This is a genomic window from Massilia frigida (assembly GCF_011682175.1).
Classification (GTDB): domain Bacteria; phylum Pseudomonadota; class Gammaproteobacteria; order Burkholderiales; family Burkholderiaceae_D; genus Telluria_A; species Telluria_A frigida.
This window is the reverse complement of record NZ_WHJG01000054.1, coordinates 1-41,740: the sequence shown is the minus strand read 5'-3', so window position 1 is coordinate 41,740 and position 41,740 is coordinate 1. Positions and strand designations below refer to the sequence as shown.

35 protein-coding genes are annotated in these 41,740 nt (G+C 62.9%); 23 read left to right on the top strand and 12 right to left on the bottom strand.

Features of this window, described 5'->3' with window-relative positions; genetic code table 11:
• From F2P44_RS35200 to F2P44_RS30830, 4 genes are all read left to right on the top strand, one after another.
• On the top strand, positions 1-304 hold a 304-nt coding region (locus F2P44_RS35200; protein WP_223165132.1), incomplete at its 5' end, for a hypothetical protein.
• Between the two features lie 235 nt (positions 305-539).
• Positions 540-1,325 carry a hypothetical protein gene (locus F2P44_RS30840; protein WP_167093298.1) on the top strand — a complete coding sequence of 262 codons (786 nt, stop codon included), beginning with the start codon at positions 540-542 and terminating at the stop codon, positions 1,323-1,325.
• 3 nt (positions 1,326-1,328) lie between these two features.
• On the top strand, positions 1,329-1,481 hold the full coding sequence (locus tag F2P44_RS30835) for a hypothetical protein (RefSeq protein WP_167093295.1): 153 nt from the start codon (positions 1,329-1,331) through the stop codon (positions 1,479-1,481).
• Positions 1,482-1,491: 10 nt separating this feature from the next.
• Positions 1,492-2,448 carry a TAXI family TRAP transporter solute-binding subunit gene (locus F2P44_RS30830; RefSeq protein ID WP_167093293.1) on the top strand — a complete coding sequence of 319 codons (957 nt, stop codon included), beginning with the start codon at positions 1,492-1,494 and terminating at the stop codon, positions 2,446-2,448.
• Between the two features lie 133 nt (positions 2,449-2,581).
• Here F2P44_RS30830 and F2P44_RS30825 read toward each other — a convergent pair whose 3' ends face one another.
• Together F2P44_RS30825 and F2P44_RS30820 are read right to left on the bottom strand one after the other, a co-directional pair.
• The gene (locus F2P44_RS30825; RefSeq protein ID WP_370662768.1) at positions 2,582-4,162 is read right to left on the bottom strand and encodes a M20/M25/M40 family metallo-hydrolase; all 1,581 of its coding nucleotides are present in this window, start codon (positions 4,160-4,162) and stop codon (positions 2,582-2,584) included.
• Positions 4,163-4,444: 282 nt separating this feature from the next.
• Positions 4,445-5,662: a M20/M25/M40 family metallo-hydrolase gene (locus tag F2P44_RS30820; protein WP_229423848.1), complete on the bottom strand. Its 1,218-nt coding sequence runs from the start codon at positions 5,660-5,662 to the stop codon at positions 4,445-4,447.
• 161 nt (positions 5,663-5,823) lie between these two features.
• Between F2P44_RS30820 and F2P44_RS30815 the strand changes: the two genes are divergently transcribed.
• Entirely contained in the window at positions 5,824-7,860 is a 2,037-nt protein-coding gene (locus F2P44_RS30815; protein ID WP_167093289.1) for an esterase-like activity of phytase family protein, read from the top strand.
• 59 nt (positions 7,861-7,919) lie between these two features.
• Here the strand turns inward: F2P44_RS30815 and F2P44_RS30810 are convergent, their stop codons facing one another.
• Complete coding sequence (locus tag F2P44_RS30810) at positions 7,920-8,480, bottom strand: acyloxyacyl hydrolase (RefSeq protein WP_187363486.1); 561 nt, start codon at positions 8,478-8,480, stop codon at positions 7,920-7,922.
• A 131-nt stretch (positions 8,481-8,611) separates the two neighbouring features.
• Between F2P44_RS30810 and F2P44_RS30805 the strand changes: the two genes are divergently transcribed.
• Positions 8,612-9,538: an NAD(P)-dependent oxidoreductase gene (locus F2P44_RS30805; RefSeq protein WP_370662769.1), complete on the top strand. Its 927-nt coding sequence runs from the start codon at positions 8,612-8,614 to the stop codon at positions 9,536-9,538.
• Between the two features lie 180 nt (positions 9,539-9,718).
• On the opposite strand, the gene F2P44_RS30800 is transcribed toward F2P44_RS30805, so the two are convergent.
• Positions 9,719-10,912 (bottom strand): M20 aminoacylase family protein, encoded by a 1,194-nt coding sequence (locus F2P44_RS30800; protein WP_167093286.1) that lies wholly within the window; start codon positions 10,910-10,912, stop codon positions 9,719-9,721.
• A gap of 151 nt (positions 10,913-11,063) precedes the next feature.
• Here F2P44_RS30800 and F2P44_RS30795 point away from each other — a divergent pair, with 151 nt between their 5' ends.
• The 4 genes from F2P44_RS30795 to F2P44_RS30780 all read left to right on the top strand — a co-directional run bounded on the left by F2P44_RS30795 (position 11,064) and on the right by F2P44_RS30780 (position 17,937).
• The gene (locus F2P44_RS30795; RefSeq protein WP_167093284.1) at positions 11,064-13,142 is read left to right on the top strand and encodes a molybdopterin-containing oxidoreductase family protein; all 2,079 of its coding nucleotides are present in this window, start codon (positions 11,064-11,066) and stop codon (positions 13,140-13,142) included.
• 18 nt (positions 13,143-13,160) lie between these two features.
• The gene (locus F2P44_RS30790; protein WP_167093282.1) at positions 13,161-14,219 is read left to right on the top strand and encodes an aminopeptidase; all 1,059 of its coding nucleotides are present in this window, start codon (positions 13,161-13,163) and stop codon (positions 14,217-14,219) included.
• A 238-nt stretch (positions 14,220-14,457) separates the two neighbouring features.
• A complete protein-coding gene (locus tag F2P44_RS30785) occupies positions 14,458-16,140 on the top strand; it encodes a long-chain fatty acid--CoA ligase (RefSeq protein WP_167093280.1) in 1,683 nt (560 codons plus the stop codon).
• A gap of 111 nt (positions 16,141-16,251) precedes the next feature.
• A complete protein-coding gene (locus F2P44_RS30780; protein ID WP_167093278.1) occupies positions 16,252-17,937 on the top strand; it encodes a long-chain fatty acid--CoA ligase in 1,686 nt (561 codons plus the stop codon).
• Between the two features lie 3 nt (positions 17,938-17,940).
• Here F2P44_RS30780 and F2P44_RS30775 read toward each other — a convergent pair whose 3' ends face one another.
• Positions 17,941-19,503 carry an alkaline phosphatase D family protein gene (locus tag F2P44_RS30775; RefSeq protein ID WP_167093276.1) on the bottom strand — a complete coding sequence of 521 codons (1,563 nt, stop codon included), beginning with the start codon at positions 19,501-19,503 and terminating at the stop codon, positions 17,941-17,943.
• Entirely contained in the window at positions 19,504-19,953 is a 450-nt protein-coding gene (locus tag F2P44_RS30770; RefSeq protein WP_054265087.1) for an acyl-CoA thioesterase, read from the bottom strand.
• A gap of 62 nt (positions 19,954-20,015) precedes the next feature.
• Here F2P44_RS30770 and F2P44_RS30765 point away from each other — a divergent pair, with 62 nt between their 5' ends.
• Positions 20,016-21,851, top strand: coding sequence for an ABCB family ABC transporter ATP-binding protein/permease (locus tag F2P44_RS30765; protein WP_167093274.1), 1,836 nt, complete (start codon positions 20,016-20,018; stop codon positions 21,849-21,851).
• A 34-nt stretch (positions 21,852-21,885) separates the two neighbouring features.
• Here the strand turns inward: F2P44_RS30765 and F2P44_RS30760 are convergent, their stop codons facing one another.
• The 3 genes from F2P44_RS30760 to F2P44_RS30750 form a co-directional block, all read right to left on the bottom strand.
• Positions 21,886-22,944, bottom strand: coding sequence for a type II asparaginase (locus F2P44_RS30760; protein ID WP_229423850.1), 1,059 nt, complete (start codon positions 22,942-22,944; stop codon positions 21,886-21,888).
• Positions 22,945-23,002: 58 nt separating this feature from the next.
• A complete protein-coding gene (locus F2P44_RS30755) occupies positions 23,003-24,286 on the bottom strand; it encodes a metal-dependent hydrolase family protein (protein ID WP_187363485.1) in 1,284 nt (427 codons plus the stop codon).
• A gap of 126 nt (positions 24,287-24,412) precedes the next feature.
• Positions 24,413-25,672, bottom strand: a complete 1,260-nt coding sequence (locus tag F2P44_RS30750) for a dicarboxylate/amino acid:cation symporter (protein WP_167093270.1) — start codon at positions 25,670-25,672, stop codon at positions 24,413-24,415.
• Between the two features lie 206 nt (positions 25,673-25,878).
• On the opposite strand from F2P44_RS30750, the gene F2P44_RS30745 reads away from it, so the two are divergent.
• Positions 25,879-26,604: an amino acid ABC transporter ATP-binding protein gene (locus tag F2P44_RS30745; RefSeq protein ID WP_167093269.1), complete on the top strand. Its 726-nt coding sequence runs from the start codon at positions 25,879-25,881 to the stop codon at positions 26,602-26,604.
• Positions 26,605-26,627: 23 nt separating this feature from the next.
• On the opposite strand, the gene F2P44_RS30740 is transcribed toward F2P44_RS30745, so the two are convergent.
• Entirely contained in the window at positions 26,628-26,927 is a 300-nt protein-coding gene (locus F2P44_RS30740; RefSeq protein WP_167093268.1) for a type II toxin-antitoxin system RelE/ParE family toxin, read from the bottom strand.
• Entirely contained in the window at positions 26,924-27,196 is a 273-nt protein-coding gene (locus F2P44_RS30735) for a YlcI/YnfO family protein (RefSeq protein ID WP_167093267.1), read from the bottom strand. The genes F2P44_RS30740 and F2P44_RS30735 overlap by 4 nt, the downstream gene beginning before the upstream one ends.
• Before the next feature lie 157 nt (positions 27,197-27,353).
• Between F2P44_RS30735 and pyrC the strand changes: the two genes are divergently transcribed.
• From pyrC to F2P44_RS30715, 4 genes are all read left to right on the top strand, one after another.
• On the top strand, positions 27,354-28,403 hold the full coding sequence (pyrC, locus tag F2P44_RS30730) for a dihydroorotase (RefSeq protein WP_167093266.1): 1,050 nt from the start codon (positions 27,354-27,356) through the stop codon (positions 28,401-28,403).
• A gap of 3 nt (positions 28,404-28,406) precedes the next feature.
• Positions 28,407-29,198 carry a DUF3025 domain-containing protein gene (locus tag F2P44_RS30725; RefSeq protein ID WP_167093265.1) on the top strand — a complete coding sequence of 264 codons (792 nt, stop codon included), beginning with the start codon at positions 28,407-28,409 and terminating at the stop codon, positions 29,196-29,198.
• A 9-nt stretch (positions 29,199-29,207) separates the two neighbouring features.
• Positions 29,208-30,194, top strand: coding sequence for a Gfo/Idh/MocA family protein (locus F2P44_RS30720; RefSeq protein ID WP_167093264.1), 987 nt, complete (start codon positions 29,208-29,210; stop codon positions 30,192-30,194).
• An 89-nt stretch (positions 30,195-30,283) separates the two neighbouring features.
• Positions 30,284-30,919, top strand: a complete 636-nt coding sequence (locus tag F2P44_RS30715) for a LysE family translocator (RefSeq protein WP_167093262.1) — start codon at positions 30,284-30,286, stop codon at positions 30,917-30,919.
• Between the two features lie 24 nt (positions 30,920-30,943).
• On the opposite strand, the gene recG is transcribed toward F2P44_RS30715, so the two are convergent.
• A complete protein-coding gene (gene recG, locus F2P44_RS30710; RefSeq protein WP_167093260.1) occupies positions 30,944-32,995 on the bottom strand; it encodes an ATP-dependent DNA helicase RecG in 2,052 nt (683 codons plus the stop codon).
• A 103-nt stretch (positions 32,996-33,098) separates the two neighbouring features.
• Between recG and queA the strand changes: the two genes are divergently transcribed.
• The 7 genes from queA (at position 33,099) to F2P44_RS30675 (ending at position 41,593) form a co-directional block, all read left to right on the top strand.
• On the top strand, positions 33,099-34,121 hold the full coding sequence (gene queA, locus F2P44_RS30705) for a tRNA preQ1(34) S-adenosylmethionine ribosyltransferase-isomerase QueA (protein ID WP_167093258.1): 1,023 nt from the start codon (positions 33,099-33,101) through the stop codon (positions 34,119-34,121).
• A gap of 13 nt (positions 34,122-34,134) precedes the next feature.
• Positions 34,135-35,274 carry a tRNA guanosine(34) transglycosylase Tgt gene (tgt, locus tag F2P44_RS30700; RefSeq protein ID WP_054265073.1) on the top strand — a complete coding sequence of 380 codons (1,140 nt, stop codon included), beginning with the start codon at positions 34,135-34,137 and terminating at the stop codon, positions 35,272-35,274.
• A gap of 319 nt (positions 35,275-35,593) precedes the next feature.
• Positions 35,594-35,929 carry a preprotein translocase subunit YajC gene (gene yajC, locus F2P44_RS30695; protein ID WP_167093256.1) on the top strand — a complete coding sequence of 112 codons (336 nt, stop codon included), beginning with the start codon at positions 35,594-35,596 and terminating at the stop codon, positions 35,927-35,929.
• A gap of 55 nt (positions 35,930-35,984) precedes the next feature.
• Positions 35,985-37,859, top strand: coding sequence for a protein translocase subunit SecD (gene secD, locus F2P44_RS30690; RefSeq protein WP_167093253.1), 1,875 nt, complete (start codon positions 35,985-35,987; stop codon positions 37,857-37,859).
• Positions 37,860-37,886: 27 nt separating this feature from the next.
• Positions 37,887-38,906 carry a protein translocase subunit SecF gene (gene secF / locus F2P44_RS30685; RefSeq protein ID WP_167093252.1) on the top strand — a complete coding sequence of 340 codons (1,020 nt, stop codon included), beginning with the start codon at positions 37,887-37,889 and terminating at the stop codon, positions 38,904-38,906.
• Positions 38,907-39,031: 125 nt separating this feature from the next.
• Positions 39,032-39,724: a helix-turn-helix transcriptional regulator gene (locus F2P44_RS30680; RefSeq protein ID WP_167093250.1), complete on the top strand. Its 693-nt coding sequence runs from the start codon at positions 39,032-39,034 to the stop codon at positions 39,722-39,724.
• Between the two features lie 285 nt (positions 39,725-40,009).
• Positions 40,010-41,593, top strand: coding sequence for a type VI secretion system Vgr family protein (locus F2P44_RS30675; RefSeq protein ID WP_167093248.1), 1,584 nt, complete (start codon positions 40,010-40,012; stop codon positions 41,591-41,593).
• The last annotated feature ends 147 nt before the right edge of the window (positions 41,594-41,740 follow it).

Genomic DNA, 41,740 nt, shown 5'->3' with positions numbered 1-41,740 from the left:
CCCGAACAGGACCGTGAAACGATTTTACGCCGATGATAGTGCTGCAACCAGTGTGAAAGTAGGTTATCGTCAGGCTAGTTATAAGAGAAAGACCCCGGTAAGCCTAAGCGCGCTCAAGATCGCGCTTGGTGCAAGCCGGGTTTTTTTTCGTCCGCAGATTCGTGGCGTCTTTCCCCCATCCATACATCAACCGTACAACAACAATTGGTGCTCGCACGCGTCATTTGTTCGTCATGTCATCATCCTGTCATATTGCCGTCATATGCTGGAGCCCATAAAAACAAGAATAAGGCGGACACAATGAGCAGCAACAGGAACCAGAACACCAACTTCCCCTCCCCGCGAACGCGCCCGACACCGCGCGACATGCAGGTGGCGGCGGACACTCCCCCCACTCCGTGCGCGAACGTGACCCGTTCTGCGCAATACGATATCAAAGGCATCCCATCGGATGCCTTTTTTTTCGCCCCTGCCACAGGCCAGGCGCCGGCCTTGGACGCCGGCAGCCGCACGCACATTCAAATCAACCAGGAGACAACATGAAAAACGCCGTGAACAACGACACTGGCCCGGTCACCGAACAGCAGCGCATCTGGGCAGTGCGGATTGCCGCGGGAGTGGCCGGGACCGCGGTGCTGGCTACCCTGGCGCCCATTATCTGGGGCGCCGTCAGCGCCGGCTTGGGCTTGATCGCTCTCGCGCTGATCGGCGCTGTCGGTGTCGCGCTATTCCAGGCCCTCCCGCTGTTCGGACAAAAGCTGGAAAACCGCTTGCTGGCGGCGCGCAAGGCGGAGGCCCGCGCCAATCCGATCGAACAGCTGCAGAATTTTCTGCTGCAAAAGCGCCAGCGCGTAGTGGCCTTCAAAAAAGCGGTGGTGAACATCGGTGCCCAAATCAAAAGCATGAGCGACATGATCGAGGAGCGCAAACGCCAGAAGCCCGGCTACGACGCCAGCCGCCAGGAAAATGCGGTCAAGGCCATGAAAGATGCGCACGTCCTGCTGGTCGTGAAATACAAAAACGCCGAACTGGCGCTGGTGCAGTTGAGCGAAGTCGTCGAAGACAAGAAATTCGAATGGCGCTTCGGGCAGGCAGGCCAGGCCGCGATCCAGAACCTGAACGCCACCAGCGGCCAGGAACTGCTGAACCAGATGCTGGCCGACGAAGCCTTCGACAGCGTACGCGACAACTTCAACCTGGTGTTCTCCGAACTCGAAATGGAAGCGGAAAAACTCAGCAGCGCAAAGGAGCTGTCGTTCGACGACGGCATGTCGATCGACCTGAGTGCGATCGGGATTGGCAGCACTGAAAAAGTAAGGAGGTAATCGATGTTCTGGAAATGCATCCGCTGGGGCGGCACGCTGATCGTGGTCTTGCTGGTACTTGCCGCAGCCTTCCTGGCGCCGCATAACGACGACACAGCAACCCCGGTCCAGCCGGTCGGCCCGCAAGCGCAGCCAAATAAAAACTTCAACTTCTAAAAAGGCACATATGAAAACCCGCGTAATGATCTCCCTGATGTTCGGACTGACCGTATCGGCCGCGCAGGCGGCCAAAATGGATGGCGCTCCGGCAGCCCCCTGCGAAGGACTGAAAGTGGCCACCGGCCCGGCCGGCAAAGGCTATTCCAAACTGTTCGCCGACCTGGTGCGCGTCTCCAAAAACACCATGCCGCTGTGCGAAGTCAATACCGAAGGCGGCCTGGATAACCTGACCACGCTCTCGATCAAGAAAGCCGATGTCGGCATCGTGCCGATGGACGCGCTCAAGAAAATGGCCGAAGGCGACGCCAATATCGCTTCCCTGATGGTGGTGGCGGCATTGAACAGCAACTACCTGCACATCGTTACCTCCGCCAATGGCCTGATTCTGGAAGGACCCAAGAAATACGGCGTGCTTAAAGGCGATACCAGGACGGTGCGCATCACCAAGATGTCCGAGCTGCGCGGCGCGCCGGTCGCCCTGGTTGGTTCGGCCCAGCTGATGGTGCGCCAGCTTGATAAGGTCCTCGGCTACAACATGCGCTACATCGATGTCGACAGCGACGCCATCGCGTTTCAAAAAGTGCTCTCGGGCGAGGCCTACGCAGCATTCTCGGTCGCCGGCTGGCCGCACGGCCAGATAACTCGCCTGGCGCCGAACAGCGGGCTGACCCTGGCTGGCTTCGACGTCCCGATCAGCAGCCCTTACAGCGTGCGCCCGTACAGCTACAAGAACATCGGCGTGTACAACGTGCAGGCGCTGGCGGTACAAAACGTACTGGTCACGCGCCCGTTCAACGGCGCAAAAATCGGCGATGTCGCCGCACTCAGGAACTTGCTGGACCGCGAACTGCTGGAACTGAAGGATGGGGATTTTGAACCGGGCTGGAACGAGATCAAATCGTTCGAGAGCAAGGTCGAGTGGCCGCGCTTTGCCGGCCTGCCGCTGCCGGCCAAAAAGAAGTAATACAGGATTGTCCGACTAGCGCGCAAGCCCGCTCCGGCGGGTTTTTTTAACGCCCGCATCCCCTCAAAACGATAAAGCCGCGCGAATCCATGAAGGATGCGCGCGGCCCGAACCGCTCACCGTGAACTGGCGATTATTGCGGCTTGTACGTCACTGTCAAGGTATAGCTCGACGACGTATAGCCGTTCAACAGCACGTACACATCGCCATTGGCGGTCATGTTCACCGTGCACTTTTCCGTGCTGGTGGCACCGTCCGATTTGCAGGTGTAACTCGAGGTGGTCGGCACCGAGGTTCTGCGCACATACAGATCCGTGTCGCCGGTACCGGTGGTGGAGGAGACCACCGTACCGATGGCGGCCTTGAACGGGCCGAAGGTTTTCTTCTGGCCCGAGGTCAGGCTGCCGGTAAAGGTTTCGGTCTTGTCGCCGCCGCCCACCACCGCGCCATCGCTACCGAGTTCAATGGCGAACGATGCTGCCAGGCGCGCGAATTTGAGCGAGTGATTCGCCTGGCCGCCGGCATTGGCGAAGGTGTCGTTGACCGTGTGGATATACCGGTTCGACTGCGACATCGTCGTCTCGAACGGCATCGACGCGTAATAGCCCTGCGCGGTCCATGACGCGTGGTCCGAGCAGCCATAACCGCACCTGTCGTAGCCGATGGTCAGGGTCGGCTGATAAGTGGTGATCAGCTTGGCGACAAAGTCGTTCTGCAGGCTGTCGGTGTAATCGGTATAGATATAAATATCGTTGGCCGAGCCTTTGTAATTGGTCATGTCCAGCTGCATGACGCCGACCACATTCACATTATTGGCCTTGAAGTTCTGGGCAATCGCTTGCGAACCGCGCAGGCCCACTTCTTCGGCGGCATAACCGATCATCTTGATGGTGCGGCGCGGCTTGTAGCCGTTGGCAATCATCGAGCGCAGCACTTCGGTCATGCTGGCGATACCCGATGCATCGTCATCGGCGCCAGGTGCGCGCGAGGTTTCCCCGGTGCCGGAACCGACCGTCGAATCGAGGTGGCCGCCGAGCACAATCACCTCGGACGGATTATCGGTCCCGGTAATGGTCAGTATCACCGATTTCTGGTTGTAGCCGCTGTGCGTGAATTGCGTCACCGCGATATCGGCGCGGCCGGTGGCCATGCCGGCCCATTTTTGCTTGAGCCAGTTGGACGCGTCGGAGCCGCCCGTGGTCGTATAAAAGCGGTTGGTGAACGAGGACAGCTCGGTAATCGTCGTACCGATATTGCTGGCCTGCATTTGCGACAGGACCGGCGTTACCAGGGCCTGGTTGTCGATCACATAGCTCGGCCGCGCGAGCGTGGCCAGGGTGGCCGTGCTGGCGGGCGCCGCCAGCTTGGCCAGAGCGCGTTTGCCCTCGGCTTCGGTCTCGTGATACATGTACCCGCCACAACGCTTGAGCTCGTGGTGGATCGATTCGTTCAGTTTCAGCATTTCTTCTTCGTTCACTTGCACCAGGTGAACTCTTTCCGAAGCGACGAGGCCAGCCTGGTCATTGGTCCTCACAACCTGACTTTGGCGGGCAAGCGCTTGCGGCGCTACTTTCTGCAAATGCGTGTAGGCGGTGTCGCCCACCGTGATCCATCCTTTGCCCGGGGTGGCGGCAATGGCACTGGTGCTTGCCATCAGCCCGGAAATCAGGACCGCAAGCAGGGCAGGCATCGCACGACGCTGAAATTGGTGCACTTGGTTCTCCATCGGATTTTCCTTTTTTATAGATGGGCGTTGTAGCCCATTTGTCGAGCGATGGCGTGACCGGTGGGTCAGACGGCGCTCATCCAAAAAACGATGCAGCCGGAATTGGCCGCAGCGGTCGGATGCCTGAACTGCATAAACCGTATGCTTACTTTGAAAAAAATATTATCACGAGGAAGCGCCGCACAACGCAGAGTGTCGGATTATGTTCACAGTAAATATATATATAAATCAATGGCTTACGGCAATTTTGTATCCTCTAAGCATGAGCCGTTAAGGTATGGAACTGCCGAGCTCGATTGCAAAGGCGGCCGCCAGCCGGGCGAACTTGAGCGCGTGCACGGCCTGTCCGCCTGAGTTGGCGAAGGTATCGTTCTTGCTGTGAATATGCGGATTGGCCTGGGCCAGCGAGGACTCGAAAGGCATGGACGCGGGGTAGCCTTCGGCATGCCAGGATGCATGATCGGAGCAGGCATACCCGCAGGCGTCGCTGCCGACCCGCACCCCTGGCAAATAGGTCGCAATCAATTTTTTGAGGAATTCGTTCTGCTCCGCATTGGTGTAATCGCGCAGCAGATACATATCGTTGTCCGAACCCTTGTAGTTGATCATGTCCAGCTGCAGCACCCCGACCACCTGGATGCCGGCCTGGCGGAACGCGCGCGCCAGGTCTTGCGAACCGCGCAAGCCCACTTCCTCGGCCGCGTAGGCGATCAGCTTGATGGTGCGGCGCGGCCGGTACTTGCTCTCGCTCAGGGCGCGCAGCACCTCGCTCAGGCCGGCCACGCCGGACGCATCGTCATCGGCGCCGGGGGCTTGCGGCGCACCCTGTTCCTCCAGGGCGTGCGTGTTGATCGAATCGAGATGGGCGCCGATCACGACCACCTCATCGGCCAGGTCGGACCCGGCAATCGTGGCGATCACCGATGCCTGCGGGTATCCCGCGTGCGCGAACGTCTCCACCAGCACCTTGCCGTGACGCGCGCTGATGGCAGCCCAGTCTTGGCGCAGCCACTCCGATGCGCGCGCCCCATGCGCGCTGTCGTAGAAGCGGTCGGGGAAGGCCGCCAGGCCCGCGATGCTGCGCGCGATCTGTTTCGCCTCCATGCGCGCAAGCAGCGGCGCGACCCTGGCCTGGTTGCCGATCGCGTAGGCTGGCTGCACCAGGCCGGGCAAGGGCGCCGCCACCCCCTGCGCCAGGCTGCGCTGGGCACTGGCTTGATCGGCGTGAAACATGAAGCCCCCGCAATGCCCGAGCTTGCCATGCAGCAGGCGCGCCATCCGCCCCACATCCTGCGCCGGCACTTCCACCAGCACCACCGGCGCGCTACTTGCCGCCGGGGCGGCGGCGGGAGCATGCAAGCGCATGGCCGGCAGGGCAGGGCGCAGAAGATGATAAGCCGCTGCGTCCACGGTCAGCCAGCTGCTCTCGGCCAGCGCGCGCGGCGCCGCCGCCAACAGGATCGCCATGATCAGAATGCGCATCGCCATGCCTCCTTCTGCCCGATGGAAAAAGCTTACTGCGCCTGTTCAGTAAAAGTTCAATTTCAAACGCAGGAAGCTTGATCTTCGTCAAAAAGCGATGTCATCCGCTGGTCATCCTCGCTCAGTACACTCTGGCATTTTCGACCGATCTACCTGATGAGGCTTGCATGAAGCTTCTCCCGCAACTTTCCCTGATCGCGGCTGCGGCCTGCCTTGCGCTGGCTGGCTGCGGTGGCGGCAGCGACACCGTCCGCACCGGGCCCGCCGCACAAACCGGCGTGTTTCTCGATGCCGCCGTGGAAGGGCTCGACTACGTTGCCGGCAGCAGTGCGCGCGCCACCACGAATGCCCGTGGCGAGTTCTCCTGTATAGTCGGCGAAACAGTTGCCTTCAGCATTGGCGGGATGGCATTAGGCAGTGCGAGCTGCGGCACGCTGTTGACGCCGCTGTCGCTTTCGGGAGTGACCGACGTGACCGACCCCAAGGTAGTGAACCGCTTGCTGGCGCTGCAATTGCTCGACGAGGATAACGACCCGTCCAACGGCATCAAGCTCGCTGCCGACGCAAAAGCGGCGCTGGCCGGCAAGACCCTCGATTTCAGCGCGGCCGCGCCCGCCTTTGACGCCGCGCTGGCCGGCAAGCTGGCTGCCGCCGGCAGTGCCTATGGCGGCCGTACCATCGACGCCGACCGCCGCATGCTGGTGCGCGAACACTTCGAAGACACCCTTGCCGCGGCCATCGGCACGCCAGCCGTCGAACGCTTTACCCAGTCCACGCCACTGGGCAATGTGGCCGCCAGCGTCACGCGCTACCAGGTCGGGGCGTCGGCTGCTTTCCACGTCCCGTACGAAGGCGCCAACGCGGCCGTGAAGGCGGAATTTCCGCGAGGCTTACTGCCATCCTACGGCTCCGGCCTCGCCTTCAAGGGCAAGAATGCCAACGGCGAGCTGGAGTTCTACGGCTTGACCGACCGCGGCCCCAACGGTGACGGCCCCAACTTGCCCGCACCCGATGGCAAGGGCAGCATGGGCAGCAAGATTTTTCCGTCGCCCAGCTTCACGCCATCGATCGGCGTGTTCACCATCGGCAAAAACGGCGCCAGCCTGACTGCCAGCCTGCCGATCAAGGTCGCGCCCGGCGTCAACGCCTCCGGCCTGCCGGTACCGGCCGGATCGCTCGGCAACTCGGCCGAAATCCCCGTTTTCGACGCCATGAAGTTCGATCCCGCAGGCAAGGCGGTCTTCAACGCCGGCGGCATCGACAGCGAAGCCATTGCCCTCGACGCGCGCCGCGACGCCTTGTGGGTGACGGACGAGTACGGCCCCTTCCTGCTCAGGATCGACGCAGCCAGCGGCATCATCCAGGCCAGGTACGCGCCGGGCAGCGGCCTGCCCGCCATCCTCGCCAAACGCCGCGCCAACCGGGGCATGGAAGGCATGGCGTTCGACAGCGCCGGCGACAGGATCCACGCCTTCCTCCAGAGTCCGCTCAGCGATGGCACGGCGGCCTACGCCGTGACCGGCAAGAATGAACAGGTCGAGCGCTTCGCCCGCTTCACGCGCTGGATCGAGTTCGATCCGGCAAGCGGCGCGACCACCCGCATGTTCGCCTATCCGCTCGACCCCAGGGACTACGCCGACGGGCGCACCGGCAACGCCAAGCTGGGCGACATGGTCGCCCTGGGCAATGGCAAATTCATCGTCATCGAGCAGGGAGCCGGTCCCGGCGGCAAGGTATTCAACAAGCTGATGCTGGTCCAGATCGGCGACGCCAGCAATATCCTGGCGCCCGCCTACAAGCCGGACAGTTCCGACCTGGAAAAAAGCAGCATGAGCGGCAGCGCCGTCAATGGCGCCAGCTGGGCCGGCGTAACACCCCTGAAAAAGGCCTTGCTGCTGGACTTGAACGCGATCGGCTGGCTGGCCGAAAAGGCCGAAGGGCTGGCCCTGGTTGACGACACCACGCTGGCGCTGAGCAACGACAACGATTTCGGCATGGTCACCCGGATCACTGGTCTCGATGGCAAGACGGTGGCCGATGCCGACGTCACCAAATGCAATGTGAGCGCCGCCGGCGTCCTCATCACCAGCAGCGCGCCGGGCTGCGCCGAGGGCAACACGATTCGCGTCGGGCGCGGCGCCGACAAGGAACGGCCGAGCCGCCTGTGGCTGATCAAGTTCGACAAAGCACTGTCGTCCTACTGATCCGCCAAAGAAAAACGGCGCCCGATTCGCATCGGGCGCCGTTTACCAGGCATGCCGCATTAAAACCGGCGCGACGCCTTGAGCAGCAAAAAGTTCACGCCGCTATTGGGCTTTTTATAGCCGCCGTTCGAGAAGTGCTGGACTTTCATCCCCACATCCCATTGATTGGCGAACACATAGCCAACGCCCAGATGATCGCCGAACTGGAACGCGGTCGACAGCTGGTTGGAATCGTTGTCATAGCGCTTCGAGAGCAAGTTCAGGCCGATGCCCGCTTCGCCATACCAGCCGCTCAAGTCATCGGCCTGGAAACGAAACACCGGCGTGAAGCCGATATTGGTGATGTTCTGGTGTCGGCCGTCAACGTTCTGGTACGCATTGCCACGCCATTGGGCGATCGAGGCATCCCAGTAACCGCTCAGGTGGGTACCATTCGACTGGAACCAGCGCTGGCTCCAGTCTTTTTGCACGCCGAAACGCACCATCTGGACCTTGGCGCCACCGCCGAATTCCATGGAAGCATGATCGATGACTTTATCGGATGCAAACGCACCCGGCGTCATGGCCATCAGCGCAAGCGTTGCCAGCGAAGCACACAGCTTCATATTTAACAGGGACATAGAAGAGCTTTCTTAGATAGGCACGCTAATTCATAATGATTAGCGTGTTCACTATTGTACCGGCGAGGAAAAAATCGCGCCTTGGATCACGTGTGCGCACAATTTATTTAAATGACATTGCCATAAATAGACTGCAGGAGGCTACTCTGACCACGCTCACCATCGCATTTCTTGGCATCGGCCTGATGGGCCACCCGATGGCCACCCGTCTGGCGCAAGCCGGCTGGACAGTGCATGCCTGGAACCGCTCGCCCGCCAAAGCCGACGCCTTGCGCAGCGCCGGCGCCCACCCTTGCAGCGAGCTGGACGACGCCGTGCGCGCGGCCGACATCGTCATTTCGATGCTGGCATCCGGCGCGGTGGTTGGCGAACTGATCGATGCAGCCCTGCCCAGCCTGCGCCCGGGCGCCCTTTGGATCGACATGAGTTCCACCCAGCACGGCGAAGCCCTGGCCTTCCATGCGCGCCTGGCTGCCGGGCAGGTCCGCTTTGTCGACGCCCCCGTTTCCGGCGGCGTGGCAGGCGCCCAGGCGGGCAGCCTGGCGATCATGGCCGGTGGCGCGCCCGACGACTTCGCCGAAGCCGAGCCCATCCTGCGCGCCATGGGACGGCCGACGCTGGTCGGCCCGGCCGGCAGCGGCCAGGTCGCCAAACTGTGCAATCAATTGATCGTGGGGGGCACCCTCAACATCGTGGCCGAGGCGCTGCTGCTGGCGCAGGCCGCCGGCGCCAATCCGGCCGCCGTGCGCGACGCCATCCGTGGCGGGTTTGCCGAAAGCCGCATCCTGGAGCTGCACGGCCAGCGCATGCTGGACCGCAATTTCATTCCCGGCGGTCAGGTCACAAGCCAGCTCAAGGATTTGCAAAACGTGCTGGTGGCCGCGGCCGATGCCGGCCTGGTGCTGCCGGTCACCGCGCTCGTGACCGAGAACTACCGCAGCATCGCCGCCGACCTGCCGCGTGCCGACCACGCCGCCGCCCTGCTGGCGCTGGAAAAGATAAATCCGGGCCAGCGCCTGGGCACGGCACCGGACCAGTTGCCCCCCGACCGGTGTTGAACGCGCGCTGCGCGGTCTGAAACCGCCGCCTCCGAAACCGCTCCTTCCGAAGCCGTCAACCTCCAAACCGTCGCCCCCACGCCAAGGCGGCACTCGGCGAGGCCCCCAGTTCTCAGCTCAGTCGCGGACAGCCGACTCAAGCCGCGCTCCAGACCTCCACGGTATTGGCTTCTTGCCAGCTTAACCCGGTGCCAGCCGCATTTCCGCCAGCCGCACCCAGTAGCTGGCGCCGATCGGCAACAAGTTATCGTTGAAATCGTAGCTAGCGTTGTGCAACTGGCATGGGCCCAGCCCGTGGCCGCCGGCCCGGTGCTCGCCCTCGCCATTGCCGATGAACACATAGCAGCCCGGCTTTTCCTGCAGCATGAAGGCGAAGTCTTCCGCGCCCATGGTCGGCTCGGTGTTGGCATTGACCTTATCCGGCCCGACCACCGCGCTCATCGCCTCGACCGCATAGCCCGTTTCACGCGCATGGTTCACCAGCGGCGGATAGTTGCGCTTGAACTGGAAATCGACCGTGGCATTGAAGCCGGCCGCGCAATGCCGCGCAATCTCGCCCATGCGCTGCTCGATCAGGTCCAGCACCGGCGTGGTAAAGGTGCGCACGGTGCCGATCAGCACTGCCTCGTCGGGAATCACATTGGTGGCGCTGCCCGCATGGATTTGCGTGATCGACAACACCGCCGTATCCAGCGGATTTTTCTCGCGCGACATGATGGTTTGCCACGCCTGGGCAATCTGCACCGCCACCATGACCGGGTCGATGCCGCGGTGCGGCTGGGCCGCATGGCAACCCTTGCCCTTGACCACCACGCGGAATTCATTACTGGACGCCATCATCGGCCCTGCCACCACGCCAAAGCTGCCCATCGGCATGCCCGGCCAGTTGTGCATGCCATACACGGCATCCATCGGAAACTGCGCGAACAGGCCGTCATCCATCATGCGGCGCGCGCCGCCGCCGCCTTCTTCGGCCGGCTGGAAAATCAGGTACACGGTGCCATCGAAATTGCGGTGTTTCGCCAGATGATGTGCCGCGCCCAGCAGCATGGCTGTGTGGCCGTCATGGCCGCAGGCGTGCATCTTGCCCGGATGGCGCGAGGCATGGTCGAAGTGATTGATTTCCTGCATAGGCAAGGCATCCATATCGGCGCGCAGGCCGATCGCGCGCTTGGACGTGCCGTTTTGTATGATTCCCACCACGCCGGTCAAGCCCAGGCCGCGCACCACGGGAATGCCCCATTCGGTCAGGCGGGCCGCGACCACATCGGCGGTGCGGACTTCTTCGTAACACAATTCCGGATGCGCATGCAGGTCGCGCCGGATCTGCTGGAGCGCGTTCTGAAAGGCGATGATCGGTTCAACAAGGTTCATGTCATTCTCCACTGATGCTGGAATGTTAACCCATTTGCCGCACTATTGTAGTCCTTCTGGGGATGGGTCAGGCAGACCGGTAACGGTTCTCATCAACAACCCCGGAATCGTATAAAGTAAGGGTTTCAACGTCTGTTTCCCTGGATCTTCAATGACCACCACCCAAGTCCGGGCCACCTGCCCGCACGACTGCCCCGATACCTGCGCCCTGCTCATCACCGTGGAAGACGGCGTCGCCACCGAAGTCAAAGGCGACCCCGACCATCCGACCACGGCCGGCGTGCTGTGCACCAAGGTAGCGCGCTATGCCGAGCGCACCTACCATGCCGAGCGCCTGCTGCATCCCATGCGCCGGGTCGGCAACAAGGGCGAGGGCAAGTTCGAGCGCATCAGCTGGAAGGAAGCGATCGACACCATTGCCAGCCGGTTAACAGAGATCGCCGCGCGCGCCCCGCAAGCCATCCTGCCGTACAGCTACGCCGGCACCATGGGCCTGGTGCAGGGCGACTCGATGTCGGCGCGCTTTTTCCACCACCTCGGTGCGTCCTTGCTCGACCGCACCATCTGTGCCACGGCGGGCTTTACCGGCTACAAATACACCATCGGCGCCACCATCGGCACCGACGTCGAGCAATTCCAGGATGCCAAACTGATCATCATCTGGGGCGGCAACCCGATCGCGTCCAACCTGCATTTCTGGATGCGCGTGCAGGAAGCCAAGCGCAAGGGCGCGCGGCTGATCGCCATCGATCCCTACCGTTCGCTGACGGCTGAAAAATGCCACCAGCACATTGCCCTGCTGCCCGGCACGGATGCCGCGCTGGCGCTGGGCCTCATGCACGTGCTGATCCGCGACAAGCTGGTCGATGAAGACTACATTGCCCGCTACACCCTGGGCTACGAGCAACTGAAAGAACGCGCCGCCGAATGGCCGCCGCAGCGGGTTGCCGACACCTGCGGCATATCGGCCGGGGAAGTGGAAAACCTGGCGCGCGAATACGGCACAACCGCGCGCCGTGGCGAGCCGGTAGCCATCCGCACCAATTACGGCGTGCAGCGCGTGCGCGGCGGCGGCATGGCGGTGCGTAACATCACCTGCCTGCCGGCCCTGGTCGGCGCCTGGCGCCATGCGGCCGGCGGCGTGCAACTGTCGGCCTCGGGCTCGTTCCCGGTCAACAAGCAAAAGCTGCAGCGTCCGGACCTGCTCAAGCAGAGCGTACGCACCATCAACATGACCACCATCGGCGACGATTTGCTGCGCGACACATCAAACGCATTCGGCCCGAAAATCGAGGCCGTGATCGTCTACAACGCCAACCCGCTGGCCATCGCCCCCGACTCCGACAAGGTGATGCAAGGCTTCGCGCGCGAGGACTTGTTTACCGTCGTGCTCGAACATTTCCAGACCGACAGCGCCGACTACGCCGACATCCTCTTGCCCGCCACCACGCAACTGGAACACGTGGACGCCCACAACGCCTACGGCCACCTGTACATGATGGCCAACAATGCCGCCATCGCCGCGCTGGGCGAAGCCAAGCCCAACACGGAAATCTTCCGCCTGCTGGCGGCGCGCATGGGCTTCGACGACCCCTGCTTCAAGGAAACCGACGACCAGCTGGCCGCGCAATCGTTCGACGCCAGCCATCCGCGCGCCATCCATTTCGACTGGGATTCGCTCAAGCGCAAGGGTTGGCAAAAGCTGGCCATGCCGGACGCGCCGTTTGCCGAAGGCGGTTTCCCCACGCCATCGGGCAAGTGCGAATTTTATTCGGCCAGCATGCTCGCCGATGGACTCGACCCGCTGCCGACCCACATTCCGCCTTATGAATCGGTGGCGAGCAATCCGGAATTGGCGGCAAAATATCCGCTGGCCATGATTTCCCCGCCAGCGCGCAATTTCCTGAATTCCACCTTCGTCAACGTGACCAGCCTGCGCGCGACCGAAGGCGAACCGCAGCTCGACATCCATCCCGACGACAGCGCCGCGCGCGGCATCGAGCATGGCCAGATGGTACGCATCTTCAACGACCGCGGTTCCTTTGTCGCCAGGGCGCGGGTCACGCCGAAAGCGCGCGCCGGGCTGGTGGTGGGCCTGTCGGTGTGGTGGAAGAAACTGGCCAGCGACGGCAAGAACGCCAACGAAGTGACCAGCCAGCGCCTGACCGACATGGGCCGCGCGCCGACGTTTTACGATACGCTGGTCCAGGTGGAAAAAGTAGCGGCCTAGAATCCCAAGGGGGGCAGGATGAAACTCAGCAGACGGGCCCGGAACGGCCTGATGGCGGGCACGGCAGCATTGCTGCTGGCCAGTTGTTCCAGTCTGAACTATTACCGCCAGGCGGCCCAGGGCCAGCTGACCCTGCTCTCCGACGCGCGCCCCATCGACGACTGGTTGAACGACCAGGCCACCGACGCCAAGTTGCGCGTGCGCCTGGCCACGGCGCGCCAGATCCGCACCTTCGCCGTCAAGGAACTGGGCCTGCCCGACAACAACAGCTACAAGAATTACGCGGCCCTGACCCGGCCTTTCGTCCTGTGGAACGTGGTGGCGGCGCCAGAACTGTCGCTCAAACCCATCCAGTGGTGCTTCCCGGTGGCCGGTTGCGTCAGCTACCGCGGCTATTACAGCAAGGACGATGCCACCGACTATGCGCGCCAACTGCGTGCCGAAGGCAACGATGTTTCGGTCGGCGGCGTGCCGGCCTATTCCACCCTGGGCTGGTTCAACGACCCGCTGCTCTCGACCTTCATCCACTACCCGGACGCCGAACTGGCGCGCCTGATCTTCCACGAATTGTCGCACCAGGTGGTGTACGTGGCGGGCGACTCGCAATTTAACGAATCCTTCGCCAGCACCGTGGAAGAGGCCGGCGTCGAGCGCTGGCTCAGCGGTTACGGCAATGAAGCAATGCGCGACAATTACCTCAAGATTTCGGCGCGCAAGAAACAATTCCTGGCATTGTTGCTGGGCTGTCGCGATGCGCTGGCGGCCGCCTACGCCTCGAAAAGCGGCGTTGCCGACAAGCGCGCCGCCAAGGTCCGCCTGTTCAAGCAATTGCAGGACGACTACCAGGTGCTCAAGGCGAGCTGGGGCGGCTACGCCGGCTACGACCGTTTCTTTGCCGAGCCCCTGTCCAACGCCCATCTGGCGTCGATCGCCACCTACAACGATTTCATCCCGGCCTTCCGCGCGCTGCTCGCCCGCGAAAAAACGTTTCCCCGTTTCTATGCGGCCGCCAAAGCCTTGGCCGAACTCGACCGTGATGAGCGGCACCGCCGCCTGAAAGCGCTCGCTGGCGCCTGAACCCGGGCCCCAGTTTTTCTTCCATACCAATGGGTGTTGCGGCACCGCACCAAAAGTAGCGTGCATCAAGCCTGTCTGAAATAGCAGCAAAAGCGCTTGCATCGAAGCGCATCGCCCGATAGCATCACAGACAGCGTAATAAAGCGCACGCTCGGTTTATTTTCCTGAGCGAAAAAATACTGGTCGGCAATGTGCGCCGAATCCATATAACGATAATATTCTGAGACAGAGGCACACGATGGACAAGATTTGGCTGAAATCCTATCCCGGCAACGTCCCTGCGGAGATCGATCCCGACCAGTACGGCTCGCTAGTTCAACTACTGGAAGAATCTTTCCAGAAATTCGCGACGCGCAATGCCTACGTTTGCATGGACAAATTCCTCACCTACGCCGAGCTCGACCTGTATTCGAAGCGCATGGCGGCCTGGCTCCAGAGCCGCGGCCTGGCCAAGGGCGCGCGGGTGGCGGTGATGATGCCCAACGTGCTGCAATACCCGATCGCCATCGCCGCCATCCTGCGCGCCGGCTACACCGTGGTCAACGTCAACCCGCTGTACACGCCGCGCGAACTGGAGCACCAGCTCAAGGATTCGGGCAGCGAAGCGATTGTCGTCCTGGAAAATTTTGCCCATACGCTCGAACAAGTCCTCACCAAAACCCCGGTCAAGCACATCGTCGTGGCCAGCATGGGCGAGATGCTCGGCGGCGCCAAGGGCATGCTCGTCAATTTTGTCGTGCGCAACGTCAAGAAAATGGTGCCGGCGTTTTCGCTGCCCAACGCCGTGCGCTTCAAGGAAGTGCTCGCGCAGGGCGAGAAAATGAGCTTCAACCCGGTCAAGGCGAGCGCTACCGACGTCGCTTTCCTGCAGTACACGGGCGGCACCACGGGCGTGTCCAAGGGCGCCACCCTGACCCACCGCAACATCATCGCCAACGTGCTGCAAAGCGAAGCCTGGTCGCAGCCGGCGCTGCTCAAGGCCCCTGTGGTCGAGCAGGTGGTGATTGTGTGCGCGCTGCCGCTGTACCATATCTTTGCGCTGACCTGCTGCGCGATGTGGGGCATGCGGGTGGGCGCCCTGAATATCATGATTCCCAATCCGCGCGATATCGGCGGCTTTATCAAGGAACTGTGCAAGTACAAGATCAACATGCTGCCGGCGGTCAATACCCTGTACAACGCGCTGCTCAACCATCCCGATTTCACCAAGGTCGATTTCTCGGGCCTGAAGATTTCCAACGGCGGCGGCATGGCCACCCAGCAGATCGTCAACGATAAATGGAAAAAGGTGACCGGCACCTGCATCATCGAAGGCTACGGCCTGTCCGAAACCTCGCCGGTCGCCACCTGCAACCGTTCCGACCTGACCGAATTCACGGGCCACATCGGCATGCCGGTGCCATCGACCGAGGTGGCGATTCTCGACGACGACGGCCAGCCGGTGGCCCAGGGCCAGCCCGGCGAAATCGCGATCCGCGGCCCGCAGGTGATGGCCGGCTACTGGAACCGTCCGGATGAAACGGCCAAGGTCATGACCGCCGACGGATTCTTCAAGTCCGGCGACGTCGGCTTCATGAACGAGCACGGCTACGTCAAAATCGTGGACCGCAAAAAGGATATGATCCTGGTCTCGGGCTTTAATGTGTACCCGAACGAACTCGAAGAAGTCATCGCCAAGCACCCGGGCGTGCTCGAATGCGCCTGTATCGGCGTGCCGGACGAGCATTCCGGCGAGGCGGTCAAAGTCTTCGTGGTGCGTAAAGACCCGACCCTGACGGTTGAACAATTGATGGCTTACTGCAAGCAGGAATTTACCGGCTATAAAAAGCCGAAGTACATCGAATTCCGCAGCGAGCTCCCGAAAACCAACGTCGGCAAAATCCTGCGCCGCGTGCTGCGCGACGAAAAGCAGGCGGCGTAAGCGCTGCCGGCCATATCGCACCCGGTACCAACGCATTCGCTGATTCAAGCGGCACGACCGCCTGCGGGCGGTCGTTTGCATTCACAGTCATAGTTAACAGACGAGGCATAGATGGACAAGTTTTGGCTTAAATCGTACCAGGAGGGCGTGCCCGCGGAGATCGATTACACGCAATACCGTTCGCTGACCCACCTGCTGGAGGAAGCATTCCGCAAGTACGCCGACCGCAAGGCCTACGTTTGCATGGACAAGTCCATCACCTACAGTGAACTCGACCGCATGTCGGCGCAGATGGGCGCCTGGCTGCAAAGCCGCGGCCTGAAACCGGGCGCGCGCGTGGCGATCATGCTGCCCAACGTGCTCCAGTATCCGGTGGCCATGGCCGCCGTGCTGCGCGCCGGCTACGTGATCGTCAACGTCAATCCGCTCTACACCCCGCGCGAACTGCAGCACCAGATGATCGACTCGGGCGCCGAAGCCATCGTCGTGCTGGAAAACTTCGCCCACACCGTGCAGGAAGTGCTGGCCAAGACCCAGGTCAAGCACGTCATCCTGGCCACCATGGGCGACCTGCTCGGTCCCCTGAAAGGCATGATCGTCAACCTGGTGGTGCGCAAGGTCAAGAAACTGGTGCCATCCTTTTCGCTGCCGGACGCGGTTCCGTTCAACAAGGTACTGGCCGAAGGCGCGCGCCTCACGCTCACGCCGGCCACCCTGGGACACGACGACATCGCCTTCCTGCAGTACACCGGCGGCACCACCGGCGTATCGAAGGGCGCGGTCCTGCTGCACCGGAACGTGATCGCCAACGTGCTGCAGAACGAAGCCTGGCTGCAGCCAACCCTCGACACCCTGCCCAAGGACCAGCAGCTGCAGTTCGTCTGCGCGCTGCCGCTGTACCACATCTATTCGCTCACCGTGTGCTCGCTCATGTCCACGCGCCTGGGCGGCATGAACGTGCTTATTCCGAACCCGCGCGACATGCCGGGCTTCGTCAAGGAGTTGAGCAAATACCGCATCAATATTTTCCCGGCCGTGAACACCCTGTACAACGGCTTGCTCAATAACGCCGAATTCGCCAAGCTCGATTTTTCCAGCTACCGCATATGCAACGGCGGCGGCATGTCGGTGCAGCAGTCGGTGGCCGAGCGCTGGCTCAAGCTGACCGGCACCCCGATCATCGAAGGCTACGGCATGTCCGAAACGTCGCCGGTGGCCACCGCCAACCGCTGCGACATCCGCGAATTCACCGGCATGATCGGCCTGCCGTATCCATCGACCGACATCGCCATCCTCGACGACGACGGCAACCATGTGGCGCTGGGCGAGCGCGGCGAAATTGGCATCCGCGGCCCGCAGGTCATGGCCGGCTACTGGAAGCGCGACGACGAAACCGCCAAGTCGATGACCGCCGACGGCTTCTTCAAGACCGGCGACATCGGCATCATGGACGAGCGTGGCTACACCAAGATCGTCGACCGCAAGAAGGACATGATCCTGGTGTCGGGCTTTAACGTCTATCCGAATGAAATCGAAAGCGTGATCTCGTCGCATCCGGGCGTGCTCGAATGCGCGTGCATCGGTGTGCCGGACCATAATTCGGGCGAAGCGGTCAAGCTGTTCGTGGTGCGCAAGGACCCCAACCTGACCGCCGAAGACCTGCTCGAATTCTGCAAGGAGCAGCTCACGGCCTACAAAAAGCCGAAGTACATCGAGTTCCGCACCGAGCTGCCGAAGACCAACGTCGGCAAGATCCTGCGCCGCGAACTGCGCGAGCCTGCGCCGGCCGCCGCCTGACGATCAGACCCGGCGCGCACCCGGCTTGCCGCTGGCGACTTCAAATGTCGCCAGCGCCGCCTTCCCCGACTGCGCATTGCACACATCATCGAGCCCGACGAAGGTAGTCGTGGTCTTCTCAGGCGTCACGTCCATCAGCATGAAACCGCGCTTGTCGCTGCGGCCATACTTGGTGTGCCGGTTCATCTCCAGGTATTGCAGGGTGCGCGCCTGCGGGCGCGAGCTTGACGTCACCGAGGTGCCGCAAAACTCGGTCGCGATCACCGGATTGTTTTTTGACGCGGGCCGGTTGAAGTCATTCTGCAAATCCGACGCGTAAAACGTGTGCACGTCTCCGGCCAGCACCACCGGATTGGCCGCCCCGCTTTTGCCCAGCGCATCGAACAGGCGCTGGCGCGCCAGCGGATACCCATCCCACCCATCGTTCCAAAAGCGCCCGTCGCCCGGTTTCACGATCGGCACCTGGGTCGACTGCGCCATCGGCGTTTGCTGCGCGATCAGGTTCCAGAGCGCCTTCGACGTGGCCAGGCCCTCGGCCAGCCAGGCTTCCTGCTCCCTGCCCAGCATCGAGCGGCGCGGGTCGCGCAGGGCCGCGCAGGCGCGCGTGACCGAACTCGAACCGCCCCGTCCCGCTGGCGAGCAGGCATGCGTGGCGCGGTACTGGCGGTCATCGAGCACGTGAAAGCGCGCCAGCCGCCCCCAGTCGTAGCGCTGGACCATACGCATGCTCGCGTAGTCGCCCGGCCGCGCCAGCACCAGCCGCAGCGGCATGTGCTCGTAAAACGCCTGGTAGGCCGCCGCGCGCCGCAGGGCGAACGCCGGATCGCGCCGCTCGTCGCTGTCGGCCGCGTAATCGTTGGCCACCTCGTGGTCGTCCCAGGTCATGATCCACGGCGCCGCCAGGTGCGCGCCCTGCAGGTCGGCATCGCTCTTGTACTGGGCGTAGCGCGCGCGGTACTCGGCCAGCGAAAACGATTCCGCCGTGCGCAGCGCCGACTGCGGATGGCTTAAGGAGTAAGGTCCCCACTCATAGATATAGTCGCCCAGGAACGCCACCAGGTCCGGCGCGGCGGCCGCAATGTGGCGATGCGCGGCATAGCTGCCGAACTCCCAGTGCTGGCACGACGCCACCGCCAGTTTCAGCGCAGCCGGCAGGCTGTCGGAGGCTGGCGCGGTGCGGGTGCGCCCCACCGGGCTGACCGCGTCGCCCAGCATGAAGCGGTACCAGTACCAGCGGCCCGGCGCCAGGCCGCGTACGTCCACGTGCACGCTGTGGGCCAGCGCCGGCAGCGCGCTGGCCGTGCCCTTGGCCGCGATGCGGGTGAACGCTTCGTCGTGCGCCACTTCCCAGCGCACCGAAAAGGCCACTGGCGGCATGGCGGCGGCGTTCAACGGGTCGTTCAGGATGCGCGTCCACAGCACCACCGAATCGGGCAGGGGTGAGCCGGAGGCGACCCCCAGGCTGAAAGGATAGGCGCTGCCGGGCGCGCGCGCGTGGGCGCCGCTGGCCGCCAGCGCCGCCAGCAGCCCCGCATGCCGCAGGACGATGCGGCGCTGCGCGTCCACTTACCGGTCTTGCGGGAACATCAGCTCATCGAGCGGCGGTACCTTGCGCGGCTTGCGGTCGTCGCCGGTGGCGACGTAGGTCAGTGTCGCCTCGGTCACCTTGACGGTGTTGGCCTGCAGGCGGTTACGCTCGGCGTAGACTTCCACGTACACGGTGATCGAGGTGTTGCCGACTTTCGTGATTTCTGCGTAAAAAGACAGCAGATCGCCGACGAACACCGGGTTTTTGAAGACGAAGGAGTTCACCGCCACGGTGGCGACGCGGCCGTTGGAGCGCCGGGTGGCCGGCAGCGAACCGGCAATGTCGACCTGCGCCATGATCCAGCCGCCGAACACATCACCGTAGACATTGGCGTCGGACGGCGCGGGCATGACCCGCAGCTCGGGCATTTTGCCGGCTGGGAGTCCACGGGTGGCGGGAGCGGGTACGGCGTTTTCTGGCGTGGTCATCGTGAATTCTCTTGAAAGGCTACAATCGACCGGAATTGAACCACAAATCCCAGAGCTCCGCCATGCGCCGTAATTCTTCGCCTCCGCCCCCCGTCGACCCGAACGCCCCACGCCGCAGCGACTGGGGCACCTTGACAACCCTGATTCCCTACCTGTGGGTCTACAAATGGCGCGTGATGGCGGCCCTGGCCTGCCTGATCGGGGCCAAGCTGGCCAACGTCGGCGTGCCGCTGGTGATGAAACAGCTGATCGACCAGCTGACCATCAATCCCTCCAGTCCCCATGCGCTGCTGGTGCTGCCGCTCGGCGCGCTGGTCGCCTACGGCGTGCTGCGCCTGTCGACCACCGTGTTTACCGAACTGCGCGAATTCCTGTTCGCGCGCGTCACCCAGCGCGCCGTGCGCACCATTGCGCTGCGCGTGTTCCGCCACCTGCATGCACTGTCGCTGCGCTTTCACCTGAACCGCCAGACCGGCGGCATGACGCGCGACATCGAGCGTGGCACGCGCGGCGTCAGCTCGCTGATCTCCTACACCCTGTTCAATATTTTGCCGACCCTGGTCGAGATCACGCTGGTGCTGGGCTACCTGGTCACCCACTACGACATCTGGTTCAGCGCGATCACCGGCGTGGCGCTGGTGACCTATATCGCCTTCACCATCATCGTCACCGACTGGCGCACCCACTTCCGGCGCACCATGAACGACCTCGATTCGAAGGCCAACACCAAGGCCATCGACTCGCTGATCAACTACGAAACCGTCAAATACTTCGGCAACGAAGATTACGAAGCGGCGCGCTACGACGAAGGCCTGAAGCATTACGAGAACGCCGGCGTCAAGTCGCAAACCTCGCTCTCGGTACTGAACACCGGCCAGTCGCTGATCATCGCCACTGCCGTCACGCTGATCCTGTGGCGCGCCACCGAAGGCGTCATCGCCGGCACCATGACCCTGGGCGACCTGGTACTGGTGAACTCCTTCATGATCCAGCTGTACATTCCGCTCAACTTCCTGGGCGTGATCTACCGCGAAATCAAGCAAAGCCTGGCCGACATGGAGCGCCTGTTCTCGCTGCTGGACCAGAACCGCGAGGTGGCCGACAGCCTTGAGGCGAAAGCGCTGGTCACGCACGGCGCCCAGGTGGCGTTCTCGAAGGTGAACTTCAGCTACGAAGCGAAGCGCCAGATCTTGTTCGATGTCGATTTTACGATTGCGGCCGGCACCACCACCGCCGTGGTGGGCCACAGCGGTTCGGGCAAGTCGACCTTGTCGCGCCTCCTGTTCCGCTTCTACGACGTTAACAGCGGCGGCATCACCATCGACGGCCAGGACCTGCGCAACGTCACCCAGGAGTCGCTGCGCAGCGCCATCGGCATCGTGCCGCAGGATACGGTGCTGTTCAACGACACCATCGAATACAACATCGCCTACGGCAAGCCGGGAGCGGGCAAGGAAGCCATCGTGGCCGCCGCGCGCGCCGCATCGATCCACGACTTCATCGAAACGCTGCCGGACGGCTACGCCACCATGGTGGGCGAACGGGGGCTGAAACTGTCGGGCGGCGAAAAGCAGCGCGTGGCCATTGCGCGCACCCTGCTCAAGGACCCGGCCATCCTGATTTTCGACGAAGCGACCTCCGCGCTCGACTCCAAGGCCGAACAGGCGATCCAGGCGCAGTTGAAGGAAATCGCGAAGAACCGCACCACCCTGGTCATCGCGCACCGCCTCTCGACGGTGGCCGACGCCGAGCAAATCCTGGTGCTCGATCACGGGCGCATTGTGGAGCGGGGAACGCATCAGACGCTGCTGGCCGCGAACGGCTTGTATGCCCAGATGTGGGAACGCCAGCAGGCCAAGCAGGAAGAAGAGGCGGCGTCGCCGCTCGAAGTGGAGTAAGCGGGTGGGCACGCTGTGCCCACCCTTGAAGCAGTTAGTACGTGTAGAACATGCGCTGGATTTCCTTGGTGTTGCTGGTCTTGGTCAGCGCCAGCATCAGCAGGATGCGCGCCTTTTGCGGATTCAGGGTATCGGCCGCCACGAAGTCCAGTTCATCGTCATTGGCTTCGCCGTTGCGCGCCAAAATCCCCTGTCCCACGCGGCTGGAGCGCACGATGACCGCGCCCTTGGCACGCGCCGCCTTCAACGACGGCACCACTTTGCTGGCCAGGCTGCCATCGCCCACGCCGGCGTGGATGATGCCCTTCGCGCCGGCCGTCATGAAGGCGTCCAGCGCTACCGGATTCATGTTCGCGTAGCCGTACACAATGTCGACCTGCGGCAGCGATTGCAGCGCGCCGATATCGAACTCGGTCTCGGTGGTGTGCTTGCGCACCGACTGGCGATAGAAGAAGGGTTTGCTGCCCTGGATATATCCGAGCAAGCCCAGTTCAGGGGTGCGGAAGCTGTCCAGGGTCGAGGTATTGACCTTGGTGATATCGCGCGCGGACTGGATCTGGTCGTTCATCGCCACCAGCACGCCCTTGCCGACGGCGTCCGGGCTCGCAGCGAGCAGCACCGAGTTATACAGGTTGATCGGACCATCGGCCGACAGCGCGGTCGACGGGCGCATTGCGCCGACCAGCACCACCGGCTTGCGGCTCTTGACCACCAGGTTCAGGAAGTACGCGGTTTCTTCCAGCGTGTCGGTGCCATGGGTGATGACGACGCCATCGACATTGTTCTGGGCCAGCAGCACATTGACCCGCTTGGCCAGCGTGAGCCAATGCTCGTTGCTCATGTTCTCGCTAGCGATCTGGAATACCTGCTCGCCGGTGACATTGGCCACCTTGGCCAGTTCCGGCACCGCCTTGATCAGGTTTTGCACGCCCACCGTGGCGGCGGTATAGCCGACCGTGGTGGTGCTGCTCGCGCCGGTGCCGGCGATGGTGCCGCCGGTGGCCAGGATGGTCACGTTGGCCAGCTTCGGCGCGGCGCTTTCGGCCTGTACGGCGCCCGTCACCGCCACCAGCAGGGCGAAGAGGGCAATCATCGATTGCGTGGTTTTTTGGTACAGCATGGGTTCTCCTTGGGGTACGTAAACGGGTGCGTTATGGTTGTTTGTAGACGACGCCATCCTTCATCACAAAGCGCACCTGCTGCATGAGCGCGATGTCGCGCAGCGGGTCGCCCGTGACGGCGATGATGTCGGCCGCGTAGCCCGGCTCCACGGAACCCAGGCGCGTGCCCTGGTCGAGCAGGGCGGCGGCATTGAGGGTGGCCGAACGGATCGCTTCGAGCGGCGGCATGCCCGCTTCGACCATGTAGGCGAACTCCTTGGCATTGTCACCGTGCGGGAACACCCCGGCGTCGGTACCGAAGGCGATTTTCACGCCGGCCTTGTAGGCGCGCGCGAAGGTGGCCTGGATCTGCGGGCCGATGGCCGCCGCCTTGGGGCGCACCAGCGGCGAATAATAATCCGGGTCTTTGGACTTGTCGGCCACGTAGCGGCCGGCCGACATGGTGGGCACGAACCAGGCGCCATGCTTCTTGAACAGGGCGATGGCCTCGTCGTCCATCAGGGTGCCATGCTCGATCGAATCGACCCCGGCGCGCAACGCGCGCTTGATGCCATCGGTGCCGTGCGCGTGGGCTGCCACGCGAAAGCCGTAGTCCTTGGCGGTGTTGACGATGGCGCGCAATTCATCCTCGGTGTACTGGGGATTCTGGCCGTTGCGGGCCTGGCTCAATACGCCACCGGTGGCGGTGACCTTGATCAGGTCCGCCCCTTCCTTGTAGCGCGCGCGCACCGCTGCGCGCGCGTCGTCTGCGCTATTGACCACGCCTTCGTTGGGGCCTGGCGTGCCAAGCGCACGACTGAAGCGCTGCGAATAGTTATTGGTCGGGTCGGCGTGCCCGCCGGTGGTGGCGATCGATTTCCCCGCCGTGAACATGCGCGGGCCGGGAATGCTGCCGGCCGCAATGGCGCGCTTGAGCGCGACGTTCACGCCATCGTCGGCACCCAAGTCGCGCACCGTGGTAAAACCGGCTTTCAGGGTACGCTCGGCATAGGCGACGGAGCGGTAGGCATGGTCGGCAGGATTGAGGCTGATGGTGTCGCGCAGGGCGTCGGCCTGCTTGCGCGATTCGCCGCTCAGGTGCACATGCATGTCGATCAGGCCGGGCAGGCAGGAATGGGCCGACAGGTCGATGTGGCCGGGTCCCGCGCTCATCGGGCCGACCGACGTGATTGCGCCATCCTCGATCACGATGCTCACCTTGTCGCGCCAGGCGCCGCTCTTCACATCGAGCAGGCGCCCGCAATCGACGGTCTGGGTGGCCGCTTGCGCACTACCGCAAGCGAGCAAAATACCGATGGCGGACAGTTTATGCAAGGCGGTTCTCCCGGAAGCAATAATGGCAAAAGAGCATACACGAAATCGCTCGGCGCAAGTACGCACCGGCCAAAAGACAAAGGGCGGAAAAGCTGTGCTTTTCCGCCCCGGCAAGCGTGAACGACTTTACGTGAGCGGCGCGGTGGCCGGATCGACCGCACTCGGGTCGCTCAATTCGCCCTCCCACTTGGCCACGACCGCAGTGGCGATGGCGTTGCCGATCACGTTGGTGGCCGAACGCGCCATGTCGAGGAAGTGGTCGATACCGAGCAACAGCAGCAAGCCCGCTTCAGGAATGTTGAACTGGCCCAGGGTGGCGGCAATCACCACCAGCGAGGCGCGCGGCACGCCGGCCATGCCCTTGGACGTGAGCATCAGCACCAGCATCATGGTCAGCTGGGTCGAGAGCGACATTTCGATGCCGTAGGCCTGGGCGATGAACACGGTCGCGAAGGTGCAGTACATCATCGAGCCATCGAGATTGAACGAGTAACCGATCGGCAGCACGAAAGCGGCGATGCGGTTGCGCACACCGAAGCGCTCCAGGCCTTCCAGAGTCTTCGGAAAAGCCGCTTCCGACGACGCGGTGGAAAACGCCAGGATGGTCGGCTCGCGCACTTCGCGCAGCAGCGCAAACACGCGCGGGCCCAGGAACAGGAAACCGGCAATCGTCAGCGCCACCCACAGCACGGCGATGGCGATGTAGAACTCGCCCATGAAAATGCCGTAGGTGGAGAGGATGCCGATGCCGCTCTTGGCGATAATGCCGGAAACCGCCGCAAATACCGCGATCGGCGCCAGGTTCATCACATAGCCGGTCACCTTGAGCATGACGTGAGCGACGCCGTCGATGGCTTCGATCATCGGGTTGGCGCGCGCGCCGACCGCCGCCGCCGCGGTGCCGAAGAACAGCGAGAAGATCACGATCTGCAGGATTTCATTCTTGGCCATGCCGTCCACGATCGACGACGGCACCAGATGGGTGACGAATTCCTTGAGCGTCAGGCTGCTGGTGGCGATGCCCGACACCGCGCCTGCCGCCGGCAGGTGGGCCACCATGGCGTCGCCCGGGCGGAACAGGTTGACCAGGATCAGGCCGAGCGAGAGCGACATGACCGAGGCGATCACGAACCAGCCCAGCGCCTTGGCTCCAATGCGGCCGACTTCCTTGGCGTCGCCCATCTTGGCGATGCCGACCACCAGGGTCGAGAACACCAGCGGTGCGATGATCATCTTGATCAGGCGCAGGAACAGCGTGGTCACCAGCGACATGTATTCGGCAAAGGAGGCCGGGTTGGCCATGGAGACGTTGATGACATAGCCTGCCACCACCCCAAGCACGAGTGCCAGCAGGATGTAGAGGGTAAGGCGGTTTTTCTGGTTCATGGGCTGTGCGTCCTGTATTTGAGTCGATTCGGCGGCGTCAGTGAGCAGTTGAAAGCCGGTCTCCCTGCGTTCTCGGGCAAAATAGCGGTATTTTGTGAGCGAACCAGCCAGTAATGTGATGATTTTCTTGGCAAGTTCCGCAGTATCCTAGGGGGCGCAGGTGCTGTCAAGCTCGTACGTCCCCTGTTAGAACAGACGAAAACAACATGATCGAACTAAAAAATGTCAGCAAGTGGTATGGCCAGTTCCAGGTACTGGCCGACTGCACGACCCAGGTGGGCAAGGGCGACGTGGTGGTTATTTGCGGCCCGTCCGGCTCCGGCAAATCGACCCTGATCAAGACTGTCAACGGGCTCGAACCGTTCCAGCAGGGCGAGGTGCGGGTCGACGGCATCGCCGTGGGCGACAAGAAAACCGACCTGTCGGCGCTGCGCGCGCGCATCGGCATGGTGTTCCAGAACTTCGAGCTGTTCCCGCACCTGTCTGTACGCGAAAATCTGACACTTGGCCAGACCCGGGTGCTTGGCCGCAGCCTGGAAGAGGCCACCGCCAAGGGTTTGCAGTACCTGGACCGGGTGGGCCTCTTGGCGCAGCAGGATAAATACCCGAACCAGCTCTCGGGCGGGCAGCAGCAGCGCGTGGCGATCGCGCGCGCCCTGTCGATGGACCCGATCGCCATGCTGTTCGACGAGCCCACCTCCGCGCTCGACCCCGAAATGATCAACGAAGTGCTCGACGTGATGGTCGGCCTGGCGCAGGAAGGCATGACCATGATGGTCGTCACCCACGAAATGGGCTTTGCGCGCAAGGTGGCCGGGCGCATCCTGTTCATGGACCACGGCCGCATTGTCGAAGACAGCCCGACCCAGGAGTTTTTCAGCGCGCCCCGCTCCGACCGCGCGCGCGAGTTCCTGGCGCGGATCATTCATTAAGCGCGGTGGCGCGCCCGGCGCCGTTACAGGAAGTCGTCTTCGCGCTGGTGCCGCACCGCGAGGATGGTGACGGTGTGTGCGTCCTCTATCTCGAACAAGGCGACATACCCGGCGCCGCCGAAATCGATCAGCAACTCCCTGAGACGGGGCGAGTCGGCAGCCGCTTTTCTGCAGGTGAAGGGAAATTCCTCCAGTAGCGGCATGGCTTTGGCAATGATCGTACGCGCCCGCCTGGCCGCGCCAAGGTCTTTGGCGGCCAGGTAGGCATACAGGCGACGCAAGTCGGCCCGCGCTTCTTTTGTATACCTGACGCGAAAACTCATTTTTCCACCCGGGCCTCTGCTTCCGCAATGACGTCATCGAGTTCGCGCAGCACATCGTCGGCGCTGTAATACTCGCCGCTTTCCAGGGCCGCATCGCGCGAGGCGAGACCGCGTTCGATAAAGTCGCGTTGTGCGCGGCGCTGCCGAATCTGCAACGTCACCGATTCCGCGACAAAGCTGGACAGGGATTCGCCGCTTTCCAGTACGCTTTCGGCGGCTTCGCGCAATTCGGGTGAGACTCGGAGGGATGGGAAGTTGGCAGTTTTCACAATGGGCTCCATGCGTTGCATTTGCAACGCAGTATCTCAAGCCCCCGAAGCGGATGCAAGCAGCTTGTGCAAACCTGCGTCAGGTTTCTTGGACGAAGCACGAGCGATGGGATGCCTGCGGAGGTTAAAATACCGCATTCGTTCTCCGAAAGCCGCCATGTCCACCATCGATACCCTCCAGAGCCTGACCATCACCCGTCCCGACGACTGGCATTTGCACCTGCGCGACGGCGCCGCGCTGGCCAGCGTGCTGCCGCACAGCGCGCGCCAGTTCGCCCGCGCCATCGTCATGCCCAACCTGAAGCCGCCGGTCACCACCACGGCCATGGCGCAAGCCTACCGCGAGCGCATCCTGGCCGCGCTGCCGGCCGGCATGCGCTTCGAGCCGCTGATGACGCTCTACCTGACCGACAACACCGACCCGGACGAAATCCGGCGCGCCCAGGACAGCGGCTTTGTCCACGCCGTCAAGCTGTACCCGGCCGGCGCCACCACCAATTCCGACGCCGGCGTGACCGACCTGGCGCGCTGCTACAAGACGCTGGAAGTGATGCAGGAAGTCGGCATGCCCTTCCTGGTGCACGGCGAAGTGACCGACCAGGACATCGACCTGTTCGACCGGGAGGCAGTCTTCATCGAGCGCGTCATGCGCCCGCTGCGGCGCGACATGCCCGAGCTCAAAATCGTGTTCGAGCACATCACCACCAAGGATGCGGCCCAGTACGTGGCCGAAGCCGACGGCCCGATCGCCGCCACCATCACCGCGCATCACCTGCTGTACAACCGCAACGAGATCTTCAAGGGCGGCATTCGTCCCCATTACTACTGCCTGCCGGTGCTCAAGCGCGAAGAACACCGCCTGGCGCTGATGACGGCCGCCACCAGCGGCGACGAGCGCTTCTTCCTCGGCACCGACTCGGCCCCGCACGCGGTGGGCGCCAAGGAAACCTCGTGCGGCTGCGCCGGCTGCTACACCGCACTGCACGCGATGGAGATGTACACCGAAGCGTTCGAGCGCGCCGGTGCGCTCGACAAGCTCGAAGCCTTCGCCAGCTTCCACGGTCCCGACTTCTACGAACTGCCGCGCAATACCGAGCAAGTCACGCTCAAGCGCGAAGCCTGGACCCTGCCGCAAACCGTGCCGATGGCCGACAGCAGCCTGGTCCCGCTCAACGGCGGCGAGCAGATTAACTGGAAACTGCTGTAAGCGATGCTGTCGCAGATTGACTGGGCGCGGCCGTGGTACGACGCGGTGCGCCCCGCCTTCGCGCGGCTCGACATCGACGAAAGCTGCGTGGCCGACGCCCTCAATGCGGCCGCCGCGCCGCTGGCGCTGGTCAACCAGCGCGGCCTGCCGCTGCGCTTCGTGCCGCAGGCAGACTTGCCGGAAGGGCGCGCCTACGAAGAATTCATCGGCGCCACCGGCTGCGTGCCCACGCGCGACAACCTGCACGACTTTTTCAATGGCCTCGTGTGGCTCACCTTCCCGCGCATCAAGCAGCAATTGAACGCCTTGCAGGCGGCGCAGATCGCGCTGGCTGGCGTGGGCAAGTCGCGTGGCGCGGCGCGTGATGGCGCCACGATTTTTGATGAAAACTCGGCGCTGCTGGTGGTGCGTGCCGGCCTGCCGGGCGAGCAGCTCGTGGCCGCGCTGCGCGCGCACTGCTGGATTGAGGCACTATACGAACGGCGCGCTGCCTTCGGCGTCGACGCCGAGGTCTGGTTGTTCGGCCACGCGCTGATGGAAAAGCTGGTCGCCCCGCGCAAGGCGATCACCGCGCATACCCGCGTGGTGGTGGCCGGCGACGATTACTTCGCGCTCGCGCACGACGCCCGGCGCGCGTGGATCGACCGCCAGGTGGCGGCCGAACTGGCAGCCGAAGGATTGAGCACCGCCTGCTTCACCCCTTTGCCGGTGCTCGGCGTGCCGGGCTGGTGGGAAGGGCAGGAGCACGCGTTTTACGCCGACACTACGGTATTCCGGCCCAAGCGGGCTGTTTGAGGAGAACACATGACTGAAGCGGTTCGTTGGGGAATTCTGGGCACGGGCAAGATTGCGCGCGCGTTTGCGACGGCGCTGCGCGATACGCCGGGCGCGGTGCTGGCCGGCGTGGCCTCGCGCAGCCTGGAAGGTGCGCAGGCGTTCGGCGCCGAATTCGGCGCAACTGCATGCTATGGCTCGTACCAGGCGCTGGCCGATGCCGGCGATATCGATGTTGTCTACATCGGCACGCCGCACCCGATGCATGTCGAGAATGCCGTGATGGCCCTCAACGGCGGCAAGGGCGTGCTGTGTGAAAAGCCTTTTACCATGAACCGGCGCGAGGCTGAAAAAATCATGGCGCTGGCGCGCGAGAAGAAGCTGTTCCTGATGGAGGCGATGTGGACCCGGTTCATGCCGGCGCTGGCCGAAGTGCGGCGCATCATCGCGTCCGGCGAAATCGGTTCGGTGCACCAGGTGACGGCCGATTTCGGGTTCGCGGGCACGCAGGACCCTTTGCATCGCTTGAATAATCCGGAATTGGGTGGCGGCGGGCTGCTCGACCTGGGGATTTATCCGCTGTCGATTGCGGCTGCGCTGCTTGGGCCGGTGGCCGATGTGCAGGCCATGGCGTTGATGGGAGAGACCGGGGTCGATATCCAGACCGGCTTCACCATGACGCACGAAGGTGGAGGGATGTCGGTGTGCAGCTGCTCGCTCAGGGCGAGGACGCCGGCGGAGCTGACCGTGTCAGGGAGCCTGGGGCAGGTGCGGATGAATACCATGTTCCACCGGGCGCAGTCGGTAACCGTGACCACAGCCGACGGTGCGCGCACGATCGACACGCCGTATTTGGGCAATGGGTATGTGCACGAGGCGATGGAAGTGGGGCGCTGTTTGAAAGAAGGGCTGCTGGAGAGTCCGGGCATGCCGCTCGATGAGACGCTGCATTTGATGGGAGTGCTCGATACGATTCGCGGGCAGATCGGGTTGCGCTACCCGTCCGACGCCCTATAGGCGGACTGGGCAATATTGAAATATCGTTAAGATTGCCGGGATAATGCTGCTAGTATTGTCGTTCTATTCAACTGGACCGAGGACTGCTTGTGAACGAACTGACGCTGATCGCTGGTATCGCCACCGCCCTTGGGCTGGGGGCCATGAGCCCGGGACCGAGTTTCATCCTGGTAGCGCGCACCGCAGTGACCGCGTCGCGCATGGACGGCATCGCCGCCGCGGCCGGCATGGGCATCGGTGGCGTCTTGTTCGCTGCAATCGCCTTGCTCGGGCTGCACGTCGTTCTCACCAATGTGCCCTGGCTGTATATGGTGCTCAAGGCGGCTGGCGGCGCTTACCTGATTTATCTCGGCTACCGGATCTGGCGCGGCGCGGCGCAGCCCCTGGCGCTGGGTCAGGACGACGCGCCACGCCAGCGCCGCCAGCTTGGAAAGTCGTTTTCACTCGGGCTGGTAACGCAACTGAGCAATCCGAAAACGGCGATTGTGTACGCCAGCGTGTTCACCGCTTTTCTGCCGCCGTCATTTTCGTTGATGCTCGCGCTTGTGCTGGCGCTGGTGGTGTTCGTCATCGAGGCGGGCTGGTACGCCGTCGTGGCCATTGCACTGTCGTCGCAGCGCCCGCGTGCCTGGTACCTGCGTTACAAGGCGTGGATCGACCGGGCGGCCGGCGGCGTCATGGCCGCGCTGGGCGGCAAGTTGATCTGGTCCGCGCGCTCCTTGTAAGCGCGTGCGTGGCGTGGCGCGGCGTCAGACCTTCAAAAACTCCTCGCGTCCACCCAGCCAGCGCGCCAGGTGCGCTTCCACCACATCGTCGACCGCTTCATGAATCAGGTTGTGCGCCACGTCGCGCGCCTGTTCCACCAGCCACTGGTCGGTTTCCAGATCGGCAAACCTGAGCATCGCCTGACCCGATTGGCGCGCTCCTAAAAATTCGCCCGGCCCGCGAATCTCCAGGTCCCTGCGCGCGATTTCAAATCCATCCGTGGTCTCGCGCATCGTCATCAAGCGCTGCTTGGCGATCGGCCCCAGCGGGCTCTGATACAGCAGCAGGCACACGCTGGCGGCCGATCCGCGTCCCACGCGTCCGCGCAACTGGTGCAGCTGCGACAAGCCAAACCGCTCCGCGTGCTCGATCACCATCAGCGACGCATTCGGCACATCCACCCCCACCTCGATCACGGTGGTGGCCACCAGCACCTGCACCTCATTCGCCGTAAACGCATCCATCACTTCCTGCTTCTCGGCGGCCTTGAGGCGCCCGTGCACCAGCCCCACCTGCAAATCGGGCAGCGCTTCGGCCAGCATCGCGTGGGTATCGGTCGCGGTCTGCAATTGCAGCGCCTCGGATTCCTCGATCAGCGGACAAACCCAGTAAATCTGCCGTCCCTCCAGTGCCGCCGCATGTACCCGCTCGATCACTTCATCGCGCCGGTTCTGGTCGATGGCCCGCGTGACGATGGGGCTGCGCCCCGGCGGCAGTTCGTCGATGACCGACACTTCCAGGTCGGCGTAATAGGTCATCGCCAGCGTGCGCGGAATCGGCGTGGCCGACATCATCAGCTGGTGCGGCGTCTTGCCGTTGCTGCCCTTGTTGCGCAAGGTCAGGCGCTGGCCGACGCCGAAGCGGTGCTGCTCGTCGACGATCACCAGCCCCAGTTTCGCAAACTGCACCGTGTCCTGGATCAGCGCATGCGTGCCGATCACCAGCTGCGCCTCGCCCGACTCCACCATCGCCGTGGCGGCCAGCTTGTCCTTCTTTTTCAGGCTGCCGGTGAGCCACGCCACCTTCACGCCGAGCGGCTCCATCCAGCCGGCGATCTTGCGGAAGTGCTGGTCGGCCAGGATTTCGGTCGGCGCCATCAGCGCCGCCTGGTAGCCGCTGTCGATGGCTTGCGCCGCAGCCAGTGCCGACACCACCGTCTTGCCGCTGCCGACGTCCCCCTGCAGCAGGCGCTGCATCGGATAGCCGTTTTTCAGGTCGGCGCGGATTTCCTTGAGCACGCGCTGCTGCGCGCCGGTCAGCTTGAACGGCAACTGCCCCAAAAACGCCTCCGACAGCGCGCCGACCGCCTTGAGCACCGGCGCGCCCTTGACCCGGCGCGCCCGCTGCGCGCGTTTGAGCGAGAGCTGCTGCGCCAGCAGCTCGTCGAACTTCATGCGGATCCAGGCCGGGTGCGAGCGCTCGACCAGCGAATGGGCGTCGATTTCCTGGGGCGGATAGTGCAGCAGCCGCACCGACGGCTCGAAGTCGGTCAGGTTCATTTCCGCGCGCAGCGACGGCGGCAAGGTATCGTGCCAGTCGATGCGCTTCATCGCATCGGCAATCGCGCGCCGCAAAATCGCCTGCGACAAGCCTTCGCCCGACGGATACACGGGCGTGAGCACGGTCGGCAGCGGCGCGCCTTCGTTGATCACCTTGTACGTCGGGTGCACCATCTCGGCGCCGAAGAAGCCATGCTTGAGTTCCGCGCGGGCGCGCACGCGCGTGCCTTCGGCCAGTTGCTTGACCTGGCTGCCGTAAAAATTCATGAAGCGCAGCAGCAGGTCGCCGCTCTCGTCGGCGATGGTGACAAGCAGCTGGCGCCGCGGGCGGAAGCTGATCTCGTTTTTCGTGACCACCCCCTCGACCTGCGACACATGGCCGCCGCGCAGGCAGGCTTCGCGGATCGACACCACGCAGGTTTCGTCCTCGTAGCGCATGGGCAGGTGCAGCACCAGGTCCATGTCGGTGTGCAGGCCCAGCTTGGCGAGCTTGCTTTCGTTGGTTTTCGGTGGTGTTTTCGGTTTGGTCGGCGGCATATTGAAGCAACTTCAGTGCGTAAGGGGGTAAAATAGAGGGTTGCCCTGCACGCGTGAGCCCTATTGTACGGCTCTTGACCCTCTTTTTTACAAAATTAGCAGAATGTACTCGCTCTCCGACTTCGATTTCGACCTGCCCGCCGAGCGCATCGCGCAAACACCGCTGCCCGACCGCAGCGCTTCCCGTCTCCTGCACCTGGACGGGACGACCATTGTCGACCGCCAGTTCGCCGACATTGTCGGCCTGCTCGCGCCCGGCGACCTGCTGGTGATGAACGATACGCGCGTGCTCAAGGCGCGCTTTTTCGGCGTCAAGGAAACCGGCGGCAACGTCGAAGTACTGGTTGAGCGCATCCTCGACAGCCGCACCGTGCTGGCCCAGGTGCGCGCCTCCAAGTCGCCCAAGCCCGGCAACCGCATCCGCCTGGCCGACGCCTTCAACGTCACCGCGGGCGAGCGCGCCGGCGAATTCTTCACCCTCGTGTTCGATGGCGACGTGTTCGAGCTGATCGAAGCGCACGGGCGCCTGCCGCTGCCCCCATATATTGAACACGATGCCGACGAATTCGACGAAACGCGCTACCAGACCGTGTACTCGCGCGAACCGGGCGCGGTCGCCGCGCCCACGGCCGGCCTGCACTTCGACGAAGCGCTGCTGGCCGCCCTGAAGGCCAAGGGCGTGAACTTCGCCTATGTCACGCTGCACGTCGGCGCCGGCACCTTCCAGCCGGTGCGGGTCGAGGCGCTGGCCGAGCACAAGATGCATACCGAGTGGTACACCGTGCCGCAGGAAACCGTGGACGCGGTGCGCGCCGCCAAGGCAGCCGGGCGCGACGTGGTCGCGGTGGGCACCACCAGCCTGCGCGCGCTCGAATCGGCCTCGCAGTCGGGTGAGCTGGTGGCCGGCAGCGCCGACACGGCCTTGTTCATCACGCCCGGCTACACCTTCAAGACGGTATCGCGCCTGATCACCAACTTCCACCTGCCCAAATCGACCCTGCTGATGCTGGTGTCGGCCTTTGCCGGCTACGATGCCATCCGCGCCGCCTATGCGCACGCCATCGCCAGCCAGTACCGCTTCTTCAGCTATGGCGACGCCATGCTGCTCACGACCGACAACAAGTAGATCAACCTATCCTATGCTCGACTTCCAACTTCTCAAGACCGACACCAGCGGCCTGTCGCACGCGCGGCGCGGCCGCCTCACGCTCAATCACGGCGTCATCGAAACCCCGATCTTCATGCCGGTCGGGACCTACGGCTCGGTCAAGGCGATGTCGCCGGTCGAACTGAAGGAGGTCGGCTCGCAGATCATCCTGGGGAACACCTTCCACCTGTGGCTGCGCCCGGGCACCGAAGTGCTCAACAAGTTCGGCGGCCTGCACGGCTTCATGGGCTGGGACAAGCCGATCCTGACCGATTCCGGCGGCTTCCAGGTGTTTTCGCTGGGTGCGATGCGCAAGATCACGGAGGAGGGCGTCAAGTTCTCGTCGCCGATCGACGGCAGCAAGCTGTTCTTGTCGCCCGAGATCTCGATGCAGATCCAGCGCGCGCTCAACTCCGACATCGTCATGCAGTTCGACGAATGCACGCCGTATGAAATCGACGGCCGCCCGGCCACCTCGGTGGAAGCGGCGCAATCGATGCGCATGTCGCTGCGCTGGGCCCAGCGCTCGATGAACGAATTCACGCAGGGCGAAAATCCGAACGCGCTGTTCGGCATCGTCCAGGGCGGCATGTTCGAGAACCTGCGCGACGAGTCGCTGGCGGGCCTGGAAGAGATCAACTTCCCGGGCATCGCGATTGGCGGCCTGTCGGTGGGTGAGCCGAAGGAAGACATGATGCGCATGCTGGAACACGTCGGCCCGCGCCTGCCGGCCAACAAGCCGCACTATTTGATGGGTGTGGGCACGCCGGAAGACCTGGTGGCCGGTGTCGCCAACGGCATCGACATGTTCGACTGCGTGATGCCGACCCGGAATGCGCGCAATGGCTGGTTGTTTACCCGCTTTGGCGACGTCAAGATCAAGAATGCGCGCTACAAGGACGACCAGGGTCCGCTCGACGAGAGCTGCGACTGCTACTGCTGCAAGAATTTTTCGCGCGCCTACCTGCATCACCTGCACCGCTCGAAAGAGATCCTGGGCGCGCGCCTGAACACGATCCACAATTTGCACTACTACCTGAAGCTGATGAGTGAGATGCGCGACGCGATCGATGCCGACCGTTTCCACGCCTTCCGCCTCGAATTCAACGCCGGCCGCGCCCGGGGCGTCTGAGGACGGATGCGCAACCGGGAACAGACCCTGATGCCGCTTACTTAAGCTCCGTCATTTCTGCCACTGGCAGGAATGACGGTCTTGAGGATGGAGGCGGGAAAATCGGGGTCAGACCCCGAAAATCGGGGTCTGACCCCGGTTAAGCAACTGCTGGGAAAATCGGCAACGCCGCCCGCCGTTGTTGAAAATTAAATAACTTTCAGCCGCTTGCAAAAACGAAGATGGTAGCCAAATAGGTCGAATTGGCTTGCCCGCAGCCTCCGGTGCTAGAATACAGCGCTGATTTTTTAACGAAACTAACCTCAATATCGGAGTCCCCGTGTTTATTTCCAACGCCTACGCGCAAGCCGCTCCCGCTGCCGCCGACGCCAGTTTGATGGGTAATATGACCACCTTCCTGCCGCTGGTTCTGATGTTCGTGGTCATGTATTTCCTGATGATCCGCCCACAGCAGAAACGCGCGAAAGAGCAGAAATCCATGATGGACGCGCTCGCCAAGGGCGACGAAGTCGTCACCGCCGGCGGCATCCTCGGCAAAGTCATCAAGGTCAACGATACCTATGTGACCATCGAGGTCGCGAGCAATACCCACGTCATCGTACAAAAGAATTCGATCACCACGATGTTGCCAATCGGCACGATGAAGTCCCTGTAAGCCTGATGGGCGGCCTTGTGCCGCCTGCCTGCTCAACATTGAACGCTGGAACACTATGAATCGCTATCCCGTCTGGAAATACATTCTCATCGTCATTGCGTTGCTGTTTGGCGCCTTGTACACGGCGCCCAACTACTTCGTTGAATCGCCCGCGCTGCAGGTGACGACAGGCAGTTCGACCCTGAAGATCACCCGCAACACGGCCGACCAGGTCGAAGCCGCCCTCGCGGCAGCGGGCATCAAGTCCGATGGCGTGAGCCTGGACGGGAATGGCAACACCTCATCCGTGCGTGCGCGCTTCACCACCACCGACATTCAGTTGAAGGCCAAGGATGCGCTGGAAAAGGCGCTTAACCGCACCCCGGCCGAACCGGATTACATCGTCACCGTCAACCTGGTGAAGAACACCCCGAAATGGATGCAGGCGATCAACGCGCTGCCGATGAACCTGGGCCTGGACTTGCGCGGCGGCGTGCACTTCCTGATGCAGGTTGACGTGGCCGCGACCACCGAGACCAAGATCAAGGGTATCCAGTCGAGCGTGCGCAGCCAGCTGCGCGACAAGGACGATGCGCGCCACACCGGCATCGAGCGCGTGGGCCAGACCATCGAAGTGCGCTTTGCCGATGCCGGCAACCGCACCCGCGCGCGCCAGGTATTGGCACGCGAGTCGAACGACCTGCAGTTTGCTGACGCGGCCGACGCCACCGGCCTGAAACTGGTCGTTTCGCTCAAGCCGGAAGCGCTCCAGAGCACCATCGAAGAAGGCGTCAAGCAAAACATCTCGACCCTGTCCAAGCGTGTCAATGAACTGGGCGTGTCCGAGCCGATCATCCAGCAGCAGGGCCGCGACCGCATCGTGGTGCAGCTGCCCGGCGTGCAGGACGTTGCGCGCGCCAAGGCCATCATCGGCCGCACCGCCACCCTGGAAATGCGCATGGTCGACGATACCGTCGTGCCAGGCATGGAATCGGCCGCCAGCATTCCGCTCACGTCCGAACTGTTCACCGACGAGACGGGCCGCCCGATCGTGCTGCTGAAAGACGTGATCCTGACCGGCGACTACATTTCGAGCGCCATCGGCACCAATGACCAGAACAACCAGCCGGCCGTGGGCCTGGACCTCAATGGCGACGGCGGACGCAAGATGCGCGAAGCGACGCGCGACCGCGTTGGCAAGCGCATGGCCATCCTGCTCAAGGAAAAAGGCAAGTACACCGTGCTGTCGGCACCGACCATCAACAGTGAACTGGGCAGCCGCTTCCAGATCACCGGCATGGGCACCCTGGAAAAGGCCAACGACCTGGCGCTGCTGCTGCGCTCCGGCGCCCTGTCGGCACCGATGGAAATCATCGAAGAACGCGTGATCGGCCCGCAACTGGGCGCCGAAAACATCGCCAAGGGCCTGTACTCGACCGTGTACGGCTTCGCCGCGATCGCCGTTTTCATGATCCTCTACTATCACATGTTCGGCTTTTTCAGCGTGATCGCGCTGGCCTCGAACCTGCTGTTCCTGCTGGCGATCCTGTCGTGCCTGCAAGTGACCCTGACCCTGCCCGGCATCGCCGCAATCGCGCTGGCACTCGGCATGGCGATTGACGCCAACGTGCTCATTAACGAGCGTATCCGCGAAGAGCTGCGCGCGGGCGAGCCGCCGCAAAAAGCGATTGCCGCCGGTTTCGACCGCGCCTGGGCCACCATCCTGGACTCGAACGTGACCACCCTGATCGTCGGTATCGCCCTGCTGGTATTCGGTTCCGGTCCGGTGCGCGGCTTCGCCGTGGTCCACTGCCTGGGCATTTTGACCTCGATGTTCTCGTCCGTGTTCGTCTCGCGCGGCGTGGTCAACCTCTGGTACGGCCGCACCAAAAAGCTGAACAAGGTCTCGATCGGTACTGTCTGGACTCCTGGCCTGTCGGTCACGAAATAACAAGCACTTACTACAACAGGATTCAAGATGGAATTTTTCCGAATCAAGAAAGATATTCCCTTCATGCGCCATGCGTTGATTTTCAACGTGATTTCGGCGCTGACCTTCGTGGCGGCCGTGTTTTTCCTGGCGACCAGGGGCCTGCACCTGTCGGTCGAGTTCAAGGGCGGCACCGTGATGGAGCTGAAGTACCCGAACGCGGCCAACCAGGAAAAGATCCGGGCCGACCTCGTCAAGCTCGGCTACGAACAGCCTGAAGTGACCAGTTTCGGCACCGCGCAGGAAGTCATGCTGCGCCTGCCGATCACCAAGGCGGTCGCCGGTTCGAGCGGCTCGCAGATCGTGTTCGACGGGCTGTGCAAGTCCGAAGGCGGCGCGGTCACCAAGATCAATGCCGTGGTCAAGGGCCAGAGCGTGGCCAAGGATGTCTGCCATAACCCGGCCGGCGCCGAGGTGCTCAGTCTCCAGAAGGTTGAATTCGTCGGTCCGCAGGTGGGCGACGAGCTGGCGCAAAATGGCGTCAACGCCCTGATCATGGTGGTGCTGTTCGTGGTGTTCTACCTGGCGGTGCGCTTCGAGTGGAAGTACGCTGTCTCGGCCATCATCGCCAACTTGCATGACGTGGTCATCATTCTCGGCTTCTTCGCCTTCTTCCAGTGGGAGTTCTCGCTGGCGGTGCTGGCCGGCGTGCTGGCGGTGCTGGGCTACTCGGTCAATGAATCGGTGGTTATTTTCGACCGGATCCGCGAAAACTTCCGCAAGCAGCGCAAGGCCAGCGTCGAGGAAGTGATCGACAATGCGATCACCAGCACCATCTCGCGTACCATCATCACGCACGGCTGTACCCAGATGATGGTGCTGTCGATGCTGCTGCTGGGCGGCGCGACGCTGCACTACTTCGCCGTGGCGCTGACCATCGGTATTCTGTTCGGTATCTACTCGTCGGTGTTCGTCGCCGCCGCCATCGCCATGTGGCTGGGCGTGAAGCGCGAAGACCTGATCAAGCCGATCAAGGAAAAGGACGAAACCGACGGCGCCGTCGTTTAAGCGCAGTTTCGCCGCTCCATGAACAATGCCGCCCGGCTCACGCTGCGCGGCATTTTTCATGGCTGCGCGCCGTGCAACCATTCACTTCCTGGCCGAATCATGATGTTTGACGCCCGCCCGCTGCCATGAGCCGCACCAACCGCCTGTTCCTGCTGCTCGACGCCCTGCGCGGCCACCGCCGGCCCGTGACCGCCGCCGTGCTGGCCGAACGCCTCGGCGTGTCCGAACGCACCATCTACCGCGACATCCAGACCTTGTCCGAACTGGGCGCGCCGGTCGAGGGCGAGGCCGGGGTCGGCTACCTGATGCGCGCCGGGCTGTTCCTGCCGCCCCTGATGTTTACCAACGACGAACTCGAAGCGCTGGTACTGGGCGCGCGCTGGGTGCGCCGTCAGGGCGACGACGCGCTGGCCGAGGCGGCATCGAACGCGCTGGCCAAGATCGCCACGTCCACACCGAAGGACCTGCGCGACTGCATCGCCGAGACCAGCCTGTGGGTGCCGGTCGGGCCAAGCGCACCCGAGACGACCGCCTTCGTGCGCCCCGCGCGCGAAGCGATCCGCGACCAGCACAAGCTGCGCATTGGCTACCGCGACGCTGGCGGCGTGGCGACCGAGCGCACCGTGTGGCCGTTCGCGCTGGCCTTTTTCGAGGGCGCGCGGGTGCTGGCCGCCTGGTGCGAGCTGCGCGGCGCCAACCGCCACTTTCGCATCGACCGCATCGCCAGTGCGGCCTCGGACGGCGAGCGCTATCCGGAACACCGGCGCGCGCTCATCAAGCGCTGGCGCGCCGAGATGTGCATGAGCGACGACTCCTGACGACAACTGCCGCTACCTGCTTCTGTCGTGGTGTTTCATTCCACTGCTCCTGAGTTCATCAGCATGCCCCGCTTTCATCATCCTGCTTCGTCGGGCGCGAGCGGATGACCGATGAGGCCTAAACTTGGCATTTAGCAATCGTGCTAAAATGCTATGCCAAGTTTGTAAAGTGACATCACATACATGCAGTCTCTTTCATAAAATCTCCGCATCTCACCTTTCCCATTGGGCTTGTTTATCGGGCAATCGTAGCTACGGACCAACGACATCGGATACAAAATTTCTATGGGTAAAGTGCACCAAACTCTGCAAGGACTCCTTGGCGGGCGCCAGCATAATCGCTTGCTGCGGCTTTCTTTTCCCAATGCGGATGGACCTGAAGGCCAGTTGCTTGTCAACAGCCTGGAAGCCTTCGAGGCATTGTCGCGCCCATTCGAGTACACGGTTGAACTGTTGTCGGACAATCCTGGAATCGCCCTCAAGGATATGCAGGGCAAGTTGATGTGCGTACAGCTGGTGCGGCGCGACGGCAGCATGCGTTACTTCACTGGCCGGGTGTTCAGCTTCAAGCTGACCACTGTCGATGGAGGCGTGTCTTATTACCAAGCCAAGTTGGGGCCGTGGTACCAGTACCTGAGCATGCGCAAGGATAACTACCTCTTCCACAACACCACGCTGTACCAGCAAACTGCGAGCATTTTCGGCGATTACGGCGGCGTCGCACTATGGGATTGGCGTGTCAAGGGCGCCAACGGCGTCATGACCGACGCCTGCCAGTTCGATGAATCCGACCGTAATTACCTTGAACGGCGCTGGGTCAATGCTGGCATCCTGTACTGGTTCGAGCACACCGAGAGCGGGCACACGCTGGTGCTGTCCGATGATTCGAGTGCGGCTGAGCCGGTGGACGGCAGCGTGGAGATTCCATTCCAGCGCCACGCCGGCGCAGCCGCGGAAGACGGCATCCACCAGTGGTCGCCAGGGCGTACCATCCAGCAGGGCACGGTCGCCCTCGCCTCGTACGACTTCAAGTCGCCGCGTCCTGCCACCACCTCGCTGCCGACGGTGCAGCAGCAAGGCGACGTGCTGAACATCGAATCGTATGAGTACACGGGTGCCTTCGGCTTCAAGGACAGCGGCGATGCGCGCGACCTGGCGCAACTGCGCATGGAAGCGATGGAAGCCGCAGGCAAACAATTCGATGGCACTGGCAACAACCGCAACGCGCAGCCGGGCCGCTGGTTCCGCCTGAGCGGCCACTTCGATGCAGATGCGCGTGGTGGCGACGCGCAGGCGCGCGAGTTCCTGATCACGGAAGTGAGCCATCGCGCGAGCAATAACTATCACGTGCACAGCGGTTCGGAGTCGATCTACGAAAATCGCCTGAGCGCGATACGAAAGATCATCCCGTGGCGTCCCGCACGCGGCGCGGCCAGTGTCGAGACCAAGATCCATGGCATCCAGACTGCGACGGTGGTGGGCCCCCCAGGTGAAGAGATTCACACCGACAAGTACGGCCGCGTACGCGTGCAATTTCACTGGGATCGGGTTGGCGCCAACGATGACAAGAGTTCGGCGTGGATTCGGGTTGCCACGCCATGGGCGGGCGCCAATTTCGGCATGACCTCGATTCCACGCATCGGCACCGAGGTGCTGGTCCAGTTCATGGACGGAAACCCGGATCGTCCGATTATCACGGGCATGGTGCCGAATGCCGATACGATGCCGCCGTGGACGCTGCCCGATAATAAAACGCAGAGTGGCGTGCTGACGCGCTCGACGCCAAATGGCGGCTATGACAATGCCAACGCTCTGCGCTTTGAAGATAAAAAAGGCGTAACTGTTCAGCCGGAGTACAGGCCGCAATAAACAGTTGTAAACTGTGCTGTTATCGCGCATGATTTGGGCATGCCACCAAAACCTCCCCGTCTCAATCTCACCGGCTTGTCCCATGAAGACAAGGATCGTCTCATTGACGCCTTGTTCGCACGCCTGGACGCGGTGGAGGCTAAGCTG

Coding starts and splice junctions, on each gene's coding strand:
- F2P44_RS30770 (WP_054265087.1), bottom strand. CDS start 19,953: ATGACCACGCCAGAAAACGCCGTACCCGCTCCCGCCACCCGTGGACTC.
- F2P44_RS30765 (WP_167093274.1), top strand. CDS start 20,016: ATGCGCCGTAATTCTTCGCCTCCGCCCCCCGTCGACCCGAACGCCCCA.
- F2P44_RS30835 (WP_167093295.1), top strand. CDS start 1,329: ATGTTCTGGAAATGCATCCGCTGGGGCGGCACGCTGATCGTGGTCTTG.
- queA (WP_167093258.1), top strand. CDS start 33,099: ATGTACTCGCTCTCCGACTTCGATTTCGACCTGCCCGCCGAGCGCATC.
- F2P44_RS30680 (WP_167093250.1), top strand. CDS start 39,032: ATGAGCCGCACCAACCGCCTGTTCCTGCTGCTCGACGCCCTGCGCGGC.
- recG (WP_167093260.1), bottom strand. CDS start 32,995: ATGCCGCCGACCAAACCGAAAACACCACCGAAAACCAACGAAAGCAAG.
- F2P44_RS30790 (WP_167093282.1), top strand. CDS start 13,161: ATGAAACTCAGCAGACGGGCCCGGAACGGCCTGATGGCGGGCACGGCA.
- pyrC (WP_167093266.1), top strand. CDS start 27,354: ATGTCCACCATCGATACCCTCCAGAGCCTGACCATCACCCGTCCCGAC.
- F2P44_RS30830 (WP_167093293.1), top strand. CDS start 1,492: ATGAAAACCCGCGTAATGATCTCCCTGATGTTCGGACTGACCGTATCG.
- F2P44_RS30760 (WP_229423850.1), bottom strand. CDS start 22,944: ATGATTGCCCTCTTCGCCCTGCTGGTGGCGGTGACGGGCGCCGTACAG.
- tgt (WP_054265073.1), top strand. CDS start 34,135: ATGCTCGACTTCCAACTTCTCAAGACCGACACCAGCGGCCTGTCGCAC.
- F2P44_RS30720 (WP_167093264.1), top strand. CDS start 29,208: ATGACTGAAGCGGTTCGTTGGGGAATTCTGGGCACGGGCAAGATTGCG.
- F2P44_RS30750 (WP_167093270.1), bottom strand. CDS start 25,672: ATGAACCAGAAAAACCGCCTTACCCTCTACATCCTGCTGGCACTCGTG.
- F2P44_RS30785 (WP_167093280.1), top strand. CDS start 14,458: ATGGACAAGATTTGGCTGAAATCCTATCCCGGCAACGTCCCTGCGGAG.
- F2P44_RS30795 (WP_167093284.1), top strand. CDS start 11,064: ATGACCACCACCCAAGTCCGGGCCACCTGCCCGCACGACTGCCCCGAT.
- F2P44_RS30840 (WP_167093298.1), top strand. CDS start 540: ATGAAAAACGCCGTGAACAACGACACTGGCCCGGTCACCGAACAGCAG.
- secD (WP_167093253.1), top strand. CDS start 35,985: ATGAATCGCTATCCCGTCTGGAAATACATTCTCATCGTCATTGCGTTG.
- F2P44_RS30675 (WP_167093248.1), top strand. CDS start 40,010: ATGGGTAAAGTGCACCAAACTCTGCAAGGACTCCTTGGCGGGCGCCAG.
- F2P44_RS30740 (WP_167093268.1), bottom strand. CDS start 26,927: ATGAGTTTTCGCGTCAGGTATACAAAAGAAGCGCGGGCCGACTTGCGT.
- F2P44_RS30745 (WP_167093269.1), top strand. CDS start 25,879: ATGATCGAACTAAAAAATGTCAGCAAGTGGTATGGCCAGTTCCAGGTA.
- F2P44_RS30810 (WP_187363486.1), bottom strand. CDS start 8,480: ATGTCCCTGTTAAATATGAAGCTGTGTGCTTCGCTGGCAACGCTTGCG.
- F2P44_RS30725 (WP_167093265.1), top strand. CDS start 28,407: ATGCTGTCGCAGATTGACTGGGCGCGGCCGTGGTACGACGCGGTGCGC.
- F2P44_RS30815 (WP_167093289.1), top strand. CDS start 5,824: ATGAAGCTTCTCCCGCAACTTTCCCTGATCGCGGCTGCGGCCTGCCTT.
- F2P44_RS30780 (WP_167093278.1), top strand. CDS start 16,252: ATGGACAAGTTTTGGCTTAAATCGTACCAGGAGGGCGTGCCCGCGGAG.
- F2P44_RS30820 (WP_229423848.1), bottom strand. CDS start 5,662: ATGGCGATGCGCATTCTGATCATGGCGATCCTGTTGGCGGCGGCGCCG.
- F2P44_RS30800 (WP_167093286.1), bottom strand. CDS start 10,912: ATGAACCTTGTTGAACCGATCATCGCCTTTCAGAACGCGCTCCAGCAG.
- secF (WP_167093252.1), top strand. CDS start 37,887: ATGGAATTTTTCCGAATCAAGAAAGATATTCCCTTCATGCGCCATGCG.